Origin of the sequence: Shewanella sp. Isolate13 (assembly GCF_022398325.1) — a bacterium.
In the GTDB taxonomy this organism is placed as follows: domain Bacteria; phylum Pseudomonadota; class Gammaproteobacteria; order Enterobacterales; family Shewanellaceae; genus Shewanella.
Map to the genome: position 1 here is coordinate 1 of NZ_JAKEVD010000009.1, position 56,919 is coordinate 56,919.

General features: G+C 44.8%; 57 protein-coding genes and 1 pseudogene (1 of these 58 only partly in view). 32 read left to right on the plus strand and 26 right to left on the minus strand.

Features of this window, described 5'->3' with window-relative positions; translation table 11 throughout:
• Window positions 1-220 (plus strand): annotated as a pseudogene (locus L1D44_RS07910) (ISAs1 family transposase); the annotation flags it as partial.
• A gap of 231 nt (window positions 221-451) precedes the next feature.
• Here the strand turns inward: L1D44_RS07910 and L1D44_RS07915 are convergent.
• The 5 genes from L1D44_RS07915 to L1D44_RS07935 form a co-directional block, all read right to left on the minus strand.
• Window positions 452-910 (minus strand): hypothetical protein, encoded by a 459-nt coding sequence (locus tag L1D44_RS07915; protein ID WP_239889630.1) that lies wholly within the window; start codon window positions 908-910, stop codon window positions 452-454.
• On the minus strand, window positions 907-2,964 hold the full coding sequence (locus L1D44_RS07920; RefSeq protein ID WP_239889631.1) for a hypothetical protein: 2,058 nt from the start codon (window positions 2,962-2,964) through the stop codon (window positions 907-909). Before L1D44_RS07920 ends, L1D44_RS07915 begins: the two co-directional genes overlap by 4 nt.
• Window positions 2,961-5,183: a phage integrase N-terminal SAM-like domain-containing protein gene (locus L1D44_RS07925; RefSeq protein ID WP_239889632.1), complete on the minus strand. Its 2,223-nt coding sequence runs from the start codon at window positions 5,181-5,183 to the stop codon at window positions 2,961-2,963. The genes L1D44_RS07920 and L1D44_RS07925 overlap by 4 nt, the downstream gene beginning before the upstream one ends.
• Window positions 5,176-6,501 carry a tyrosine-type recombinase/integrase gene (locus L1D44_RS07930; protein ID WP_239889633.1) on the minus strand — a complete coding sequence of 442 codons (1,326 nt, stop codon included), beginning with the start codon at window positions 6,499-6,501 and terminating at the stop codon, window positions 5,176-5,178. The genes L1D44_RS07925 and L1D44_RS07930 overlap by 8 nt, the downstream gene beginning before the upstream one ends.
• 148 nt (window positions 6,502-6,649) lie before the next feature.
• Window positions 6,650-7,216 (minus strand): phosphatase PAP2 family protein, encoded by a 567-nt coding sequence (locus tag L1D44_RS07935; RefSeq protein WP_239889634.1) that lies wholly within the window; start codon window positions 7,214-7,216, stop codon window positions 6,650-6,652.
• Window positions 7,217-7,398: 182 nt separating this feature from the next.
• Here L1D44_RS07935 and L1D44_RS07940 point away from each other — a divergent pair, with 182 nt between their 5' ends.
• On the plus strand, window positions 7,399-7,770 hold the full coding sequence (locus tag L1D44_RS07940; RefSeq protein ID WP_220770633.1) for a YacL family protein: 372 nt from the start codon (window positions 7,399-7,401) through the stop codon (window positions 7,768-7,770).
• 97 nt (window positions 7,771-7,867) lie between these two features.
• On the opposite strand, the gene L1D44_RS07945 is transcribed toward L1D44_RS07940, so the two are convergent.
• On the minus strand, window positions 7,868-8,497 hold the full coding sequence (locus L1D44_RS07945; RefSeq protein ID WP_239889635.1) for a response regulator: 630 nt from the start codon (window positions 8,495-8,497) through the stop codon (window positions 7,868-7,870).
• A gap of 92 nt (window positions 8,498-8,589) precedes the next feature.
• On the minus strand, window positions 8,590-10,302 hold the full coding sequence (gene narQ, locus L1D44_RS07950; RefSeq protein ID WP_239889636.1) for a nitrate/nitrite two-component system sensor histidine kinase NarQ: 1,713 nt from the start codon (window positions 10,300-10,302) through the stop codon (window positions 8,590-8,592).
• Between the two features lie 239 nt (window positions 10,303-10,541).
• On the opposite strand from narQ, the gene nrfA reads away from it, so the two are divergent.
• The gene (gene nrfA / locus L1D44_RS07955; RefSeq protein ID WP_239889637.1) at window positions 10,542-11,945 is read left to right on the plus strand and encodes an ammonia-forming nitrite reductase cytochrome c552 subunit; all 1,404 of its coding nucleotides are present in this window, start codon (window positions 10,542-10,544) and stop codon (window positions 11,943-11,945) included.
• A 117-nt stretch (window positions 11,946-12,062) separates the two neighbouring features.
• Here nrfA and L1D44_RS07960 read toward each other — a convergent pair whose 3' ends face one another.
• Complete coding sequence (locus L1D44_RS07960) at window positions 12,063-12,605, minus strand: isochorismatase family protein (RefSeq protein ID WP_239889638.1); 543 nt, start codon at window positions 12,603-12,605, stop codon at window positions 12,063-12,065.
• Between the two features lie 259 nt (window positions 12,606-12,864).
• On the opposite strand from L1D44_RS07960, the gene L1D44_RS07965 reads away from it, so the two are divergent.
• From L1D44_RS07965 to aroG, 5 genes are all read left to right on the plus strand, one after another.
• A complete protein-coding gene (locus L1D44_RS07965) occupies window positions 12,865-13,203 on the plus strand; it encodes a P-II family nitrogen regulator (protein WP_202720612.1) in 339 nt (112 codons plus the stop codon).
• A gap of 12 nt (window positions 13,204-13,215) precedes the next feature.
• Window positions 13,216-14,466 (plus strand): ammonium transporter, encoded by a 1,251-nt coding sequence (locus L1D44_RS07970; RefSeq protein WP_239889639.1) that lies wholly within the window; start codon window positions 13,216-13,218, stop codon window positions 14,464-14,466.
• A gap of 167 nt (window positions 14,467-14,633) precedes the next feature.
• On the plus strand, window positions 14,634-14,957 hold the full coding sequence (locus L1D44_RS07975; protein WP_239889640.1) for a hypothetical protein: 324 nt from the start codon (window positions 14,634-14,636) through the stop codon (window positions 14,955-14,957).
• A 148-nt stretch (window positions 14,958-15,105) separates the two neighbouring features.
• Window positions 15,106-16,281, plus strand: a complete 1,176-nt coding sequence (locus tag L1D44_RS07980) for a hypothetical protein (protein WP_239889641.1) — start codon at window positions 15,106-15,108, stop codon at window positions 16,279-16,281.
• A gap of 293 nt (window positions 16,282-16,574) precedes the next feature.
• Window positions 16,575-17,630: a 3-deoxy-7-phosphoheptulonate synthase AroG gene (gene aroG, locus L1D44_RS07985; protein ID WP_239889642.1), complete on the plus strand. Its 1,056-nt coding sequence runs from the start codon at window positions 16,575-16,577 to the stop codon at window positions 17,628-17,630.
• A gap of 69 nt (window positions 17,631-17,699) precedes the next feature.
• Here aroG and L1D44_RS07990 read toward each other — a convergent pair whose 3' ends face one another.
• Window positions 17,700-17,879: a hypothetical protein gene (locus L1D44_RS07990; protein ID WP_220770642.1), complete on the minus strand. Its 180-nt coding sequence runs from the start codon at window positions 17,877-17,879 to the stop codon at window positions 17,700-17,702.
• Window positions 17,880-18,220: 341 nt separating this feature from the next.
• Here L1D44_RS07990 and L1D44_RS07995 point away from each other — a divergent pair, with 341 nt between their 5' ends.
• Window positions 18,221-19,993: an ABC transporter ATP-binding protein/permease gene (locus tag L1D44_RS07995; RefSeq protein WP_239889643.1), complete on the plus strand. Its 1,773-nt coding sequence runs from the start codon at window positions 18,221-18,223 to the stop codon at window positions 19,991-19,993.
• 132 nt (window positions 19,994-20,125) lie between these two features.
• Window positions 20,126-20,389 carry a hypothetical protein gene (locus tag L1D44_RS08000; RefSeq protein ID WP_220770644.1) on the plus strand — a complete coding sequence of 88 codons (264 nt, stop codon included), beginning with the start codon at window positions 20,126-20,128 and terminating at the stop codon, window positions 20,387-20,389.
• 12 nt (window positions 20,390-20,401) lie between these two features.
• On the opposite strand, the gene L1D44_RS08005 is transcribed toward L1D44_RS08000, so the two are convergent.
• Together L1D44_RS08005 and L1D44_RS08010 are read right to left on the minus strand one after the other, a co-directional pair.
• Entirely contained in the window at window positions 20,402-20,599 is a 198-nt protein-coding gene (locus L1D44_RS08005) for a hypothetical protein (protein ID WP_239889644.1), read from the minus strand.
• A 194-nt stretch (window positions 20,600-20,793) separates the two neighbouring features.
• Complete coding sequence (locus L1D44_RS08010; protein WP_239889645.1) at window positions 20,794-21,360, minus strand: histidine phosphatase family protein; 567 nt, start codon at window positions 21,358-21,360, stop codon at window positions 20,794-20,796.
• Between the two features lie 116 nt (window positions 21,361-21,476).
• Here L1D44_RS08010 and L1D44_RS08015 point away from each other — a divergent pair, with 116 nt between their 5' ends.
• The 5 genes from L1D44_RS08015 (at window position 21,477) to L1D44_RS08035 (ending at window position 27,559) form a co-directional block, all read left to right on the plus strand.
• Window positions 21,477-22,226 (plus strand): ferredoxin--NADP reductase, encoded by a 750-nt coding sequence (locus L1D44_RS08015; RefSeq protein ID WP_239889646.1) that lies wholly within the window; start codon window positions 21,477-21,479, stop codon window positions 22,224-22,226.
• A 218-nt stretch (window positions 22,227-22,444) separates the two neighbouring features.
• Entirely contained in the window at window positions 22,445-23,452 is a 1,008-nt protein-coding gene (locus L1D44_RS08020; RefSeq protein ID WP_239889647.1) for a Fe(3+) ABC transporter substrate-binding protein, read from the plus strand.
• A 169-nt stretch (window positions 23,453-23,621) separates the two neighbouring features.
• A complete protein-coding gene (locus L1D44_RS08025) occupies window positions 23,622-25,253 on the plus strand; it encodes an iron ABC transporter permease (protein ID WP_239889648.1) in 1,632 nt (543 codons plus the stop codon).
• Window position 25,254: 1 nt separating this feature from the next.
• Entirely contained in the window at window positions 25,255-26,286 is a 1,032-nt protein-coding gene (locus L1D44_RS08030) for an ABC transporter ATP-binding protein (RefSeq protein WP_239889649.1), read from the plus strand.
• A 340-nt stretch (window positions 26,287-26,626) separates the two neighbouring features.
• Window positions 26,627-27,559 (plus strand): Dyp-type peroxidase, encoded by a 933-nt coding sequence (locus L1D44_RS08035; protein WP_239889650.1) that lies wholly within the window; start codon window positions 26,627-26,629, stop codon window positions 27,557-27,559.
• 70 nt (window positions 27,560-27,629) lie between these two features.
• Here L1D44_RS08035 and L1D44_RS08040 read toward each other — a convergent pair whose 3' ends face one another.
• Both L1D44_RS08040 and argR read right to left on the minus strand, forming a co-directional pair.
• The gene (locus L1D44_RS08040) at window positions 27,630-28,100 is read right to left on the minus strand and encodes a cupin domain-containing protein (protein ID WP_220770652.1); all 471 of its coding nucleotides are present in this window, start codon (window positions 28,098-28,100) and stop codon (window positions 27,630-27,632) included.
• Between the two features lie 218 nt (window positions 28,101-28,318).
• The gene (argR, locus tag L1D44_RS08045; protein WP_220770653.1) at window positions 28,319-28,789 is read right to left on the minus strand and encodes a transcriptional regulator ArgR; all 471 of its coding nucleotides are present in this window, start codon (window positions 28,787-28,789) and stop codon (window positions 28,319-28,321) included.
• A gap of 352 nt (window positions 28,790-29,141) precedes the next feature.
• Between argR and mdh the strand changes: the two genes are divergently transcribed.
• Window positions 29,142-30,077, plus strand: coding sequence for a malate dehydrogenase (gene mdh / locus L1D44_RS08050; protein WP_220769070.1), 936 nt, complete (start codon window positions 29,142-29,144; stop codon window positions 30,075-30,077).
• 91 nt (window positions 30,078-30,168) lie between these two features.
• Here the strand turns inward: mdh and ispB are convergent, their stop codons facing one another.
• Window positions 30,169-31,140, minus strand: a complete 972-nt coding sequence (ispB, locus tag L1D44_RS08055; protein ID WP_239889651.1) for an octaprenyl diphosphate synthase — start codon at window positions 31,138-31,140, stop codon at window positions 30,169-30,171.
• Between the two features lie 283 nt (window positions 31,141-31,423).
• Between ispB and rplU the strand changes: the two genes are divergently transcribed.
• The 7 genes from rplU (at window position 31,424) to L1D44_RS08090 (ending at window position 35,618) form a co-directional block, all read left to right on the plus strand.
• Window positions 31,424-31,735, plus strand: a complete 312-nt coding sequence (gene rplU / locus L1D44_RS08060; protein ID WP_028765847.1) for a 50S ribosomal protein L21 — start codon at window positions 31,424-31,426, stop codon at window positions 31,733-31,735.
• A gap of 15 nt (window positions 31,736-31,750) precedes the next feature.
• Complete coding sequence (gene rpmA, locus L1D44_RS08065) at window positions 31,751-32,005, plus strand: 50S ribosomal protein L27 (protein WP_202720595.1); 255 nt, start codon at window positions 31,751-31,753, stop codon at window positions 32,003-32,005.
• Window positions 32,006-32,141: 136 nt separating this feature from the next.
• Complete coding sequence (cgtA, locus tag L1D44_RS08070; protein WP_220769071.1) at window positions 32,142-33,305, plus strand: Obg family GTPase CgtA; 1,164 nt, start codon at window positions 32,142-32,144, stop codon at window positions 33,303-33,305.
• Window positions 33,306-33,334: 29 nt separating this feature from the next.
• Window positions 33,335-34,093 carry a threonine/serine exporter family protein gene (locus tag L1D44_RS08075; RefSeq protein WP_239889652.1) on the plus strand — a complete coding sequence of 253 codons (759 nt, stop codon included), beginning with the start codon at window positions 33,335-33,337 and terminating at the stop codon, window positions 34,091-34,093.
• Entirely contained in the window at window positions 34,093-34,566 is a 474-nt protein-coding gene (locus L1D44_RS08080) for a threonine/serine exporter family protein (protein ID WP_220769073.1), read from the plus strand. Before L1D44_RS08075 ends, L1D44_RS08080 begins: the two co-directional genes overlap by 1 nt.
• A gap of 78 nt (window positions 34,567-34,644) precedes the next feature.
• Window positions 34,645-35,127, plus strand: a complete 483-nt coding sequence (gene folA, locus L1D44_RS08085; RefSeq protein WP_239889653.1) for a type 3 dihydrofolate reductase — start codon at window positions 34,645-34,647, stop codon at window positions 35,125-35,127.
• A 95-nt stretch (window positions 35,128-35,222) separates the two neighbouring features.
• Complete coding sequence (locus tag L1D44_RS08090) at window positions 35,223-35,618, plus strand: DUF3718 domain-containing protein (RefSeq protein ID WP_220769075.1); 396 nt, start codon at window positions 35,223-35,225, stop codon at window positions 35,616-35,618.
• Window positions 35,619-35,792: 174 nt separating this feature from the next.
• Here L1D44_RS08090 and L1D44_RS08095 read toward each other — a convergent pair whose 3' ends face one another.
• From L1D44_RS08095 to lptD, 7 genes are all read right to left on the minus strand, one after another.
• Window positions 35,793-37,814 carry a methyl-accepting chemotaxis protein gene (locus L1D44_RS08095; RefSeq protein ID WP_239889654.1) on the minus strand — a complete coding sequence of 674 codons (2,022 nt, stop codon included), beginning with the start codon at window positions 37,812-37,814 and terminating at the stop codon, window positions 35,793-35,795.
• 100 nt (window positions 37,815-37,914) lie between these two features.
• Window positions 37,915-38,748: a symmetrical bis(5'-nucleosyl)-tetraphosphatase gene (locus L1D44_RS08100; RefSeq protein WP_239889655.1), complete on the minus strand. Its 834-nt coding sequence runs from the start codon at window positions 38,746-38,748 to the stop codon at window positions 37,915-37,917.
• 25 nt (window positions 38,749-38,773) lie between these two features.
• Entirely contained in the window at window positions 38,774-39,154 is a 381-nt protein-coding gene (gene apaG, locus L1D44_RS08105; protein ID WP_239889656.1) for a Co2+/Mg2+ efflux protein ApaG, read from the minus strand.
• Between the two features lie 148 nt (window positions 39,155-39,302).
• Window positions 39,303-40,115: a 16S rRNA (adenine(1518)-N(6)/adenine(1519)-N(6))-dimethyltransferase RsmA gene (gene rsmA / locus L1D44_RS08110; protein WP_220769079.1), complete on the minus strand. Its 813-nt coding sequence runs from the start codon at window positions 40,113-40,115 to the stop codon at window positions 39,303-39,305.
• A 16-nt stretch (window positions 40,116-40,131) separates the two neighbouring features.
• On the minus strand, window positions 40,132-41,115 hold the full coding sequence (gene pdxA / locus L1D44_RS08115) for a 4-hydroxythreonine-4-phosphate dehydrogenase PdxA (protein ID WP_220769130.1): 984 nt from the start codon (window positions 41,113-41,115) through the stop codon (window positions 40,132-40,134).
• A 4-nt stretch (window positions 41,116-41,119) separates the two neighbouring features.
• Complete coding sequence (gene surA / locus L1D44_RS08120) at window positions 41,120-42,424, minus strand: peptidylprolyl isomerase SurA (RefSeq protein WP_239889657.1); 1,305 nt, start codon at window positions 42,422-42,424, stop codon at window positions 41,120-41,122.
• Between the two features lie 127 nt (window positions 42,425-42,551).
• Complete coding sequence (gene lptD, locus L1D44_RS08125) at window positions 42,552-44,876, minus strand: LPS assembly protein LptD (protein ID WP_239889658.1); 2,325 nt, start codon at window positions 44,874-44,876, stop codon at window positions 42,552-42,554.
• A 153-nt stretch (window positions 44,877-45,029) separates the two neighbouring features.
• On the opposite strand from lptD, the gene L1D44_RS08130 reads away from it, so the two are divergent.
• From L1D44_RS08130 to L1D44_RS08150, 5 genes are read left to right on the plus strand one after another with little or no spacing between them, the layout of a single operon-like run.
• The gene (locus L1D44_RS08130; RefSeq protein WP_239889659.1) at window positions 45,030-46,052 is read left to right on the plus strand and encodes a phosphotransferase; all 1,023 of its coding nucleotides are present in this window, start codon (window positions 45,030-45,032) and stop codon (window positions 46,050-46,052) included.
• On the plus strand, window positions 46,053-46,721 hold the full coding sequence (murU, locus tag L1D44_RS08135; protein ID WP_239889660.1) for an N-acetylmuramate alpha-1-phosphate uridylyltransferase MurU: 669 nt from the start codon (window positions 46,053-46,055) through the stop codon (window positions 46,719-46,721).
• Window positions 46,721-47,500: a co-chaperone DjlA gene (gene djlA / locus L1D44_RS08140; protein WP_239889661.1), complete on the plus strand. Its 780-nt coding sequence runs from the start codon at window positions 46,721-46,723 to the stop codon at window positions 47,498-47,500. Before murU ends, djlA begins: the two co-directional genes overlap by 1 nt.
• A 34-nt stretch (window positions 47,501-47,534) precedes the next feature.
• Window positions 47,535-48,146, plus strand: a complete 612-nt coding sequence (locus L1D44_RS08145; protein WP_239889662.1) for an outer membrane beta-barrel protein — start codon at window positions 47,535-47,537, stop codon at window positions 48,144-48,146.
• A gap of 11 nt (window positions 48,147-48,157) precedes the next feature.
• Window positions 48,158-49,111, plus strand: a complete 954-nt coding sequence (locus tag L1D44_RS08150; protein ID WP_239889663.1) for a D-2-hydroxyacid dehydrogenase — start codon at window positions 48,158-48,160, stop codon at window positions 49,109-49,111.
• Between the two features lie 100 nt (window positions 49,112-49,211).
• On the opposite strand, the gene purT is transcribed toward L1D44_RS08150, so the two are convergent.
• A complete protein-coding gene (gene purT, locus L1D44_RS08155) occupies window positions 49,212-50,387 on the minus strand; it encodes a formate-dependent phosphoribosylglycinamide formyltransferase (RefSeq protein WP_239889664.1) in 1,176 nt (391 codons plus the stop codon).
• A 315-nt stretch (window positions 50,388-50,702) separates the two neighbouring features.
• Between purT and L1D44_RS08160 the strand changes: the two genes are divergently transcribed.
• The 3 genes from L1D44_RS08160 to L1D44_RS08170 all read left to right on the plus strand — a co-directional run bounded on the left by L1D44_RS08160 (window position 50,703) and on the right by L1D44_RS08170 (window position 53,834).
• Window positions 50,703-51,089, plus strand: a complete 387-nt coding sequence (locus L1D44_RS08160) for a DUF3302 domain-containing protein (RefSeq protein ID WP_239889665.1) — start codon at window positions 50,703-50,705, stop codon at window positions 51,087-51,089.
• Window position 51,090: 1 nt separating this feature from the next.
• Window positions 51,091-52,227 (plus strand): HlyD family secretion protein, encoded by a 1,137-nt coding sequence (locus L1D44_RS08165; RefSeq protein WP_239889666.1) that lies wholly within the window; start codon window positions 51,091-51,093, stop codon window positions 52,225-52,227.
• Window positions 52,228-52,364: 137 nt separating this feature from the next.
• The gene (locus tag L1D44_RS08170) at window positions 52,365-53,834 is read left to right on the plus strand and encodes an AAA family ATPase (protein WP_239889667.1); all 1,470 of its coding nucleotides are present in this window, start codon (window positions 52,365-52,367) and stop codon (window positions 53,832-53,834) included.
• Between the two features lie 82 nt (window positions 53,835-53,916).
• Here the strand turns inward: L1D44_RS08170 and L1D44_RS08175 are convergent, their stop codons facing one another.
• Complete coding sequence (locus tag L1D44_RS08175; protein WP_239889668.1) at window positions 53,917-54,474, minus strand: DUF4136 domain-containing protein; 558 nt, start codon at window positions 54,472-54,474, stop codon at window positions 53,917-53,919.
• A 117-nt stretch (window positions 54,475-54,591) separates the two neighbouring features.
• Here L1D44_RS08175 and L1D44_RS08180 point away from each other — a divergent pair, with 117 nt between their 5' ends.
• The gene (locus L1D44_RS08180) at window positions 54,592-54,903 is read left to right on the plus strand and encodes a DUF1289 domain-containing protein (RefSeq protein ID WP_239889669.1); all 312 of its coding nucleotides are present in this window, start codon (window positions 54,592-54,594) and stop codon (window positions 54,901-54,903) included.
• On the opposite strand, the gene L1D44_RS08185 is transcribed toward L1D44_RS08180, so the two are convergent.
• The 3 genes in view from L1D44_RS08185 to L1D44_RS08195 are tightly spaced (at most 19 nt apart) and all read right to left on the minus strand, a layout consistent with a single transcriptional unit that may run on beyond the window.
• On the minus strand, window positions 54,890-56,158 hold the full coding sequence (locus tag L1D44_RS08185; protein WP_239889670.1) for an ATP-binding protein: 1,269 nt from the start codon (window positions 56,156-56,158) through the stop codon (window positions 54,890-54,892). The two genes, L1D44_RS08180 and L1D44_RS08185, sit on opposite strands and share 14 nt — an antisense overlap.
• Window positions 56,159-56,177: 19 nt before the next feature.
• Window positions 56,178-56,891, minus strand: a complete 714-nt coding sequence (locus L1D44_RS08190; protein ID WP_202720571.1) for a response regulator — start codon at window positions 56,889-56,891, stop codon at window positions 56,178-56,180.
• On the minus strand, window positions 56,891-56,919 hold the end of the coding sequence (locus L1D44_RS08195) for a DUF3019 domain-containing protein (RefSeq protein WP_345773630.1). The gene runs 388 nt beyond the window's last position; only the last 29 of its 417 coding nucleotides appear in the window; the start codon falls outside the window, past its right edge; the stop codon is at window positions 56,891-56,893. Before L1D44_RS08195 ends, L1D44_RS08190 begins: the two co-directional genes overlap by 1 nt.

The window sequence follows — 56,919 nt, forward strand, 5'->3', positions numbered from 1 at the left end:
GCATTGGCACATCGAGAACCAGCAACACTGGGTGCTTGACGTCACCTTTAGGGAAGACTGTTCAAGGATTGGTGACCATGAAAACGCGAAGAAGATGGCGCTATTTCGGCGTATCGTGCTGAACCTTTTAGAGCAGCATCCGCTAAAAGCCAGTAAACCAACCAAGATAAGAAAAGCAGCATGGAATGGCGATTTTAGAAGCGAGATTTTCTTTGGTTAAATGATTTAACAAAGTTTAATCCCGCCCTGGCATAAAAACATCGATGCCAGAGGGTACGTCAACCATCGATATATTAAATGGGAATAGTGTTGGAACAACTCCACTTCCGGTGGAGATTAAATAGTTATCTAGGGCTCCTATTTTGATTTTCTACGTGTCAGCCCAGTGCTGACACGTAAAAGAAAAAAGTTCCTTTACCCCTTTAATTAGAAACTAAGGGCTAGTTGAACATTATCGAATCGGTATAACTTTACTTCTTTTTAGCTTTACGAGTTTGTCTCGTAGATCTGCATTCTCATACTCCAAATCATCAATACGAGCCAATGCTTGAACTAACTTATCATTGAGATGATGCTGTGCAGCTGCAAAGTTGGCTAGTTGCTCTCTTACCGCTTCATACTTCTCTTTATAGTTTTGCTTTATACGCTTCTGTTCATTGAGTTTAAGGCGTATTGATTGAATTTCAGGTTGAACGTATTCGCCTTTTGCTTCAGCAATATCGACTTTAACCTGTTTAACCTTTGCCACAAAATCAGGGTAGTAATAACCGCTACCATTACCTAGATTCGCTTCTTCTTCAACAGCTCTCACACTTAACTTTCGTGTAGCCTGAATGCGCTTGGGGTTACCCAGTGAAATACGCTCGAGCGCGGCTTCTAGGGCGATTAACGTATTTTTACTTCTGCTCATAATTCCGTTACCTTAATGTCGTGCTCAAAGGCTACAAAGGGCATCAGAAAGTCACTCATCACATTTTCTGCGGCTCGGATTTGGGTGACGTAATGGCTTCGGTCAGTATGAGAAATGTCTTCGCCTAATGCCATATATCGAACTAAATTTTGGTGCTTCTTTTGCCACCATTTTGCTTGGTTTTCATCGATGATGCTGCTATCTGATTCGCAATTAACGCAAAACTGAGGTGTCACTACGCCATCCATATCGCATTTGTAGCCATTCTTACAGTAACTATGCGCTGTTCCGTGGAGGGTTAAAGTTCCTTTTTTAACTGCTCGGTAAATCAGATCCCAAGAGCTATAGATATGAGGAATATCCTCCCTCATTTTTATAATCGCCTTACCATGTTTTCCAGATAAAGGTTCATTAGAGTGCCATTGCTTAAATATTGTATTAGTGGTGTTTTCTATGTTTATTTCATCAAGGGTGGCTTGAAGCTTATTATCTACCGCTAGTGCCTTTAAACTAGCCAAGCGACCTCCATCGCTATACCACTCTGTCATTGATAGATACAGGTGTTTAAATTGCTGTTTAATAGCTAGATTTGTGCCAAGTCGATGTTTGATAGTATAGAAAGCTAATGAGCGTCTAAATTGATGTGGAGATAAAGGCCAAGGTTTTCCGACAATGACATTTTCTTTTACAGCATCAAGCGATTTAGGGTTGGAATCCAAGCATTCTTGATAATCCTCTTGTGTCACAACAAACCCAAACTGTTTACAAAACAACTTTAAGCGGTCAGGCCAATGTGTTATTAAAACTGGCAGTTTCGAGCGATGTCCTTGATTACACCAAACGGTATCATTATAAGTGGGGTCTTCTTTTAATTTCTTTCGCCATTCTTTAGTGAGTGTTGAAATAAGTTCGATTGCCTTTTTAGCAATAGGTGCAGCAACCCAAACCTCTCTTTTTTCACCAAGTTTAAACGTTCGAGATTGAAGCATGTGGTAATCACGTCCCTCAAAGCGATCCTTATAATAGCTCTTTGGTGTTAACTCACCTAACTCGGAGTCCCTCATTCCAGAAAAAGCACCACAGCAGATATAGCAAGCTGTAATTACCTGCCCTAGATAAGACTTCCAATCAAGTGAATTATCAAGCTTAATACCTTTTAGTGTCTTTGTTTTCTGTAATGCTTCCTTAATAATATCTTTCAGGTTTTTAGGCTGGTTGTCATTAATAAAGAGGGCATACTTATGATTGTCAATGATATTTCCAAAATTATCGGTACATGTATACCTGCCACCATTTTTGATTTTTTTATCCGAAACACTCTTTCCCGCTAAGTAATTTTGTTGGAGTAATTCTACAATTTTTGCAATTTCACCTCTTGATGGATATGCTTGATTGACTAACTCAATAGCCTTGCCGTAAATGTCATCACTTAATCGCTCTGGTATCACTAAGGTTTGCTGCTGTTCCTTGTTACTAAGCTCTGCTGCAAGTTTTCTTGATTCAAATTTCATCTTGAAACCAAAGTTTTTTTTTAGCCAAGGCTGCAATATCAAAATGGCATTTAATGCGCAAAATATGCTTATTAAACTCCCTTGACTGAAGTCTTTAGCTATAAGCATACCTTTAAAATCACTCCATTTTTTCTCACTAGACAGTGCATATAATGATGTAGAGTTGATACTTTTAAGATATTCGTATATGTGCTTACTTTTACTAAATCGACTTATTATGGTTGATGTTTTTTGCACTTTTTTGCCTGAACGGTCTTTATGAAATAACCAGCCGTAGGCAATCAGCTTTAACTCCAATTGAAGCTCTGGAGAGCCATCAAGAAAGCGAAAGTCAAGATGGTTTTTATATTTATCTCTTGTAATCGGCTTGATGCACCAATCGTTTTGACCAAATCTAGCAACTACTTTTCCGTCTCTATCTCGACAAATAACTACATTATAAAGCGCATCCCAATTTTCATTTTCATAAAGAGTAACAACATCTTGAATTTTAACTTTTCGCTCTTTGGGAAAGCCATTAGGATACTGAACAGCATTGCTCATAGTTGGTTATCCTTATCTGATTGCATTAGCTTGTTAGGCATCATAGTAATTACAGAATCCGCATCTTCCCAAAAGGGGTGAGGGCCTTTGTCACTGAGCTTTTCTTCTGCTTGCTTCAAGATGTTTTTATTGATTTTAGGTAAGATATTCTTATCAAGAAAATCACTTATTTTATGAAAATTCTGGCGATGATGGCGTGCATCAAGGTGTAGATATAATGACTCCTCAATACATGCTTTAAATGACAGTAGACACCAAATATCACTAACGGACTGCACAATTACTTGTTCAGGACAACCAAAGCAGCCTAATAAATCAGCGCAGGCAAGTTTTTCTCCTTCTTTAAGTAAATTATGTTTTTGTGCTCTAAGGGTGTATTTTTCGGACTTATCACCAAAAGGAGTTGCACAACTCGTACCATTCGGGGTTCGACTCAGGTTTGGTAGCGAAATCTTATAAGCTTCCTCTATCGTTAAGACATCGATATTCAGCGATTCTTGTGCTGCCTTTGCTCCTTTCTTGCTCTCAGATTGCTCCTGTCGTATTGAGGAAACATCCTGCATCATTCCGTTGTTTTGATGGCGATTCCCTGTGGAGTAGTGCTTCCTACGTACATTGGATTCATTATCAAGCAATTCACTACTTGCCGCTTCACCTTGGTGGTAAGCAGTCAGTTGAGCTCCTGTCTCTCGAAATCTTGATATAACAGGCCTTAATCGATTTCCTTTTTGGTCTATAAGTTGAAAATGTTTATCTAGCCACAATGTGTTGAAAGCTGAAAGTGATCTTGATTTAACTCGCTGAACTACATTTTTTACATAGAGTTGTAGAAGTAGCGCACCCTCAGAGCCATCAATCAACTTAGACACTTCGAGTAACTTGTCAAAAAAAGCCATAGAGTATTTTGGAATATTGAGCGTATGCTCACCCATTTCAACTTGAACCGTCTTAAAGGCTCTGCGCTTAAAGGCAGGCATGGTGTACCACGTTTCACCGAGTGAAAGCCCTGCGTTTTGTGGTCTTGCTAACCCTAGAATCACACCTGTGTTGGAGTAGGTGTAATAACTCAATAGATAAGTCGCTGAACACATCATTTTAGAGATCGCACCATAAAGCGGATAGCTCTTTCCCTTCCATTCAAATGTCATAATTGAAACGTTTCTATTGGCAGCAATGTGCATTTCAGGGTTATCTAGAAATTGTTTTGCGGTCTGGTTAAACAATTGACGCAGCAATGGAAGTAACTGCTTTAGGTCACTATAGGTGTAAGCCTCAAACGGTTCTGTATCATCTACCCCCATTACAGGGAGTGGGAAGAGCCAGTTTGCTGGTAAATCTAAATAATCACGAAAAGCAACTTTAAATTTTGATAGCTCACCTGTATAACTGTTTTTTTTTATGAGATTAAGTCTCACTCTATCGGCTTGGTCTTCAAAGTAAGCTTCAACTGAAGGTTGGGTGAATGCTTCAATATTTTTGTTATCGCACCAACTGAGGTATCTTCTGGTTGCATTAAAAGAACCATATAAAGTTTCACTACTTTTTCCTTCGTCAATTTGTTCATCAAAGCTGGACTTTAGTTTTAATATAGCTCCATCACGATGTGCTGAATTAATTGGGGAGCCTTGTTGCAAGCTTTCGGTGCTAGGGATACCGTTATATAGCAAGCGATTAAAGTCGCACTTTCGGTGGTCATCCATTGTGATACATAAAGATGCATCCCAACTATGGTGGGAAGTCACATCATTTAACATCCCTTTTTTATTATTAAAGATTTCCGACGCTGTAGGTATCAAGAACCATTTTAGTGGCAGATGCAAATAGCTACGAATAACAGAGGATATAGCCGATAGCTTTACTCCGTAAGTTTTTGCTGTTATTTCCTTTATCCTGACTCTGTCAGTTAGGTGCTTGAAGTAACCTTCAAGTGATTGTTGGGTAAATGCTTCTGTACTTTTACGATCGCACCAGTTGAGGTATTGAAAGGTGGCATAAAAATAAACAAATAAAGTCCTATGACTTGTCCCTTCGTTAATTCTCTCATCAAAGCTAGATTTGAGCTGTAATATAATTCCATCACGATGTGCAGACTCAATTAGTAAGCTTTTGGTTCTAGGGGGGCCTTTACATAGCAAGCGGTTAAAGTCACATTTACGGCCGTTGTTTAGTGTTATACATAGGGATGCATTCCAACCGTGCTGATAAGTTAGATCACTCATTATCAGCTCCTAGAACGTTATGCATAATCGAATCTAGTAGTGCAAACTTCTCTTTAAATACCTCTTTTCGCTTTAAGTATCGAAGATATTTCCATGTGGTTCTCTCATTTTTATGCCCCATCCAGCCCATAAGTAGTTCTAAACACTCAACTTCCGCTAACCCTGATTGCAACAGGTCGTGAAGCCGAAATGTTCCATAAGTGGCTCTTAAATCGTGAAATCGATGTTTGAATTTTGGGTCTGTTTTCTGAATAAGCGATCTAAAATCAGACCATCTGGAGCTCGTGCTTCGTGAAGTAACAGGGTTGCCTTGCTCACTAATAAACAAAGGCTCATGACGTTCACACAATTCAAGCGCTTCAATCACTTCTTGCTTTGTCTGCAGCTCCTCATTGTTCATGCTCTCTATTTTTGCCTGAAGCTTATTTGCACGGTGTAATCTGCGTTCAGATATTCTGTAATCATCAAGGGCGTTAAGTAACCCTGCTGAGATTTCTATGTGTCTATCTTTCCCATATTTAGTTTTCACACCTGTCTTGGAAGGACTCAGTAGAATTTCATAGCGATGTTCGCTTTCTACTAATGGGGTTGCTGAATCCAATGCATCTAACGAGAGCGAGCTAGCTTCCTCTATGCGTAACCCTGCTTGAGTTGCGAGTAATATGAGTAACTTTAATTCTTGAGAGGCATGGTGAAGGTGGGAGGCCACTAGCGCTACGGACTCACGGCTTAATGGAGAAAGCGATCGAACGTTTTTGCTTTGGCTATCCTTGGGTACTTTTATTCGCAAATCACTCGAATTGACCGAAATTATTGGCCTGATGTGAGCCAGCGTACCTTGGTTTTGTACTTGAATAATCTCAATCTTAAATGGGGCTTCTTGCTCTCGATTAATCGTCAGATATTCTTCGTGCATCGCCCACAAGTAAAAATTCTTAACGTGATTCATGTAAGCATTAGCAGTGCTATATGCCAGTTGATCTTGTTTGACTAATTTAAGCAGGTACGATCGAAACAAATAGGTCGGTTTTAGTCTTTTGATCGGAGGGGTATGATCCCATTCTAGCCGTTCATCTTCCAGGAACTGATAGTATTTGAGGAGAGCACGACTGGATGGGCTAAGGTCTTTGGCTCGTTTTATGGCTTTTAGATAAAAAAAGTAGCTGTTTGGTTCACAAAGGAATATTCCATCCTGGCTAAATAAAGTTGGAAGTGAACCGATGTTATGTTCAGATGGAAGGCAATGATATGAACCATTATTATGGATTTGTAAATTTGTTTTTTTAAATACAGAACTTGAATGTATTAACTTAACCATGTGAGGCAAATCTCCAAAAAGAGTTAAAATACTGCTCTTTAAAAAGAACAGGATGTCACCTCGTTTTAGAAAGCTGTCGCATAGCTTTATATGCAACAGCCTATAAGATTTTCCAAAATAGTCAAGTAGTTGGGGTAGCCTTTCTACACTAACCCTTCATGGTAATATGATCTTCCCCAAAACTGGGGACCATCACGAGAGCTGAATTGTTGTAGGGATCGGTAAAATACAAACTGCTAAATACTGCAATGGAGCCGCCTGCCAAGACGTCATCAACATAATGACGGTTAGCCCAGACTCGGCTTGCGCCCACAAAAGTGGCAGCCGCGTATGCGGGTATCCCCCAGGCGTTACCATATCTATGATGTATATAGGCCGCGCCAGAAAACGCCGCTGAGGTATGACCCGATGGGAAGGAATTGCTCTCGCTACCATCAGGGCGAAGCCGTTCATAACCAAATTTCATGGTGTGAGTAATAATGCCTGTTGCGGCAGCGCCTTTGGCTAATTGCCAAGCACCTTCGGTATCGTCTATCCAGAGACTGCCGATGAGAGCACCTGCTGGCAGGGCTATTTGTATAACATCACCTAAGTCTGAAATGGTGCCAGACTGTCCCTCAAAAATTTCACTTTGTGCCAAAGCGGGTGAGCAGCCTATTGTGATGCTAAGCACTGTAGCGGCAGAGTATCCTATTGACGAAGTACCTAGTGTCATCGTTATCATCCTTGTTGCTATTTTTGTTTATTGTAATGTTTTGTATCGATATGTATCTCTTTAGGTGTATTGTTTGTGATTAAGTTTCAATTAGATCAGATTTTTAGTTTCACTGTAGGCGCAAGCTCACACTTATTGCGTTAAAATGATCCTTGAGAGTGATGTTTATTTTGAGCCAAATTATGGAATACGAATTTTTACGCAATACCATTACCGATACTGTATTTGCCCGTTTTAGTATGGATCATGAGGCGCTGGGTTTTTGGTTGTCGGAGGAGCTTGCCGATAATGCTGAATTATATGTTGAGATCTGTCAGCAAATTGAGCGTTTACAAAGCGGTCATGGTAATGAGTGGCGTTTGGTGGGTAAGGCGCTGTCCCTTGAGCTGGACCGTGAGCAGGCGAGAGTCTTTGCCAACGACATCGAAGATAATGATGATCAAGAGTTAGATGAATCGATGTCATTTTATGATGGCGAGTCGGAAGCTTTTTGTGGCTTAGAGGACTTTTATGAGGTGCTTGTGAGCTGGCGACGCTTCTTAGACGAAAATTGATTGCCGATCCTCAGATTTTTTTATCATCAGAAATGTACTAAAAAGGCAGCGTTTAGCTGCCTTTTTGATCCAAATGCTTTACTTCTACCGAATATCATTACTGATTTAGGTAACGTACCGCCATCTCAGTGCGTGACTTAGCGTTGGCTTTACGCAGTAAGTTTTTCACGTGTACCTTAACTGTGCCTTCACTAATGTGTAGTTGCTCTGCCACTATACGGTTGCTCTGGCCTTCGGCAAGGTGCTGGAGGATCTCTAACTCTCTAGGGGTAAGGTTGTCGATCCACTCTTGCTCATTAACCGAGCTGTTGAGTTCTGACAGATACTCTTGCACGTTATCACTGATCACCCTATGGCCCAGCATGGCACTCTTGAGCATGTCGAGCAGTATGTCTGGCTCGGTGTCTTTTAGTAAGTAACCATCGGCACCGGCTCTCACTAAGCGGATCACGTCTTGCTTGGCATCGGATACCGTTAAAATAACGATACGCGAGGTGACGCCCTCTTGCCTTAATGCATTCAGCGTGTCTAAGCCAGTCATTCCCTTCATGTTGAGATCGAGCAATATAATATCAGGCTCGTCATCGCTCACCGCCGACAGCGCATCTAAACCGCTACCCGCCTCACCAAATAGGGTGAAATCAGAGTCAGAGGTGACGAGCTGACAGATCCCACGCCGTAGCAGTGGATGATCATCAATTACTAGAACCGAATAGGGCTTTCCCATTTTAAGGCCTCCTGCTGAGGTATATACGTCAAATTAACAAGGTGAAAATCCATTAATCACCTATAAAATCAACAGTGTATTAAGTGTTTTATCTATTCACTTTCTTCCTGTTGAGGTGGGAAGGTAAGGGTCACTGTTGCCCCACCTTTTTTATTCTGGCTAAATTCTACCACACCAGAAAGGCGACTTGCGCGTTCATGCATAATTCCGAGACCAAAATGTTGATCTCTTTCTTTCAGTTCCTCGATGCCGACACCATCATCACTGATACTAATAACCACTTTATCACTCGATACCTTCTGGCAGCTAATATGAATTTGCTTGGCGTTGGCGTGTTTAATCGCATTTAAGGTCGCTTCGCGAGTTAATTGTAGAATATGAATATGTTGGTTTGCGCCTAATAATTGTGTTGGTAGCTTATAGTCTAGGGTGATCTCTGCATCAGACTGGCCACGTAGTTGCTCCACCATGGCTTCGATCGCATGGCCTAGGTTGGGATCCTTGATGGTGAGCCTGAAGGTTGATAGCAACTCCCTTAATTGTACATAAGCGGTATTGACCCCTTCGTTAATCTCTTGCAGTTGCAGTGCTGCAATTTCGCTTTTGCAGGTTTTATCCAGTTCTTTGGATAACAAGTTAACCTGAATTTTTAAGAAGGAGAGTAGCTGTCCAAGGGAGTCATGCAATTCTCTGGCAATGACGCCACGTTCTTCCATTAGAGCGAGTTGCTGTCGTTGCTCACCGGCGTTGTAGATCACCATAGAGCGAGCCAACATGATGGCAAAGTTATTAAGTAACTGAAAAGAGAAGGGTTTAGAGGATAGGACTTCTAAGTAACCTAAGTTGTTATCCTCAAACTCTAGGGGGAACTGCCGGGTATTGTCGCTATGGTGCGGCCATTCATGGTCGTTGTCAGTTGTAATAATATCGCTGACTTCACCATCTTGTACCATGACTAAGCGCAAGCGCGCCTCACTCTCGTGAGCCTGGAGTTGGTTGAGTGCTTGGGTTAGGCTGTTGGCGTCGAGCTTACTAGAGTGCAGCATGACTAGGCTATCATAAAGTAGCGTAAGCTCATTGTTAGCACGGGTTAATGCTACGGTCTTTTCTTGGACCTGCTCTTCTAAACCTTGATAAACACCGGCTAGCTTTTTTACCGTCGAATCCAAAGCGGTGCTTAAAGCACTTAATTCTAGGTACTCTGTTTTAGGCATTTCTACATTAAAGTTACCTTGTGAAATTGTATCAGCCGCCTGCATCAATTGTTGTAGAGGTTTAACAACTTTGCGCTTTGCGAGTCTTACGGTAAAGAACGCAATTAATAACATTAGGGCTAAACCTGTTATCTGACTCACGGCTAAAAATCGTAATTTTAAGGCCGCATATTGCTCGGTTTCCAGTACAAAGAGATCGATCGTATCGACAAAATCTTTTAACGCTGCAGCATATAAACGAGAATTTTCAGACTCTATGTAGTAACGCATAATCTGCCATTTATCGATAACGGTTAAGTACTTTTCTTTTAAATTATCTGGGGTATACCAACTAAGTGAACGTCTAAGTGCTTGAGAATTAAGGGTGTTCTCAAACTCCTTTATCTTGTCTTTAGCCTCTTCACTACCTGAATTTGCATAAAACATCAGTCGGTAACTCTGCATGCGTAGCGAGCCTGATGCGTTAATCGCTCTGGCATCCCCAAGGCTATAGGACAAGTTGATGATGGCAAAAATGGCTAAGCCACTCGACAATAAAATGAGAGTGAGCATAAAGCCCCAGATGGCCGAAGTGAGCCTGCCTTTTTTCATAAAAATCTCAGTAATAGAAGTTAACAGCTATTAATTTATAGCGGTTTAACATTAGTGGACACTTGATTACATTAACAAATGCGCAAAAATGTGAGCAACAACACGTTCACAAGTTGATCTACCGCAAGGTTTGTAGTGGATACCCCCTTGTGGGTATGTCTTTGTTGCATAGAAGTGATTAAATTCAACCTTGAAATAGGTGGGACTATACAAAAATATAAAAGTAACATGGAGATGAGATGGTGAAAACATTAACTAAAAAGTCTTTTGCACTGAGTGCAATCGTAGCTGCAAGTTTAATGGCTGGTAGCGCAATCGCAAGTGATGAAACTGAGCCACGTAACGAAGTCTACAAAGATAAGTTCTCTAAGCAGTATAATAGCTGGCATGACACGTCAGAAAGCGTTGAAATCATCGATGCACTTGAGCAAGATCCAAACCTAGTTATTCTTTGGGCAGGTTACGGCTTTGCTAAAGATTATAACAAGGCTCGTGGTCATATGTATGCGGTAACTGATTTACGTAACACCCTACGTACTGGTGCACCAAAGAGCGCTGAAGATGGCCCAATGCCTATGGCATGTTGGTCTTGTAAGAGCCCTGACGTACCACGCTTGATTGAAGAGCAAGGTGAAGATGGCTACTTCAAAGGTAAGTGGGCTAAAGGCGGTGCAGAAGTTGTAAACACAATTGGTTGTTCTGACTGTCACGAAAAGGGTAAGTCTAAGCTACGTCTATCTCGTCCATTCGCTGAGCGCGGTATGGAAGCAATTGGCACTCCATTCGATAAAGCTTCTCGCAAAGACAAGCAGTCTATGGTTTGTGGTCAGTGTCACGTTGAATACTACTTCGAGAAGACTGCCGATAAGAAAGGTTTTGTTAAGTTCCCATGGGACAAGGGCACAACTGTTGAAGATATGGAAGCATACTATGATGCTATCGACTTCGCAGATTGGACTCACGCCGTTTCTAAGACGCCAATGCTAAAAGCACAGCACCCAGGTTATGAAACTTGGCAGCTAGGTATGCACGGTAAGAACAACGTAAGCTGTACTGACTGTCACATGCCTAAGGTTAAGAATGCTGAAGGCCGTAAGTTTACCGATCACAAAGTGGGTAACCCATTCGATCGTTTCGAAGAAACTTGTGGTACTTGTCACGAGCAAAGCAAAGAGTTCATGGTTAACCTAGACAAAGAGCGTAAAGCCAAGGTTAAGCAGATCCAAATGCAAGCTGAAGATCAGCTAGTTAAAGCTCACTTCGAAGCAGGCGCTGCTTGGGAAGCGGGGGCGACTGAAGCTGAAATGAAGCCAATCCTAACAGATATCCGTCACGCTCAATGGCGTTGGGACTATGCAATCGCTTCTCACGGTGTTGCATCTCACGCTCCAGATGAAGCGCTACGTGTTCTAGGTACTGCAGTAAACAAAGCAGCTGATGCTCGCGTTAAGCTAGCTCAACTACTTGCTAAGAAAGGCGTTAAGCAGCCAATCGCTCTTCCAGACATCTCTACTAAAGCTAAGGCGCAAGCGGCTCTAGGTATGGACATGAAGAAGATGAACGCTGACAAGGCTGAATTCAAGAAGACTGTTCTACCTAAGTGGGATGCTGAAGCTGAAAAGCGTGAAGCAACTTACAAGTAAGATATACACTGGATAGTGTTTAATATTAAAAGCCCTCGTAAGAGGGCTTTTTTGTTGTCTGCTTTAACACTATTTTTTGCTACGGGATCTTAATTCGGAAAAAGTAACGACGAGCTCCTATTTGATGAGTCTTAGTAAAGCTTTAAAGCGATCGCCTGTGGCTTGCTGCTGCAGCTCAAACAGCAGAGATTCTACGTTAGTTTGCTTAGCGCCGCATGCCAGCATCATTTGAATACCACATAGCCTATTTGCCTCTTCTCTAGAGGAGGTTGCATCTATCACTAGGTGCGTTTCATAGCCATTTTCCAGAAGGTCCATGCAGGTTTGATAGACACAGATATGAGTCTCTATTCCGACTAGGATGACCTGTTTTTGAGGCATGTCGCTGAGCTTGGCTCGAAAGTCATTCGCTTGCCAAGCGCTAAAGTGCTGTTTATTGATGGGGTTGCAACTCCTCGTAAGCACTTGGGCTAACTCTTCACTGGTTGAGCCGAGCTTATCCGGAAGTTGTTCTAGCCACAAAATAGGTATATCAAACAACTGCAGCCCTTTTACAAGCGCATCGAGCTTTTGGTGGAGGCGTTCACTTTGCTGAACGACTCGTGCCAGTCGCCCTTGAACATCGACCACAACTAATACGCATTCTTCAGGATTTAGCATCTTAACCTTCTTTGACTTTTAAAAGTGGACTCTGCCAGTAAAGCGGAGCGTTTTGCTGATGCCAATTGGAAATTGGTCTAATGCATCACAATCTGTGCTTTATCTTTGTGCAGGTTATGAATAATTGCACTTCTCTGGTGCATTTACATTCATTTTATTTTATTGCTTCTCTCCTATCTAATTGAATTTTAATGTTTAGTTAATTTGGCCTGATGCTTGAATTGTGTTTAAACAAATCGAAATGGAATTGGAGAGTGTGATGAAACTGGTGAGTGCGATCATTAAGCCATTTAAATTAGACGATGTGCGAGAGGCTGTTGCTGGCGTTGGCATTGAAGGCATGACAGTGACTGAGGTGAAAGGCTTCGGTCGTCAAAAAGGTCACACCGAGCTTTACCGAGGCGCAGAATATCAAGTGGATTTTCTGCCTAAGGTAAAGCTTGAGATAGCAATTAAGGCGGAGAGGTTGGAGTTGTTGCTCGAAGCCATTAGCGGTGCGGCGCGCACCGGAAAGATAGGCGACGGCAAGATCTTCGTGATGGATCTTGAGCAGACAATCCGTATTCGAACTGGCGAACTCGACGGCGAAGCACTTTAAGGGGATAGGCTAATGGAAGATTTAACAAAACTGGGATTGACGGTAACAGAGTTGCGCTTTGCCCTTGATACATTTTACTTTTTAATTTCAGGCGCATTGGTGATGTGGATGGCAGCGGGCTTTGCCATGTTAGAAGCGGGTTTAGTACGTTCGAAGAATACTACGGAGATCTTGACCAAGAATGTCTGTTTATATTCGATAGCCTGCGTCATGTATTTGATTGTTGGTTATAACATCATGTATGTAGATAACGGCGAGGGCGGATGGCTACCATCGTTTGGAGCGCTTATCGGATCTCAATCTGAGGGGGCCGATCACGCGCTTGAGTCCGACTTCTTTTTCCAAGTGGTGTTTGTCGCCACGGCGATGTCTATTGTATCGGGCGCCGTTGCGGAGCGCATGAAGCTGTGGGCCTTCTTAACCTTTTCGGTATTTATGACGGCGGTGATTTATCCGGTTGAAGGTTACTGGACCTGGGGCGGCGGCTTCTTATCGGAAGCGGGCTTTGTCGATTTTGCTGGTAGCGGTATTGTGCATATGGCTGGCGCGGCTGCGGCGATTTCTGGAGTCTTATTGCTAGGGGCGCGTAAGGGAAAGTATGGTGCTAATGGTCAAGTGAATCCCATTCCAGGTTCAAACTTGCCTATGGCGACACTGGGTATGTTTATCTTGTGGATGGGCTGGTTTGGCTTTAACGGCGGTTCACAGTTACTGGTGTCGGATGCAGAGAATGCCAGTGCGGTGGCTAAGATCTTCGTTAACACTAATTCGGCGGCCGCTTTTGGTGCTATTTCGGCGTTAATCGTGTGTCGACTCATCTGGGGCAAAGCGGATTTGACCATGATCTTAAATGGGGCGCTAGCCGGTCTAGTGGCGATAACAGCCGATCCTCTGTCTCCTTCACTTGTTATGGCGGGTGTGATTGGTGTTGTTGCTGGTGGCTTGGTGGTGTTCTCGATTGTCGCCTTCGATAGGGTAAAAATCGATGATCCTGTGGGTGCTATTTCGGTACATGGAGTGGCAGGGTTACTGGGATTGGTCTTGGTACCGGTATCGAATAATGATGCATCTTTTGTGACGCAGCTATATGGTGCTGCGGTGATTTTTGCGTGGGTGTTCTTGGCATCGGCTGCCGTATGGATGGCGCTTAAGGTGACCATAGGGATCCGCGTCTCAGAGGAAGAGGAATACAATGGCATGGATGCATCTGATTGTGGTATCGATGCCTATCCCGAGTTTGTTTCGGTTAAGAGTGCCAATTAGGGCATAGAGTATAGCCATATTGCTAGCGGTTTTAGCTAGAGAGCTAACTTCAAGAAGCAGGGGCCATCCCTGCTTTTTTGTGCTCATGAGTATGATGCCGTTAGCTGTTTTACATCGGTCCATTATGGGCTAGAGTAAGTTAACCGAAATTTAGTGATTGGCCAGTTATGAAAAAGCTCAGTTTTCTCTTAGGTATGCTGCTTGCCACTCTCACCGTAAATGCGAGTGCTGGGCAAGTCGTGGTGCGAAAATCCAGTGAGCCCTTCGATGCATTTGCGGTTAGGGATGAAGTGCAGAGGCAACATGAGTGGCGTGAAGCACTACGCTTTCAACAGCAACTTCAGATCTTACAGGCTTTGCCTATAGGGTGCGTACCACTTGTGACTCCTTACCGTCACTTCTCCTGCCAAGGCTTATTTTATCGGCCATACCCTTACCAGAACAGAGAGTTGTTTATTCAAATCGATCCCCCAACGGACGAGTCGCCCTAGCAAGGCTATATCAAGGTCAGATCAATGGAGTGATAGGGGACATAGCCTAGGCATAAAAGGCGACTATTTACGTTTTGTAACGCATTTACACTCGGAGTGGATATTCATGAGATATGCTTAATGCAGAGGTTTTTGCTTAGGGAGTGTGATGAAACGGTCAATTGTTTTACTTATCGTCCTACTAATTCTATGTATGCTGCTTATCAGTGGCTGCGCAACAAAGCCCGTGGCAACGTCTGATGACTTAAGCGCTTATTTTCATGATCGGCACTTTACTGCCTCTCTAGATCTGCCCGATACCGATGACCTATTTGAGTTACCCGAGTCGGCTGTGCATTTGCTTCGCAGGGAGGTGATACGTTCCAAGAATTATCAGCAACAATCGAGTGTGATGATGCACGAGTGGCTGGCGAATTACATCAATGCCAGCGATGGCGGCTTTCACTATGCCGATAATCTCACCCGTAGTGCCAGCGATACCTTCGAAACGAGAGAGGGAAATTGTTTATCTTTAGTGGTGTTGACGGCGGCTTTGGCAAAGGAGCTTGGTGTTAAGGTTGAGTTTCAGGAGGTTGATATCCCCCCGGTATGGGATAGGCAAGGGGGCTTTTATCTCGTCAATGGCCATATTAATCTTAAGCTGTTGCCTCAGAATAAGGGCAATGTCTTCAATATCTCCACCCAGTCGATACAGGTAGACTTTCTACCCGAGCGCGCCATGCAAGGCTATCAAAAACGTCGAGTTAGCCGCTCAACTGTCGTGTCGATGTTCTACAACAATATCGCTGCCGAAGCCTTGGTTGAGGGTGACTACGACCGAGCCTATGGCTTGTTAAAGCTCGCCCTAGAGCAACATGAATTGTTTCTGCCGGCACTAAATACTCTGGCGGTTTTGTATCGCTATAAAGGTTTAGACTCACAGGCTGAGGCTTTATATCAATATATCTTGCGTGTAGAGCCTGAGGATATGAATGCCCTCAATAACTACGCCATCATGTTATCGGCGCAAGATAGGCTGGAGGAATGGGCTGATGTGCACAAGGTGATGGAGCTCGCGCGGATTAGAAACCCCTATTATTACTATGGTATGGCGCAGCAGGCGTATTTCGATAGAGAGTACCAAGACGCGTTAATCTGGTATAAGAGGGCGATCGCCAAGGCGGATTATCGACATGAGTTTTACTTTGGTCTGTCACGTACCTACTGGGTAACAGGAGATGAAAGGCGGGCGGAACAAAGTCTTAAAAAGGCTCTTAAACTCACGACCGATGAACACAATAAACGCCGCTATCAATCAAAGTTACAAGCGATGAGAAGCCATTAGAGTACTCGCTACTTTCGCGCTGCAGATATTGAACTTTCTGTTACACGGCTACTTTTACCTTAAAAGTACGTTCTGCCGATAAAAATTTTAAGTTTTACTCAGGTTTGACTGCGCTTTCTCGAATGTAATTATATCATTTTGTATTTATTAATCTCTTTTTAAACAACACATTAAAAATAATCATATGAAATAATAATAACTTGATTGCAATCCGGCTTTAGACTGGATAAATTGAATGCAGTATCGCAATTGAGAGATCTGTATTCATAGGCTAGACGGAGCTAAGTATTACCATGTATTACCAAAATGATGATGTTCGAATTAATAAGATAAAAGAGTTGTTACCTCCAATTGCAATTTTGGAACGATTTCCTGCAACTGAGAACGCATCCGCTACCGTGTTTAACGCCCGTGAAAGCATCCATAATATTCTGGCTAAGAAGGATGATCGCTTATTAGTGGTTATAGGCCCCTGCTCTATTCATGATCCGGTAGCGGCACTCGAATACGGTAAGCGCTTAGTCGAGCTGCGTGAGCGTTATAAAGATCAGCTCGAAATCGTTATGCGGGTCTACTTTGAGAAGCCACGTACCACAGTGGGCTGGAAAGGCTTGATCAACGATCCCTACATGGACAACAGCTTTAAGCTAAACGATGGTTTACGTGCAGCAAGAAAGCTGCTGTTAGAGCTTAACGATATGGGGATGCCAACTGCGGGTGAGTTCTTAGATATGATCACTCCTCAGTATGTGGCTGACTTGATGTGTTGGGGCGCTATTGGTGCGCGTACGACTGAATCTCAAGTACATCGAGAGCTGGCTTCGGGACTATCGAGCCCCGTAGGTTTTAAGAATGGCACCGATGGCACCATCAAGGTGGCTATCGATGCGATTGGCGCCGCGAGTGCACCGCATCACTTCCTCTCTGTGACTAAGTTTGGTCATTCGGCGATCGTCGAGACTAAGGGGAACGCCGACTGTCATATCATTTTACGCGGCGGTAAAGAGCCCAACTACAGCGCTCAGCACGTGGCCGATATTAAGCAGCAGCTTGAGAAAGCGGGACTGGCACAAAATATCATGATCGATTTTAGTCATGCCAATAGCAGCAAGCAGTTCCAACGGCAGATGTTGGTCGGTGAAGATGTCGCCGCTCAGATGGCAAGTGGTGAGCAATCAATCTTCGGCGTCATGGTGGAAAGTAATTTGATTGAAGGACGCCAAGATCATATTGAAGGGCAGAGTCTGTGTTATGGCCAGAGCGTAACGGACGCCTGCATCGGTTGGCAAGACTCTGAGAAGCTCTTGGGCATGCTCAATGAGAGCATTGTTCAGCGTAGAAATCGCTAACATCAGCGATAAATACAGAAAAGGAGGCGCTAGCCTCCTTTTCTGAACAAGTCGTTCACTAGATTAGAGTTACTTCTTTTTATCTTGCTCAATTAAGTATTCATTGGCTTTCGCTAAGCTGCCAAAAGAAGCAATTAGATTGCTCTGTCCCTTTTCTTGGATTTCAGGGTTTCCTGATTGGGTCATCATCCATATCCATGTTTGGATGAGTGGTAGAGGGGGATATTTTGGCTTGGATGTGTCCAGCATTTTTGCATCCTTTTTTCGTTAACTTTAAAAGAGCCTTATTCAGCCCTTCCTGCCTGTTTACTTTTTATATTTTGCCGCAGAGTATCAAATTCTTTTCTTTGGGTTAACAGAATTTGCACTACTTAATACAAAATTACTGAAAAATGTGCAAACTACTCCTTATGGAGCGTTCAAAGCACACTCTATCAGACTAAAGTCGTACGATAACACAGCTTATGGCCGATGGTCGTTAACTTTTTGTAAACATCAGTCAGATGTTATTAGTCGTGAATAAAGCTAACTTATTGTCATCTCATTTAAAATGACCTGAGTTTGAATTTAAAAATTTTTTTGGAATCAAAATGCGCCCCTCACTTTATTTCGATGGACCGATAGGTAAATTAAATTGGCATGTGTTACGCATGTTGTGGCCCTATTTAATTGAATTTAAACGTAGAGTGGCTCTGGCATTGCTGTGTTTGGTTATCGCGAAACTTGCCAGTGTTGGCTTGCCGTTTGTGCTTAAGGCGCTGGTGGATGGGCTCTCGGGGGCCTCTAGTGAAGCCTTGCTTTCGGTGCCTATCTCTTTAGTCATTGCCTATGGTTGTATTCGCCTACTCAATACCATTATTTCCGAGGTGAGGGACACGCTATTTGGGCGGGTGACCGAGCGTGCCATACGGCGTTTAGGCATGGCGGTTTTTGAGCATCTTCATCGACTCGATATGGCATTTCATTTAGAGCGCAGAACCGGCGGCTTGTCTCGAGACATAGAACGTGGCACCAGTGGCATGAGTTTCTTGATGCGCTTTATGGTGTTCAATATCGTACCAACGATTCTTGAGATTGTGCTGGTCGTGGGGATCTTATTCTATAACTACGGCTATGCTTTTGCCGGTGTGACACTGCTCTCTGTTATCGCCTATGGCGCATATTCGATTGTTGCGACTGAGTGGCGTACGGGCTATGTGCGAGACGCCGCTAAAGCCGACTCAGTATCCAGTACTCGGGCAATTGATAGTTTACTTAACTATGAAACCGTTAAGTATTTTAATAATGAGCAGTATGAAGCCAAGCAATATGATGAGGCTTTGGCGCAGTGGGAAGTGGCTAAGCGTAAGAACAGGCTCTCGCTGTTTGCACTCAATGCGGGCCAAGCTTGTATCATCTCGATTGCGATGACCTTGATGCTAGGCATGGCAGCATATGATGTTGTTCAGGGCGAGATGACCATAGGTGACTTCGTGCTGATCAATGCCTTTATGATGCAACTTTTTATCCCTCTTAATTTTTTAGGCTTTGTTTATCGAGAGATCCGTGGTGCCTTTGCCAATATAGAGCGGATGTTCGATCTTTTAGATAAGGTCCCTTCGATTCAAGACGCAGCCAATGCTAGCAACCGAGTCCTGAGCCAAGGTCGAGTCTCATTTGAGCACGTAGGTTTTAGTTATGATTCGCGGATAATCTTAGATGATGTCAGCTTTACCATAGAGCCGGGTCAGAAAGTGGCTATCGTTGGCGATAGCGGGGCGGGTAAGTCGACCTTGGTGAAGTTGTTATTTCGTTTTTATGATGTCATCGATGGGCGAGTCTGCATCGATGGTCATGATATTCGTACGTTAACTCAAAGTGCATTGCGCCAAGCCATCGCCATCGTACCCCAAGATACGGTGCTGTTTAATGATAGCCTGATCGAAAATATCCGTTATGGTCGCCCCGATGCAACGGCCGAAGAGATAGATGTCGCGATTAAGATGGCGCACTTGAGCCAGTTTATCGAGAGCCTACCGGAAGGTGGAGAGACCAAGGTCGGTGAGCGTGGTTTAAAGCTCTCCGGCGGGGAGAAGCAGCGAGTTGCGATTGCGAGAGCCATCCTTAAGAAGTCACCCATCTTAGTCTTCGATGAGGCCACCTCATCTTTAGACAGCCATTCTGAGCAGGCCATTTTAACGGCCTTGAAGGAAGTGGCGAAAGGCCATACAAGTCTTGTCATAGCCCATAGACTCTCCACTGTTGTCGATGCTGACCGTATTATCGTCTTGAGTAAGGGCAGAGTGGTTGAAACCGGTAGTCATTATGAGCTGCTTGCCGCGAAGGGCTTCTATGCTAATTTGTGGCGAGTGCAGAAGGAGTAGCTCTATCATTTTTGCGCAGCTAATCGACTCATATTGATTAAGAAAAGCCTACTTAGGATTCAGCATAGGTTCAGTTTCGTGTGTCTATAATTGGCGTCAAATTAACGGGACGCTAATGCAGAGAAGGTCACAATGAAAAATATACCTATACTGGTGCATATTGAAGGACAGGATAGTAAAGTTAATACCGATTGGCTGGCGATTATGGCTACGCTGAAGAAGCGCGGCTTAGAGAGAGACGAACTTGAAGTGGTATATTTTGAGTTATGTGCCGGAATGAGAGTGACGACGCGAGGGCTAGGTTTAGCAAAAGCAACACCAGTCGAACCGTCACAAGGTTTATTACATGAGCCTAAATTTTCGGCTAGGGATTATGCGGGCATGCTAAGTGCTTAACCGCTTATTCATTCAGCCTATAGGCTTACCCATTTTCCAGCCATCACAGATCAGCTTAGTTTGAGGAGAAGGTTCTTTCGTTGGGATCAGTCCGATGATCTTGCCTTCTCTAAAGCAGATGAACTCACCCTCAATATTTGTCATTCGCTGACAACTGCTGCAGCTTGCTGATAATGCTTTGTTTTTTAACGGTGTATTGGAATTACTCACCGTGTCCCCCTCACTGCTACCTTGATAGTTTATGTCAAATAAATCTTGCGTAGAAGTTCGGTTATCCCCATTCCCGAAGCCGTATTTAATCATTATAAGACTAATATACCAAGCTTTTATCGCCTGTTAAGCTAACTAATCGGTCATTTGGTTTGCATTTTAATTCGTGTTTGGTCCGGATTTTATTGTAAAAATCACTTTCCAAAATGGGTTTGTATCAGGCTTATTTTTCCTTCTTTAGGGATAGATAACAGATAAAGGGTGCCGTATTGGCTTTCCTCTATGGGGGGAGTTTTCGGACCGCCGAGCGCCTTTATGATGAGGGGGACTGTGTTGGAGTGTCCCGCAATTAAGCTGTTACCTGAGGTTTGATTGACTAAAGTTACGATGGAAGCGATATGGGCATCTAGGCCAAACTGGGTGTCGGCAATCATAAGCGGTAGCGCTCTTTGGCTAGCTATGGGATCTAAGGTTAATTGGGTTCTTTGATAGTTAGATGCTATCAACTGAGATAACTCAACCTGTTGCAGTGCCTCAATCAGTGCCTTTGCTCTTTGTTGTCCAGCTTCACTTAGCGCAGGGTTTCGAGAGCCGTCATCGCGTTTTTCTGCATGCCTGACTAACACTACTATTTTTGTTAGAGCGTCACTCTTTGCAGCTATTTCTAACGATTTGTTTGGCTGAGCTATACAGGACAAGCTGATTGCGAATAGCAGCATAGCAAGCATACTGGCTTTGATTGCTTTAATTTTCGTCTTCATGAATTTACTCCATTAATGTCAACCTTCCTCGCTGGCTAGACTAATCTTTCTGAATATGAAATAAAAGCTTAGGTAAGTTCACTATTTCTCGAAGGCTGGAGATTTTTGGAGGTGCTATGTGGGTTGAAGGGCTGGTCATAGAGAGGCGAGACTGGAACGATAAGTTGTTTTCACTAAAGATTAAAGTCGATATAGGAGACTTTAAGGCTGGCCAGTTCATTAAGCTGAGTCAGGTCGTGAATGAGAAACGAGTTAGCCGAGCCTACTCGCTCGTCAATCCACCGGGCTGTGACTATATAGAGGTATTGGCGGTGGCGGTAGAGGAAGGGTTATTGTCACCTAACTTACACGTACTGAAGGTTGGTGATGTTATCGATGTCGCCACTAAAGCCTCAGGCTTTATGACTTTAGATGAGCTCCCGACTGATGATGCCAAAGGAAGGCATTTGTGGTTTTTAGCCACAGGAACTGCAGTAGGGCCTTTTATCTCAATGATGGAGACTTACGAGCCTTGGGATGCATACGAGCGGTTAGTATTGGTCTATGGGGTGCGTAAGGTTGAAGATCTAGCTTACCTTGAGCAACTTAAGGGATATGAAGCGAGATATCCTGAGCAGTTTAAGCTGGTACTTTCTGTGACTCGCGAGCCGTTAAATGATGCTTTAACCAGCCGGATCCCCGATGCCATCAGTTCTGGGGAGCTTGAGGGTAAAGTCGGGTTAAGGCTTAGCCCTGAGGATTCGCAGGTGATGATCTGCGGGAACCCTGAGATGATCACCGCATCACAACAGGTACTTAACGATAGGGGTTTAATAAAGAATCTGCGCCGTGCACCCGGACATGTAACCGTTGAGAGATACTGGTAACTCTTAATGCAAGCACTCCCGCTGTTAATTGGTGGAGAGTCTAGCTAAGCTTATGTAAGTTAAGTGTTTGCTTATGTTGATCCAGTTGTCATTTTTGAGTTAAAAATATGACAAATGCTTGCTGTTTGTATGAGTTTTTATTACTCTCGTTGCAATTGAGAATTATTATCAGTCGTTTTACGCTGATGAGTTCGATACTTGCCTAAGGGAGAAGAGTAATGAAAATGGTAAAGAGTCTAGCTGTAATAGGACTGACTTGTTTTGCATCTATCGCTAATGCCGCTGATAGGCTAACGGTATATTCTTATCGACAAGCCTTTTTGATAGAACCTATCTTAGAAAACTTTACTAAAGAGACCGGTGTTAAGGTCGATGTTGTCTTCTCTAAAAAGGGCATCGCCGAGCGTATGAAGCGTGAAGGGCGCCTTTCGAAGGCGGATATCGTTCTGACCTCAGACTTTTACCGCTTGATGGAGTTGGTTGAAAAAGATTTAGTTGTTCCTGCCAGCAGTGACATTCTTAAACAAAATATCCCGCAAAAATACCGTTCACCAGACGATGAGTGGTATGCACTAACGATGCGCGTGCGTAATATTTATTCTTCAAAGGATAGACTGGGTAAATTGGATATTAATTACGAAGACCTCGCTGATCCTAAGTATAAGGGCAAGATCTGTACCCGTAGCGGTAAGCATCCATATAACGTTTCATTAGTGGCCTCTATGATTGCTCATCACGGCGAGCAGGAGACCAAAACGTGGCTAGAGGGCTGGAAAGCCAATTTGGCCAGAAAACCACAGGGTAATGACAGAGCACAGGTTAAAGCGGTAAGCGAAGGCTTATGCGACATAGCGATTGGTAATAGTTACTACTTAGGTAAGATGCTACAAGATCCTAAGCAAAAATTATGGGCCGATGCGATTGAGATCAATTTCCCTAACCAAGATAATCGTGGCTCACATATCAATGTATCAGGCATGGCATTGGCTAAGCACTCAAAGAATCAGGCCGCAGCGCTTGAGTTGATGGAGTACTTATCAGGTGATAAGGCGCAGCAAGCTTACGCTGAAGTGAACTACGAGTACCCTGTAAAGGCAGACGTAGCGCCTTCAACATTAGTGGCTTCTTGGGGAGCTTTTAAAGCCGATGACCTACCTATTTACAAATTGGCTGAATATCATGGCGCAGCAATCAAACTACTCGATGAAGTGAAGTTTGATCTGTAGTGGCTGACTCTTAAGGTTGGGCTAACCAATTCAAGCTAGACTAGAAGAAGCGGTTTGAAGTTAATGGTTTAGTTCAGCCTGGCAATATTCCAGTTAACCTATCGTTTTAGATAGGTTTTCTTGTTTTTATCCAAGTACACGGATGTTTTATTTTTAGGTAGTTAACATTATGGTTTTAGGCTTAGCCAAGGGCTGGTCTGTTGTGGGTTATACTTTGGCGTTGTTGATTATAATGCCTTTGATTGCGTTGATTGCTCAATCACTGTTACCCGATGAGGCTGTATTTGGCCACCTGTTTAATACCGTATTACCCACTTATATTAGTAACAGCCTGTGGTTAATGTTTTGGGTGGTTATAGGCTCTCTTATCATTGCCATCCCAGCCGCTTGGCTAGTGGCTAAATGTCACTTTCCTGGTCGGCGTATCTTTCAGTGGGCATTGCTATTGCCTTTGGCCATGCCCGCTTATGTTGTAGCCTACGTCTATACCGACTTACTCGATTACTCCGGACCTGTGCAACGCAGTTTACGTATCGCTTTTGGTTGGCAAACTCCCCAAGATTATTATTTTCCGGAGGTGAGGACCTTAGGCGGTGCTGCAATCATGTTGGCATTGGTACTGTTTCCCTATATCTACTTATTGGCAAGAACCGCTTTTATGGAACAATCTGCCAGCCTAAGCCAAGCAACGCGGGTGATGGGCTGTGGGCCTTGGAAGAGTTTCTGGCGCCTAAGCCTTCCTATGGCTAGGCCTGCATTAGCGGTTGGCGCTGCGTTAGTGGCTATGGAGACAGCGGCGGACTTTGCGACGGTTAGTTACTTTGCCGTGCCGACATTGACCACAGCTGTTTATGATACTTGGTTCGAACACGGCAGCTTGACCGCAGCGGCTAAGCTCTCAACCATCATGTTGTTAGTCATTTTCGCTATGGTAGGCTTTGAGCGTTTTGCTCGGCGCAAACAAAAGCTATTTCAAAAGTTGTCGACCCCGGGTGAACTCGATGTTTACTCCCTGTCTGGCGCCAAGGCTTTCGCTGCAACGGCATACTGTACAGGGCTGTTATTTTTAGCATTTTTATTGCCTTTCTTTATTTTGCTGCAATATGCCTATGGTTACTTTGCCGAAAGCTGGAATGACGAGTTTTTTAAGTACAGTTTTAATAGCTTGTGGATCTCTTTGTTGGCCAGTGCTATTTGTGTCGTTATCGGCATTGTGTTGATGTTTATTCGGCGCATTAGCCCGCGTCAGGCCGACATCTTGCCTTCACGCCTAGCTTCAACGGGTTATGCATTGCCAGGGACAGTATTAGCGATTGGGATCTTGGTGCCGTTTACTCAACTCGACTTTGCTATTAACGATCTTGCCATATACCTTGGTTTTGAAGAACCGGGGCTTATCTTAACTGGTAGCAGTTTCATTATTGTGTGCGCGTTTACGATTCGTTTTGCTGCCATTGCGATAGGCAGTATCGAGAACAGTTATAAGCGGATCTCTCCCTCACTGGATATGGCTGGTATCACCATGGGACTTAAGCCATTAGGTCTGTTAAAGCAGGTGCATATACCTCTGCTTAGAAAAGGCATTTTTGCAGGCTTATTGCTGGTATTTATTGAGTGCATGAAGGAGTTACCGGCGGCTCTCTTGTTAAGGCCTATCGGTTTTGAGAACCTCGCCACCTATGTCTATCAGTTTGTCTCTGATGAGCAGCTCGAGCAGGGAGCCTTAGCGGCAATCGTCATAGTGCTCGTGGGGCTCATTCCACTTATCTACCTTAACCGTTCCTTGGAGCACGATAATTAGTATGGCTACATTACAAGTACAACAGGTGTTTAGCGATTATCAAGGGCAGGTCGTATTAAAGGGCTTAGATCTTACGGTCGAGAAAGGAGAGATCGTGGCGCTACTTGGGCCAAGTGGTTGTGGTAAGACAACCTTGCTTCGAGCCATTGCGGGGCTACAGGCGATAAGTAGCGGTAAGATAATCATAAACGACAGAGTCGTTGCCGACGATGACCATTTCGTTGCCAGTGAGCAGCGTGGGGTGGGGATGATCTTTCAGGACTACGCCCTGTTCCCTCATCTAACCGTGGCTGAAAATATCCTATTCGGAGTTGAGACTCGGGATAAATCATTAAGAGCAGCTCGTTTGGCGCAGATGCTGGCACTGGTGAAGCTTGAGGGGCTAGCGAAACGTTATCCCCATGAGCTTTCTGGTGGGCAGCAGCAACGGGTCTCTATTGCTAGGGCGCTCGCCTATGAGCCTGAAGTCCTGTTGTTGGATGAACCTTTTTCTAACATCGATGCTAAGGTACGCCGAGAGATGATGCTAGAGATCAGGGATATTTTGAAACAGCATAATGTGAGTGCAGTATTTGTAACCCACAGTAAAGATGAAGCCTTTGTCTTTGCCGACAAGCTTGCCTTATTTAATCAGGGGCAAATTGTGCAATCTGGTGACGCTGAGAAGTTATATTCACAGCCGTCAGATAGATATGTAGCAGACTTTCTGGGTATGGCTAACTATTTAAAAGCAAAGGTTATTGATAGTAATAAGATCGAGACTTCAATTGGACTGATAGCCAGTAATAATCAGCTGAATTTAAGTGTTGGCTCAGAAGCTGAGGTTTTATTAAGGCCGCAACATATAGAGTTAACCAGCGCCTCAGATGGAGCGGGAGAGATCTCTGGGCGCCGTTTTCTAGGTAATATTTGCCAATATCAAGTTAAGGTTGCACAAAGCGTGTTAGAGGTTCATAGCACTAATCTTGATTTTGTTGCGGGGCAACGGGTAGCGATAACATATCAAAATCACAATTTAGTCTTGTTTGCATAAGGCTTTGCAAAATAACTGTTTCGCTTAAGCTTAGGTTTAGTTAGACAGTATAAGGTGACAGGTAAGCGGCAGGCTTTAGTGTAAGGCGTAGTCAGCGAGAATGAGTGTGCGTGAGTATCGCTTCCATATAGTGGAGAAAATTGAGCCTAGGAAGATATTTCTAGGCTAAATAGAGCATTATATTTTGAGATCTCGATCCAGTATGCTTTCGACTAAAACTGCGTGACAACCAACATTTATGTTTTAATTCTAGTTATTGTGCGTCAGTTAATGATATTAATAACTAAAGTTGTACATAATGTTGCCGAAATTAAATTCAGCAGAAGGGTTACTTATAATAATGGATAGTCAGGTTATGCCTCGTGAACAGCTTGGAGTATGTGCAGAAGGAAATTTGCACAGCGTCTATTTAATGTTTAATGCTAATGAAAGTGTTGAGTCTGATATGCGTCCATGTGTGGCGACTGTCGCTCAATATATTCATGAGTTAACGGATCAATATTCTGATAGCGCATTTAATGGCTTTGTTGCCATAGGAGCTAATTATTGGGACACCTTATATCCTAATGCTAGACCGCAGCAGCTAAAACCTTTCCCAGCAATGAATCGTGATAACCGAGATGCCCCCGCTATCGAGTATGACTTGTTCGTGCAGATCCGTTGTGACCGCTTTGATATTTTACATTTAGTTGCCAATGAAGTTTGCCAAATGTTTGAAGGCTTAGTCGAGCTTGTAGACGAGGAGCGCGGCTTTAGATTCCTTGACTCGCGCGACCTAACCGGTTTTGTCGATGGCACTGAAAACCCTAAGGGGCGTAGCAGACAAGAAGTGGCTTTAGTTGGTGACGAAGACGCCCAATTTAAAGGTGGCAGCTATATCCATGTGCAGAAGTTTGCTCATAACCTAAGTAAGTGGAATCGCCTTCCAGTTAAGAAGCAAGAAGACGTTATCGGGCGAACTAAGACCGACAACATTGAGTATGCATCTGCAGATAAGCCGCTAACGAGCCACATTAAGCGTGTGAACCTGAAAGATAGTGAAGGCAAGTCGATGGAGATCTTAAGGCAGAGCATGCCTTATGGTTCAGTTAAAGAGCAAGGTTTGATGTTTATCTCTACCTGTCGCAACTCGGTGCATTTCGAAAAGATGTTAGAGAGCATGATACATGGTGATGCCGAGGGCAATCATGATCACTTGATGCATTTTACTCAAGCACTAACAGGATCATCATTCTTCGCGCCTTCATTGGATTTTATGAATCGCGTTAGCTGATGCCATAAAGTTCTGACAATAAAAAAACGCACATTAAGGTGCGTTTTTTTATTGGAGGTTACCGAGAGAGTTATTCACTATCAATTTCGTCTTTATCCCAATAGTTAGTAGGGCGTCTGGCATAAATTTCATTTACTGATTTAACGAGTACCTTGTTGTTTTCGGGATACACGACTACATCATGTATGTCTCGGTTACCGACCACAAGAAAGACGAAATCTTGGTCGCTATGGTTGACGAGTTTATGTGAGATACCCGTATCGGCGTTAAAGCAGATATATTCCCCCTGACTGAAGGAGTGAGGCTCACCGTCAATATATAGCGTCGCTTCGCCGTGCATAGCGTAGATATGCTCCTCCTCTTTTGTATGGTAATGGGCCACCGCAGAGGACTTTCCAGGTGCTAAGCGTTCCATAGTGACGCCGATTTTTTCCCCGCCAGCGGAGTCACCTATATGTTTTTGTTCACTGGCATACTCATCTTCATGTTGCCAAGGTTCCCAGCATATATCGTTGATATTTATAATTTTACTTTTATTCACTCTTTATCCTCGACTCAAATTACTGTCGTTTAGGATTATAACGATAATTGTTAAAGAGAGAAGAATCTATTCAATATATTGTATAAAACAATGTGTTCTATATTTGAGGGGCTATCGTGATGGTGGCTATCTTATTATGGAGTTTGTGCTGAAGGTGTAATAGACGGGGAGAGGATGCTGTAACCTAGAGGCTACAGCATATCGCCTGCAACACTCGTTTAGTCGGCATAATTAAACAGCGACTTAACGGTTTCCAATGTGTCTTCAATATTGTGGATACTAGATGGGCAGATGAAGATGGTGTCATCGCCAGCAATGGTACCTAAGATCCCTTCAGGTTTACCTATGGAGTCAAGTAGGCGGGCGATAAGTTGCGCCGCTCCTGGGCTGGTTCTAACGACAATCATAGATTGATTGTGGTCAACATCGAGTACGAGGTTCTTAAGCGGGCTACCCGCAGTCGGCACACCGAGTTCAGCCGGAAGACAGTAGACCATCTCTTGTTTAGCATTACGGGTTCTGACCGCGCCAAACTTACTTAGCATACGAGAGACTTTTGACTGGTTGATATTGCCAAAGCCTTCGGCTTGCAGGGCAATAACAATTTCACTCTGAGAGCCAAATCGCTCTTCTTTCAAAATCGACTTGAAGGTCTTAACTAAATCATCTTGGCTTTTATTAGCTTGCATATATTCTTATTCTTTATTCAAAAAAATCCGCTCCATCATGATTATTTTCCCCATTTTTGTCAATCTTTATTCGTTTTTGTGAATAAAAATTCATTGCTAATGGGGCCTAGTCCCATGGGGTGGCGATTAATTAGATTGTTTATTCTAATTTCGACTCTGCTAATGTATCCTTGCATTCCTTCTGCAGGCCTGACTCTTACTCGATTTCCGAATGCTGTTACCTATATTAGTGTTCTAGATTATATGGAACACGACTAAGGGATAATTGTATTTTTCTTGTGAATCCAGTACTGTTGCGGGAAAATAAAAATGGATCTAAATCACAAAAATCCGAGGATTAACGGAGATCATTATGAAAGTTGCTGTACTTGGTGCTGCTGGTGGTATTGGCCAGGCTCTCGCCCTACTATTAAAAACTCAATTACCTGCGGGTTCTAAATTGTCGCTGTATGATATCGCTCCAGTTACCCCTGGCGTTGCGGTTGACTTAAGCCATATCCCAACTGCTGTAGAAGTAAAAGGTTTTGCTGGTGAAGATCCAACTCCTGCTTTAGAAGGTGCTGACGTAGTACTTATCTCGGCAGGTGTTGCTCGTAAGCCAGGGATGGATCGTTCAGATCTATTTAATATCAATGCTGGCATCGTACGTAACTTAGTTGAAAAGTGCGCTACCTCTTGCCCAAAAGCCTTAATCGGTATTATCACTAACCCGGTCAACACTACTGTAGCGATTGCTGCTGAAGTGCTTAAAAAAGCGGGTGTGTATGATAAGAACCGCCTATTTGGTGTGACGACACTCGATGTCATTCGTTCAGAAACCTTCGTTGCAGAAGCAAAAGGCCTGAACGTAGCAGACGTTAAGGTTCCGGTTATTGGTGGTCACAGCGGTGTGACTATCCTACCGCTTCTTTCACAGGTTGAAGGTGTGAGCTTTAGCGATGAAGAAATTGCTGCGCTGACGACACGTATTCAGAATGCGGGTACTGAAGTGGTTGAAGCTAAAGCTGGTGGCGGCAGTGCGACACTATCAATGGGACAGGCGGCATGTCGCTTTGGTCTATCACTCGTGCGTGGCTTACAGGGCGAAGCTAACGTTGTTGAGTGCGCTTACGTCGATGGCGGCAGTGAGCACGCTGAATTCTTCGCACAACCTGTTGTACTAGGTAAAAACGGTGTTGAAGAAGTATTGGCTTATGGCGAAGTGAGTGCATTTGAAGCGAATGCACGTGACGCTATGCTAGATACACTAAAAGCTGACATTCAGCTGGGTATCGACTTCGTTAAGTAGTCTATGTGAGCAGCCTCTCGGAGACTGCAATTGAAAAGGGAGCCTAAGGCTCCCTTTTTTGTTTAATCGCTTATATTGCGGTCTTATGTGATTAGTGACTGCGCTGTGTGGCGATTTTAGCCAGTGAGATCAATGCAGTTTTATAATCAGAGTCAGGAATGATATCAAGTGCTGCAATCGCCTTGTCTGACTCTTCTATGGCCCGCTTTTCAGTGTACTCTAAAGCACCACAGCTCTTAAGTGCGCTTAGAATAACCTCGATGTGCTCAGTACCGTCACCTTTCTCAATAGCCTCACGGATCAAGGCCTTTTCTGTATCGCTACCATTTGCCATAGCAAAGATAAGCGGCAGAGTGGGCTTGCCTTCGGCTAAGTCATCACCGATATTTTTGCCTAACTCTTCAGTTTCAGCCGTGTAGTCGAGTAGATCGTCGGTTAACTGGAATGCGGTGCCTAGATACTTACCGTAGTCGGCTAGCGCATCTTGCACTTCAATTGGGCTATCAGCCAGTAAACCTGCGAGACGAGTGGCGGCTTCGAATAGTTTTGCTGTTTTGCAGTAGATGACGCGCATATAGCTGTCTTCGGTGGTGTCTGGATCATTACAGTTCATTAACTGTAGCACTTCACCTTCGGCGAGTACGTTGGTCGCATCGGCAAGGATCTCAAGTACGTCTAAACACTTCAGCTCAGTCATCATCTGGAAAGAGCGGGTGTAGAGGAAGTCACCTACTAGCACACTAGCACTATTACCAAATAGTGCATTGGCCGTCTTTCTACCACGGCGAAGGGTCGATTCATCGACAACATCATCATGTAAAAGTGATGCAGTATGGATAAATTCAATGATTGCGGCCAATTTAAGGTGAGAATCACCTTTATAGTCGATGGCACGAGCTGCTAGAATAGAGAGCAGAGGTCGTAAGCGTTTACCACCGCCGTTAATAATGTAGAACCCAAGTTGATTAATGAGGGCAACGTCTGACTCTAGTTGTTTATAGATCAGTTGATTGACAGCTTGCATGTCGCTATCAGCCAATTGACGAATGGCGTTTAAATCCATAAGTAGGCTCTGGTTTTGTTGGCTGCTGATTAAGATAAGCAGCTCAATTAAGGCTTAAATGTTATAATAATTGGATTCTACCTAAATTTGCGGCACAAGACAGTAGTTGTAGAAGATTGTGAGAGTTATTTGGGTCTTTTTTTATTCTTAGTTAATTAAGACTTGTCAGCGGCTACTTCTTAGCGTAAACTCCGCGACCATTGTCATTAAAGCTTTTATAGCACCCCTGCATCAAACAAATATGTTTTGAGCGGCGTGTTAGAAATATCGGAGTAAAATAGCTATGTACGCTGTTTTTCAAAGTGGCGGCAAGCAACATCGCGTTGAAGCCGGCCATACAGTTCGTTTAGAGAAATTAGAAGTCGCTACAGGCGAAACTATCGAATTCGACCAAGTTCTTTTGGTTGCTGATGGTGAAACTGTACACGTTGGTGCACCTTTAGTTGAAGGTGGTAAGGTTGTTGCTGAAGTTATCAGCCACGGCCGTGCGGAGAAGGTAACTATTGTTAAGTTCCGTCGTCGTAAGCACCACGATAAGAAGATGGGCCACCGTCAGTGGTTCACCGAAGTTAAAATTACAGCTATCAACGCTTAATTAGGAGTCTAACTCATGGCACATAAAAAAGCTGGCGGTTCTACTCGTAACGGCCGCGATTCAGAAAGTAAACGTCTTGGTGTAAAGCGCTTTGGCGGTGAATCAGTTCTTGCTGGTAACATCATCGTTCGTCAACGTGGTACTAAATTCCACGCTGGTGTAAACGTAGGTGTTGGCCGTGACCACACTTTATTCGCTCTTACCGATGGTAAAGTGAAGTTTGAAGTTAAAGGTCCTAAGAACCGTAAGTTCATTAGCATCGAAGATTAATCTTTCGCTTCGCAAAGATTGATACTAAGCCCCGCCATTGGTGGGGCTTTGTTTTTTTTAAATTAAGTAAATTGTGTTTTGGCGACTAGAATCGTTAAGAGTATAATTCTTTCATTCTATGGTGCCAGGAGTTGGTATGAAGTTTGTCGATGAAGCTATTATCCGTGTAGAAGCCGGTAATGGTGGCAGTGGTTGCGTTAGCTTTAGACGCGAAAAATATGTTCCAGATGGTGGTCCAGACGGTGGTGATGGTGGTGACGGTGGTAGTGTATATCTACAAGCCGATGAAAACCTCAATACCTTGATCACCTATCAGTTTGAACGTTTTCATATCGCCGAGCGCGGTAAGAATGGTCGTGGTCGTGACTGTACTGGTCACGGTGGCGCAGACTTGATCCTTAAAGTACCAGTTGGTACGCGCGCTATCGACAACGATACCGAAGAGGCACTAGGTGATTTAACCACTCACGGGCAGAAATTGCTTGTGGCTAAAGGTGGTTTCCATGGTTTAGGTAATACTCGCTTCAAGAGCAGTACTAACCGTGCGCCAAGACAAAAAACCTTAGGTACAGACGGTGAAGTTCGTAGCCTTAAGCTTGAGCTACTTCTACTTGCCGATGTGGGCTTGCTAGGCATGCCAAATGCGGGTAAATCGACCTTTATTCGCTCGGTTTCCAAGGCTAAGCCAAAGGTGGCTGATTATCCATTTACAACTCTGGTTCCTAACTTAGGTGTCGTTAACCCAAGACCGGGTCAGAGCTTCGTTATTGCGGATATTCCAGGACTGATCGAAGGCGCTGCCGATGGTGCAGGCCTAGGTGTTCAGTTTCTTAAGCACTTAGAGCGTTGTCGTGTATTGCTACACATCTTAGATGTAGAGCCTATCGATGGTAGCGATCCAGTCGAGTCTGCTCGTGCAATCGTAGGTGAGCTAGAGAAGCACTCACCTAAGCTTGCGTCTAAGCCACGCTGGTTGGTGATTAACAAAGCGGACTTGATGCTTGAGGAAGAGCTTCAGGAGCGTATCGATCATATCGTTAAAGAGCTAGAGTGGGATGGCGATGTCTATACCATTTCAGCTTATAACCGTGAAGGTACCGCCGAGCTAGCCCTTAAATTACTCGACTTTATCGACTCTCTACCTCCTGAAGAGGAAGCGGATGCCGATGCAGAAGTTGAATTTAAGTGGGATAATTATCATCAGAAAGCAAATGAATCGATTAATGAAGATTATGACGATGATTTTGACGATGACTTCGATGATGATGATTACGATGTTGAAATTATCTATCAAAGATAATTGATACGATAAGAGGAAGTTGAGACAAGGTGTACGCTACAACGCAAAATGACATTACTCGTCAAGTCGTTAGAGTTGCTCAACTTCTGCTTGCTTATGGCGCTGAATCAGAACTCGTTGAAGAGATCACTCAGCGTCTAGGCCACGCCTTAGGTTTAGAAAGTGTGGAGATCTCCATCTCCTCCAACTCCCTAGTTTTAACCAGTCTTTCTGTCGGTCGATGCATCACAACGACTCGACGAATTCGTGAACATGGTATCAATATGACCGTGGTTTGCGAATTGCAGCGGATCTGCTTGCTTACCGAAAAAGGGATCTATGGATTGACCGAAGTGCGCAAGCGCGTCGGCCGTATTGAGCCCAAGACTTATCCAGCCAAGTTTGTTGTGCCTATGATAGGTTTATCATGTGCCAGCTTTTGCCACCTGTTTGGTGGTGACTTAGCAGCTTGTTTTATTACTTTTCTCGCCTCGGCCATCGGCATGTTCGTGCGTTTGTCTATTGCCAAGCGTCACTTTAATCTTCTACTTAATTTTAGCGTCACCGCCTTTGTGACGACCCTTATTGCACAAACGGGTTACCAGTTTGATTTGACTGACACCCCTAAGCTGCCAATGGCAGCGAGCGTGTTGATGTTGGTGCCAGGCTTTCCGATGATTAACTCTATTTCAGATATGGTCAAAGGGCACTTAAATGTGGGGATCTCCCGCTGGGGGCATGCGACCTTGCTAACAGTCGCATCGGTGATAGGTATCACCATTGCCATGCAAATAGGCGGCTTGTTCTGATGATGTCGCTGATCTTAACTATGCTCAACGATGCGATTTTCTCTGCTATTCCTGCAATAGGTTTTGCAATGGTGTTTAATGTGCCGCGCCGATTCCTGCCCTACTGTGCAATCGCCGCAGCTATGGGTCATGGTAGCCGTACCATGTGGCTAAGCTTTGGTTTACCAATTGAGTGGGCCACTTTTTTAGCGGCAGCCTTGGTGGGCATAGTCACGATAGCATTTGCGAAGAAGCATTTAGCGCCGCCATTAATGTATGCTGTTGCTGCAATAATTCCGATGATCCCGGGCACCTACGCATTTAATACCGTCATCGGCCTAGTGCAGCTGACCGCGCAAGCAGATATGAGTCCAGAGCTTATCTATCAAGTGGTGAGTAACGGTCTTAAGACTGTATTTATTTTAGGTGCACTTTCGGTCGGGTTAGCAATGCCAAGCTTACTCTATTTCCGCTCTCGCCCTGTCATTAAATAACTAAATTTTATTAAGCCTACAGGATGTTAGTGGGCTGCTAGATTGCACGCTAACACCACAGAAATAAAGGGAAGTATCATGAAAATAGCTATGATTGCCGCGATGGCAAATAACCGTGTTATTGGTAAAGACAACCAAATGCCATGGCATCTTCCTGAAGATCTACGCCACTTTAAAGCCATGACTTTAGGCAAGCCTGTGGTGATGGGACGAAAGACCTATGAGTCGATAGGGCGACCGCTACCTGGGCGCCATAATATCGTGATAAGCCGTCAAGAAGATTTAGTGATTGAGGGGGTCACTCGTGTCAGCAGTTTTGATGAAGCGAAAATAGCTGCCGGAGATTGCGAAGAGCTAGTCGTGATGGGAGGCGGGCAACTGTATGAAATGTTGTTGCCTCAGGCTGATATTCTCTATCTCACCGAGATAGCCCTAACAGTCGATGGGGACACCTATTTTCCGCAGTGGGATGATGGAAGCTGGCAAGAAGTTTCTCGGGATGTTGCGAAAAATGATAAAGGTGTTGAATATAGCTTTATCAAATTGGTAAAAAAGTGTTAAATTCAGGGGGTTGTTTAGTACCCTAGATAAAGAGAAAGCAAGCTACTAAATAGCGCTACTTTTCTAAATAAAAACTAAAAAATAAGGAGTGTCTGATGCGTCTGTTACCCTTGAGCATCGCTACACTGATAGTGGCATCTTCAATTTCTGTTCCATCAACTGCGCTAGCTAATCAAGACCAGTTGGCTGCAAACATCTGTAACTATGTGCAGGCCGATGACAAAAACCGTCTTCGTAAGAAGTTAAAAGAGAGCAGAGTAAAGTTACGCAACATCTATAGTGGTGTTTCCTGTGGTGGCGATAGTTTATTGAGAACGGCTTTAAAGAGTGGTTCTAATAAGGTTGGCACCTTTGTCGCTAAGCGTCTTCCAGCTTCAGATTTAAACCAAGCGGAAGCCGATGGGCAGAGCATCGTTGCCTGGGCTGAAAGCAACGGCCATGGTAGCAGTGAAATCACAGCAGCCATTAAAGAGCGTATTGCAGGCAGTTAGGCTCTTACAAAGCGAATCTAAAATTACTGGGCGAGTCCCAGTATTTTTTTAGCCGATTTACGGCTTTTGATGATAAACAGGCATTTAATAGCTAAAGAAAAGAGGCGCTAACTATAGCGCCTCTTTTTTAAATCAAACCTCTGCTTAACGGGTTAAGTGTCTCAATCTGGTAGGTTAAACTCTAAACTCTTTAACTGAGGCCTGTAGCTCTTCGGCTAATTGCGCGACCTGATGACTCGACTGCGCCGTTTGGTCGGCTCCAGTAGAGGTTTCCTCTGAAATAGCGGCGATATGCTCAAGCTTTTCTGAGACCTGCTGGCTGACCAGATTCTGCTCTTGTGCAGCATGAGCAATATGGGTTCCTGAGTCATGAGCGCGGTGTACAGCTTCGCTAATACTTTCTAGGGCATTGTTAGCCTGCTCTGTTTTTTCAACGCAAGAACTCGCCTGAGAGCTTCCTAGGTCCATTACTGCAACCGCTTCTTGTGTGCCCTTCTGTAGCACCTCGATCATCTGCTGGATCTCTTGGGTTGAGTCTTGGGTTCTCGATGCGAGACTGCGAACCTCATCGGCTACCACAGCAAAGCCTCGGCCTTGCTCGCCAGCGCGCGCTGCTTCGATTGCGGCGTTAAGAGCCAGTAGGTTTGTCTGCTCTGCAATACCGCGGATCACATCGAGAATTGAGCCGATAGAGGCGCTATCTGCGTGGACTTTATTAATCACCACACTGGCTTTAGCTACTTCATCGGCGAGCGCTAGAATGGTGCGCTTGTTTTCATCAGCCATCAGTCGCATATGTTGGCTTTCATCATCGGCGGCTTTTATCTGACTTAGTGCTTCGTCGGCGCTAACGGTGACTTGCTGGGCACTTGAACTTAGCTGAGTGGTTGCAGTTGCGACTTGATCGACCTGGCTCTTCTGTTCTTGAATACCGACAGTCGTTTGAGCCGTAATTGCCGAAGTCTCTTCGGCTGCGGCCGCGAGTTGATCGGAGCGCTCTAAAATGCCTTGGATAAGGCTACGTAGGCTATCGACTAGCTTATTGCAGTTGGCTGATAGTTTAGCAAACTCATCGTGGCCCGAATCGTCTAACTTATGGGTCAGGTCCCCTGAGGCCAACACGTTTAGCGCGTGGTTGATTTTATCGAGAGAGCGGGTTAGTGGGCGCACAACTGCGATACTGACGACAATGGCGACAAGAATTGCAACCGTCATTAATAGAATCGTACGCATACTTGCGTTGTCGATATTCTCGATGGCGCTGCTGCTAATTTCACGAGAGATGGACTCGATGTTCGTTGTTAGCGCCTTCATCTGTTGGTTAACATTGCCCGCTGCAAGTTCTACATCGTGAAGCAAAGCTTTTGCGCGAGTATTATGTTCTATCTCTTTGCGTTTTAGTGCAATTAACGAATTCTTACCTTGAACCATGGTAAATACGTTAGTCGCTTCACTGTTGAGCTCTTCGATAAGCTCGCTCTCGACAACACCATCCCAATGGTTAGTAACGTAATCTACCTTGCTCTTAGTGTCACTAACGATATAGTCCAGCTCTTTTGAGATGATATCGAACTTGGCCTTGTCTGTACTGCGAACAAGGTCGAAACTGGTGCTCGCGATGTTACTAAAACTCAGCTCTAGCGTACTTGCAGTCGCTGCAATCTCCTGTTCAACCAGATCTTCACTCATCTCTAGATCGATTAAATCTAGTAATAAAGACGCACTGTCATCGACGGCAATTTCCACATCGTCATATTGACTGCTAATCTGCTTGGCTGTGGTTAGCGCAGCTTCATGGATAGCTATCATCTCTTTACTGGTGCTATTGAATTGAGAGTATTGCCCCTCAAGAGTCCGAATGACGGAGTTTAATTCGGAGTTATTACTGACTAAGCTGGCCAGTTTGGTAATCTCTGACTCAAAGGTCTGACTCGCGGCAGAGTATTGAGCGTTGATTTGAGGGATCTCACCTGCATTAGCGCTGTGATAGGCTGTTAAGATCAGCTTTTCCTGCTCGGAGATAGTTTGTGACAGTAAACTGCTCGACTCAAGCGCTGGTAAGCTGAGCTCTTGTAGAACTTGTGTGCTGCTCTTTAGCTGGTTGTTAGTTAACCAAGATGCTGCGCCTAGGACGATCAGTAGTAATGTGACTACCGTAAATCCTGCGATCACCCTGGTGGCTACATTTAACTTCATAGGAGCTCCATTTTTATTATTTTTATCCAAGTCACAGCATCCGCCTGACATGCCAATCGAATATTTTATCGGCCAAATTCAGCGATAGTTTAACTCTTTTTTAACTTCTTTTAACGTCTTTTAATTTTTCTTGAGTGATTCTTTGGTTCGATTCAAAATGCCATAGGGTCATATATTCCCCCCAGCAACAGCCTGTATCTAAACCTAATCGATTCACATGGTTTGTCTGTCCCATAATCGCGGCCCAGTGGCCAAAGACTAATGTATAGTCAGCAGGAATATTAGATTTAACATTAAACCAAGGCGTCAAGTTGGCGTGATTACAGTTTTGAATTGGCGACTTACAGTCAAAATCTAAGCGACCATCATCTTTAAGATAGCGCATGCGAGTTAAGGCATTAATGCAATAGATCTGCTTCTCAAGCGGAGTTAAATCCGAGTGATAGTCATCAACATCGTTGGTGTACATTTCACTGATTAACTCCTCTAGATAATCTTTTGACTTTAGCGTCTGAGATACCCTATTCGCTTCGCTGCGCAGGGCTGTCAAATCCCATTGTGGAGGTACGCCTGCATGGCTCATTAGCAGTCGCTGCTCGGGCCACTCCTGATAGAGGGGTTGAAGTCTTAGCCAATCGATAATGCTATTGATGTCGTCGGCGGCGAGTAACGCGCTTAAGTTATCTTTAGGGTTAGCGCGCTTTAACTTGCCATGAATTGCCAGTAAGTGTAGGTCGTGGTTACCAAGGACTACCTTTGCCGAACCCGATAGTGATTTAAAAAAGCGCAGGGTCTCCAGAGAGCCTGTGCCCCGTGCGACGAGATCACCCACTGCCCATAAGCAGTCTTTTGAGGGGTTAAAGTCGACGCTATTGAGGAGCAGGGTTAACTCCTCGAAACAGCCCTGTATATCGCCTACAAAATAGTTAGCCATTTTTACCTAAATATGATTTTTTGCTTTAGTGAAGTAAACCGGGGGTGGATAAACGAAAGGCTGATATTGGCGCTTCAAACTCATTGCCGCGGCTATCGACCATAGTGTAACTGCCCTCCATGACGCCCAGTGGCGTCTCGAGTACGGTGCCACTGGTATATTCGTAGCTACTATTGGGTTTTATCGTCGGAGTCTCTCCTACAACACCTGCGCCATGCACTTGGCTTTTTCGGCCATTAGCATCCGTAATACACCAATGGCGACTCTTGAGAGTAATCTCTTCATTGCTTAAATTGGAGATGGTTACGGTGTAACTAAACAGGTACTTATCTTCGTCCGGTGCGGACTGGGTTTCAATATATGATGTTTTGACATCGACACATACAGATGATGCTATTTGATTCATATCGTCCCCTAAAAGATGCAGTTAATTTGATTGTGTGTAGTTCATACTTTCATCTTAAATGGACTGTTGCTGAATTAACAGGTAATAATCTATAAAAAAGGTATAAAAAAAGGGCAGTTAACTGCCCTTTAGAGAGAAATCTATTTGATTAACTCGATGCTTTCTTATCGAAAACATGGTTAGCCATCGCCACATATTGGTCAACGCGGATCTGCTCAGGTCTGAGTGTCGCATCGATGCCGAGTTCGGCAAAGTCTTCATCTGATAATAACTGTTTAAGGTTATTTCTCAGTGTTTTACGACGCATGTTAAATGCAGTCGTCGTTAAGTTTCTAAGCAGCTCGACATCTTTACATGGCCAAGGCTTATCTTTATACGGCACCAGGCGCACAACTGCTGAGTCTACTTTTGGTGGCGGCGTGAAACAACCAGGTGGCACTTCAAGCACTGGCATTACTTGGCAGTGATATTGTGCCATCACGGTTAGGCGACCATAGGCTTTGGTGCCTGGCGCTGCAGATAGGCGTAGAACAACCTCTTTTTGCAGCATAAAGTGCATGTTTTCAATATGCTGAGCAAATTCAAATAGGTGGAACATCAGCGGCGTTGAGATGTTGTATGGTAGGTTACCAAACACCTTCATCTGCTTGTCTTCACGCACTAATTGCTTGAAGTCAAACTTGAGCGCGTCACCTTGGTGGATCTCAAGCTTATCTTTAAGCACTGGATGCTCTTGTAAACGCTCAACAAGATCTTTATCCAACTCGACAACGATAAGTTTATCAATGCTGGTAGCCACTGGCTCTGTTAATGCAGCCAGACCTGGACCAATTTCTACCATGACATGGTCGTTATCAGGTGAGATAGCACCAACGATGCGATTAATCACATTCTCGTCGGTTAAGAAGTTCTGTCCAAAACGTTTTCTGGCCGTATGGCCTAAATGTACTTTATTGCTCATGAGGTAATTTTTATCACTAATTCTTTGCGGCCAAATCAATGGCTTTATTTAATGCGCAGACGAAACTGCCGATATCGGCGGTGCCTGTGCCTGCAAGCTCTAAGGCCGTACCATGGTCGACCGAGGTTCTTATATAGGGTAATCCTAGAGTGATGTTGACGGAACTGCCAAACCCTCTAGATTTTAGTACTGGAAGTCCTTGATCGTGGTACATGGCGAGTACGACGTCAGCATCTTCTAGGTATTTAGGTTGGAACAGAGTATCGGCTGGTAGTGGGCCGATGATATCCATATCGAGTTCTCTCAGCTCATTAAGTGCTGGGATGATGGTATCGATCTCCTCTGTGCCTAAATGGCCATCTTCCCCTGCGTGAGGGTTTAGACCGCACACATAGATCCGTGGTGACTCGATAGCAAACTTTTCGACTAAATCCTTGTGTAAGATTTTGACGATTTGATGCAGGCGATCACGGGTAATGGCTTTTGATACGTAAGCCAATGGGATATGTGTCGTAACAAGCGCCACCTGTAAACCAGGGGCTGCAAGCATCATCACTACATCTTGGCAATTAGCCTGATTGGCGAAAAACTCGGTGTGACCGCTAAAAGGAATACCAGCTTGGTTGATAATGCCTTTATGAACTGGGCCTGTTACCACAGCATCAAATTCACCAATCATGTTTTTCTCGCCGGCAAATCTTAATGTGTCAACGACATAGGCACTGTTGGTTTCATTTAACTGTCCACAAACCGCTTCAGCTTCAAGGGTAAACGGTACAATCGTGAGTGTGCCCGCTTCTTGAGCCTTAGGTGGCTGGTTTGGTTGATATGGACGCAGCTGAATAGTGAGCCCCAGCTTTTTGGCACGAGACAGTAACAGTTCTGGATCAGCACAAACGACTAGCTCAGCAGGCCAAGCCTGCTGAGCTAGTTGTATCACTAAATCTGGGCCGACACCCGCCGGTTCTCCCGGCGTGATGGCAATGCGTTTAGTCACAATAGTATTAACCTCGGTTCGTTTCTGGCTCGAAAATATCGATAAATGCTTCTGCGCGCATCTCATCTAACCAGTTTTGTAACTCTTCATTAAACTTACGACGATAGATCAGCTGATGAGCTCGATTGGTATTAAACTTATCGGTCGCGTCTGTTGTGCGTTTCTCTTCTAATTGAACAATATGCCAACCGTGAGTTGAGCGGAAAGGCTCACTATACTCACCGACTTTAAGGCTATTGAGCTCTTGCGCAAAAGCAGGAACATAGATATTAGGGTCTGCCCAGCCAAGCTCGCCGCCTTTAGCCGCTGAACCTGGATCTTCAGAGTATTGACGGGCTAAGTCTTCAAACTTAGCTTCTCCAGATTTAACTTGAGCAAGGAATCTGTCCATCATGCTCTTAGCACGCTCTTCAGAAAGAATTGGCGATGGCTTAAGCAGAATGTGACGGGATTTAACCTCTTCCACTTCTTTCGTCTGTAGTCCACGAGCATCCATAATTTTGATGATATGGAAGCCTGATGCGCTCTTAATTGGGCCTATGATATCACCAGTTTTAGCATCGCCGACCACTTCTGCGAATAAAGTGGGCATTTCGTTGATGTTCATATAGTCCCAAATACCACCTTCAAGTGCTTTGGGGCCAGAAGATGCTGCAATTGCGATGCTTCTGAAGTCATCACCATCTTTTAGTCGTTTCATTACCGCCGAAGCTCTTTTGCTTGCTGCATCAAGCTGTTGGCTGTTGGCATCGCTTGGTACGTCAATTAGGATGTGACCAATCTGGAACTCAACATCCTTAAGCCCCTGTTCATTAATAAGCTTTACGAGGTTATTGATCTCTTGTGTCGACACTTGAATACGACGCTGAACCTGAATTCGTTGGATTTCACCTAGGGTGATCTCTTCGCGAAGCTGTTCACGGTACTGAGCAAAGGTGGTGCCATCTTTCTCGATTTCCGCCTTCATCTGCTCGACAGTCATCTTCTGCTCTTTAGCGATGTTTTCGATAGTTTGGTCCAGTTGTAAGTCACCAATATGTAGACCGATTCTATCTGCCATCTGTAGCTGTAGGCGGGTTAAGATCAAACGCTCAATAACCTGAGTGCGCAGCGCCGTATCTGAGGGCAACTTTTGACCCGCATTGGCTGCGTTAGCCTTGATGGTCTTAACCATTCCCGCGACTTCGCTTTCTAAAATGATCCCTTCGTTTATCTGCACGGTTACGCGATCGAGTGGTACTGGCGCAGCTTGAATTGTCTGGCTCATTGCCAATGTAAAAAGAGCAAAAATCAATTGGTTACAGCGTTTCATCCACTAAAGTCCTTGGCATTTATTGAGTGTCATCTGCGGCATTTGCATACCGCATTAATGATTCTATAGTCCTGCTTTGACTGCATGTCGTCAGCTAGGTTCAGCATTTCTTTACGTTATTTGTTTGCTAATTCTTCAAATAAAGCGGCTTACGGTAGTTAAATAGGCCGTCATCGAGCATATCTGACACCCCTAATGGGCCTGAACCACCGAGTCCTTTGATGATAAAGTTTAGGTAGATCCCGCTTTCAAATAGCTCTCGAGTATCCTGTACTGGATTATCTTCGTCAATATAATTGGTCTTAATGCGGTAATGATAACTCAAACGCACCGCCCAGCAACACGATTCATATTGAAAACCTGTGTAGGTCTCTACCGCTCGGCTTTCATTGAGGTCGTAATACCAGTTACCCACTAAATATAAGTTGTCATTAATTGGCCAAGCACCACGAAAACCTAACTGCTTAATGTCCACCGACTCATTGGTGTTAGTGTTGAGCAGATCGGGTACATAGCGATAGCTCGCCTGTAGCAGCTTATTGGTACCTGGACGATAGTCGACAGTTACCTCACTCTTCTTATTTTCGCTCTCTTTAGCGTCATATTGAATCGAGCCGCTTAAGAACCAGTCTGAATACAGCTGAGTCGTTAATTCCGCTGCGATGGCAGAGTTGGAGGTGTTCTCCTGCACAAAGGTGTCGTTGGTGCCATTAACATCATGGATACCGACACGGCTATCTTCTATATAGATAATTTGACCAAGACTGAACTTAAATACTTCACGGTTTTGTTCGTTAAAGAGTCTGGTGGTCAAACCTAAGGTAAACTGATTGGCATCGGCGATACGATCTAGACCCGAGAAGCGACGATCTCTAAATAGACCATTGTAATCCTCTTGCAATAGAGCGGTATCGTAGATACCGATATCAGATTGATCCTCATAACCTACATACAGGTATTGGAATTGAGGCTCAAGTGTTTGACGATAGTTGGTATCGAAATAGTCGGTGAAGCGCTCGAAGTTAATCTGACCATGGAGTCGTACCTGAGGCAGGGTACGATTGACTCGTTCGGCAAGATCCGTGTTCGCTAGGTTAGAGTTGTCATCTTGCCAATAGTTAGTTTGGAGAAGCTTGACTTCACTCGTGAAAGAGCCCGCTGGGCCATGTATTGGATAAGAGATACTCGGCTCAAGATGCACACGAGTCGCCGTAGAGTATTCACTATCTTGATGCTCGAAGTTTGTCGCTTCACTGTATAGATTGAAGTCTAAACCGTGCCAATAACTTGGAGCGCGGTAGTTAAAGGTAAACTGCGGCATGACCTGATAAGGTTTTTCTTCCTCACCAAGCACCTTAATATCTTGCGCACGAGCACTGAAATCCCAGTTTTCTTCAAAATAGGCGATCTCACCAATACGAGTTAATTGGTTGTCGGTCGCTCTCTGCACATCGGAGTTCAAGTCGTTAAAGTAGTTGTTATCCGATACATCGGTATAGTTCGCCAGTACGCGCCAGTTTTTATTGATGGCACCACTGTGCTCCCAGTGATACAGGTAGCGGTCTGGACTATTGACCAGCTTGTCATCGTTGGCAAGGTACTCAAAGTTCAGCTGTCCTTGCTGTCTCTCACCGGCCAAGTATCTGAATTCGGTTTTAGTGTATAGACCACGGGCCGACATATAATTGGGCGTAAAGGTTAAGTCATATTCTGGTGCGATATTCCAATAATAAGGGGTAGCAACCTCCACACCATTGGTGGTACTGGTACTAAATGTTGGAAAGAGGAAGCCAGATTTACGCTTATCCGAAACTGGGATGGTCATGTAGGGCACATACATCACAGGCACGCCGGCTATTTTAATCTTAGCGTCCCAAATCTCTCCCCACTCTTCGGTACTATCAATCTTGATGCGGTTAGCTTCGAGCAACCAATCTGGATCTTTACCAGGACAGGTGGTGAAGTTAGTGCCCGATAGCAGCAGGTTATTCTCTTTGGTGATTTCGAGTCTGTCAGCATCACCATGGATCTGTTGTCCTGTGAGCCAGTATTGCGCGCCACTTAAGACAGCGCTGTTGCTGCGCATCTTAGCGACCAAGGAGTCGGCGGTAACCGTGAATATCTCGTCTTGAAAGACTAAGTTACCATTGGCTTGAAGCTCTTCCGCTTCCTGGTTGAGAATAGCCTCATCGGCGGCGATATTACGTCCACCTTGACTGAAGTTAACATCGCCACTGAAGGTGGCTTGTTTGCCCATCTGTGCCGAAGAACGATCGGAGCTAATATAGATCCGTGCTAAATCCTCAGCACTATTACCTTCGTATAGTGGAACATAGGGCTTTACTGGAGGCTCAACAACACACTGTGAGCTTGTTTCGGCAACAGTTTCGGTTTCGTCTGCTAAGACTAATTGGGGAAGCAGGCACAAGGCCAAAAAATAACGGATCTGCATCTTAGGTCAATTAATTATGATTTCTTAGTCTGGACGGTGAAGAGGAGGAAGTTGACCCTTTCCTGGGCAACTCAGCCAAATAATTTTTTTCAAGTGCTTAGCTGTTTCCATTTTGTCGTTATAATAAAGCAATTTCTTCTTAAGAGCCATGAGGTGCCCTTGTCAGATCCTAGATTTCTTCAGTTAAATGCATGGCTAAACCAGTATTTTAATGGAAATGTATCGCCACAGCTAATATCTGGCGATGCAAGTTTCAGACGCTACTTTAGAGTTATGGTGAATAATCTGTCTTATATTGTAGTCGACTCTCCGCCTAACCTTATCGATATTAGCCCCTTTATTCAATTAGCTGATAGTTATTCGAAGCAGGGGATAGCCGTTCCGCAAGTGATCGCCAGTGATAAAGACCAAGGCCTTATGCTACTGAGCGACCTCGGTGACGTACAGCTGCTATCTGTACTCAATAAAGCGACTTTGCAGCGGTATTATTCTCAAGCATTGCTGTTACTCAAAGACATTGCAAAAGTGACTCACACTCAAGCAGGCGAATTACCTCAGTATGACGCTGAGTTTGTGATACGGGAACTCAGCATTTTTACCGAATGGTTAGCGGTGCATCATCTTGAGTTAGCGCCAGAGTTAGTGCTAACCCATACCGAAGCTCCGTTTAAAGTGTTAGTCGATAATGCCTTAGCGCAGCCGCAGGTGGGGATGCATCGTGATTACCATAGCCGCAATATCATGTTACAAGATGAGCAGCTTAAGGTGATCGATTTTCAAGATGCGGTGATAGGGCCTGTGACCTATGATGCGGTTTCACTTTTGCGAGACTGCTACATTCGTTGGCCTGATAGTGAGGTCGAGACCTTAATGCATCAGCACTATCGCCAGTGCATAGAGGCTAAACAGATAGACTCAAGTGTGAGCTTTGAGCAATATCAGCGCTGGTTCGACTTGATGGGTATTCAGAGACATATAAAAGCGGCGGGTATATTTGCTCGGCTTAATTATCGTGATGGTAAACCAGCCTATATGGCAGATATTCCGCTGACGCTCGAGTATATCCGTGATATTGCTGGCCGTTATAGCGAGCTTCAGCCTTTGAGTCAGTGGATAGCAGAGGTGATTATTCCGGCGGTGAAGGCTAAAGGTGAGCTTAACAGTGAAGGGCTATAAATGAAGGTTATGATTCTAGCGGCGGGGCGGGGTGAACGCCTGCGACCATTAACTGATTCTCTGCCAAAGCCTTTGGTTGAGGTGGCAGGAAAGCCTTTGATTGTTTATCACATAGAAAAGCTCGCCGCAGCGGGCTTCAATGAGATAGTGATTAATCACGCTTGGTTAGGCCACAAGTTGGTAGAGACATTAGGCGATGGCAGCCAGTGGCAGGTCAGTATCCAATACAGTGAAGAAACATCGGCCTTAGAAACCGGGGGCGGCATAAAGCAGGCGTTAAGCCTGTTAGGAGATGAGCCATTTTTGGTGATTAATGGTGATATCTTTATCGATGAACTGCCAGCTATTGCGGCATTGGAATCGCATAAACTGGCCCATCTTTGGCTAGTGGATAATCCGCAGCAGCATCCAAACGGAGACTTTTCGTTGCATGGCAGCCAAGTGTCCGATGTTGGCAGTGATAAGCTGACGTTTTCGGGCATGGGGGTTTATCACCCTCAATTATTTAAAGAAACGCCCGCAGGGGCATTTGCCTTGGCGCCTCTACTTCGTGAGGCCATGGCCAACGGTTTGGTGTCGGGTAGTCATTATAATCACTATTGGTGCGATGTCGGCACGATTGAGCGGCTGACACAAATTGAAGCTCGTGAAACAGGTAAGGTTAGATAATGCGTATTTGGGGTAAGGTTTTCGGCTTCATCATTGGATTTATGTTCGGCCGTTTAGCCGGGGCAATATTAGGGCTTTGGCTGGGTCACATGTATGACCGTAAACAGAGTAAGAAGGCCGGCTTTAGTGGAATAGGTAAGCGTCAGGCGCTGTTCTTTAATACCACCTTTGCAGTGATGGGGCATGTAGCAAAAGCATCGGGTCAAGTGACCCAAAACGATATCCGTATGGCGACCTCGCTGATGGATCAGCTTAAGTTAAGCGGACAGGCAAGAGCCGATGCGCAGGCGGCGTTTAGAGAGGGGAAAGAGGCTGACTTTGATATCTATGCCTGTCTAAAAACCTTTAGGCTGATCTCCATGGGCCGTAAAGAGCTGCTACAGATGTTTTTGGAGATCCAAATTCAAACGGCGCTTGTCGATGCTGAGTTAGATCAAAAAGAACTTTCAATTCTGGCTATCATCGCCAAAGAGCTTGGCTTTAGCCAAAAGCAGTTAGATGACTTACTTGCACGTTGGCAGGCTGAGTTTAATTTTCACCGCAATGGCGGCAAGGATCAGCAGACCTCGGTTGAAGACGCCTATAAGCTGCTGGGGGCGTCTGAGTCGATGTCTGATCAGGATATCAAGCGAGCTTATCGAAAGTTGATGAATGAACATCACCCCGATAAGTTAGTTGCTAAGGGCTTACCTGCTGAAATGATGGAAATCGCCAAGTCAAAAGCGCAAGATATTCAAGCCGCTTATGATAGGGTAAAGAGTGATAGAGGCATGCGTTAATAACATATCAACGATAAGGTTATAGGGACATACTATGAAAAAGTGCTTAGCAGTATTACTGGGTTCATTTTGTGCTTTACCAGCGATGGCGGAAGTTTATGTTGCGCCGTTCGGGGGGTACAGCTTCGGTGCGAGCGAGTTTGATATCTCGAGTACGGAGACCGAAGAGAAGGGACAGGTCAAAGTCGCCGAATCGCAAAATTATGGCGTAATGCTTGGATTTACCACAAAAGATCCCGGTAATGTTTATCTACTTTATAGCCATCAGGGGACGGATTTAAAAACTGGCGATAATTTCAGCCCTAAAATCATCACCTCGATGGATGTGGATTACTTTCACGTGGGGGGCAGTCTCTACTTCCCAATGCAAGGTGTGAAGCCTTATGTTACCACTAGCCTAGGTTTAACCAATATGCGTCCAGGCGGAGCATACTCTAATGAGACGCGCTTCTCTGTGGCAATCGGTGGCGGTATTGAATATCAGGCCACCGAGACATTTTCACTGTTTGCCGAAGTGAAGGGCTATGCCACCTTTATCAATGCCGATAATGCCTTGTTCTGCGGTAATGATGGCTGCCTGTGGAATATTCAGTCGGACATTATGTGGCAGGGGCAAGCCAATATTGGAGCTAGCTTGAAGTTTTAAAAGGCCGTTTTATGAAAATTGTGGTACTCGATGGATATACGCTAAATCCAGGCGATCTTGATTGGCAAGCGTTAGAGGCGTTTGGAGAGTTAAGCGTTTATGATCGCAGCGCTCCCGAAGAGGTACTAGGTCGCAGTCAGGATGCAGAGATTATTTTTACCAATAAGACTTTGCTCGATGCAGGGATATTAAAGCAACTGCCTGAGCTTAAATATATCGGTATCCTCGCGACAGGAACCAACGTCGTGGATCTTAAGGCCGCGAAAGAGTTAGATATAGTGGTAACCAATGTACCGGGTTATGGTCCCGATGCGGTTGCACAAATGGTCTTTGCCCATATCCTTCATGCCACCCAGCAGGTAGCCTTACATTCTGAGGCGGTGAAGCGCGGAGTCTGGAGCCAGTCGCAGGATTTCTGTTTTACCCTTGCGCCATTGCAATCATTAAAAGGTAAGTGCCTAGGCTTAATTGGTTTTGGCGATATTGGTAAAGTGGTCGCACAAATTGGTCAGGCTTTTGGAATGAAAGTACTGGTAAATACCCGTAAGCCTAAAATAGATCTACCTCAAGGCTGCTGTTGGGTAGAGCGAGAGTCGTTATTTGCTCAAGCAGATATTATTTCGCTGCACTGCCCATTAACCCCAGATACCGATAAATTGATCAATGGGGTTGTGCTTGAGAAGATGAAACCCTCGGCAATCTTGATAAACACCGCCCGTGGAGGGCTGATAGATGAGCAAGCCTTAGCAAAGGCGCTTGAAAGTGGGCAGTTGGCTTTTGCCGGTGTTGATGTGTTATCGACAGAGCCGCCAGCAACAGATAACCCTTTGCTTAAGGTAAGCAATATCAGTATTTCCCCCCATAATGCTTGGGCGACAATTGAAGCGAGACAGAACCTACTCAATATCGCAGTCGATAACCTATTGCGCTTTATCCAAGGAAAGGTGAGTAATCGAGTTAATTAGCTTAAATAGCGCATTAGATTGGCACGGTTTAAACAAAGAAGCCTCAAACAAGGCTAATTCTATTTAGCAAAAGTTTGAGGCTTTTTATTGGCAAGTTGATTTATAAGATGACGTTAACCTTGCTGGCGGCGTTTAAGGCTTTCGCTACCGCTTTGTCGATATTTGCATCTCTTGCTAGTGCCACTCCTAGACGCCTCTTGCCATCGATTTCAGGCTTGGCAAATAGCCGCAGTTGAGTATTTGCTTCAACTAATGCTTCGGCAACTCCTGAGAACTGAATGTTGTTCGAGCAACCTTCGGCTAAGATCACCGCCGATGCACTCGGCCCGTGCTGAGCGATATTACTAATAGGCAGCCCTAAGATCGCACGCACATGCAGAGCAAACTCGGAAAGATCTTGGCTAATGAGGGTCACCATGCCGGTATCATGGGGGCGAGGTGAAACCTCAGAGAAGTAGACTTCATCACCTTTAATGAACAGCTCTACGCCAAATAGGCCGTAACCACCAAGTGCTTCAACGACTTTCTTACCTATAGCTTGTGATTTCGCTAATACGATATCTGACATCGCCTGTGGCTGCCAAGATTCACGGTAATCACCATCTTCCTGACGATGGCCGATGGCGTCACAGAAGTGTACGCCGTTTACCGCACTGATGGTCAGTAGGGTGATCTCGTAGTCGAAGGCAATGAAGCCTTCAACGATGACGCGCCCTTTACCCGCACGACCACCTTCTTGGGCATACAGCCAAGCAGATTCAATTTGTTCTTGATTGCGAATAACACTCTGGCCTTTGCCCGAAGAGCTCATCACAGGCTTAACGACGCAAGGTAGCCCTATAGTCGCGACGGCATCGTGGAACTCCTGCTGGGTATCGCAGAAAAAGTAGGGCGATGTAGGAATGGCTAAGGTTTCGGCTGCTAAGCGGCGTATGCCTTCACGATCCATGGTTAATTGAGTGGCTTTAGCAGTTGGCACTATATTAACGCCCTGGGCCTCCATCTCAACGAGAGTTTGCGTGGCAATGGCTTCGAGTTCAGGGATAACTAAGTCAGGCTGTTCGAGTTCAATGAGTGACTTAAGTGCATCGGCATCAAGCATGTTAATAACGTGAGAGCGGTGGGCAACTTGCATCGCGGGGGCATTCGGATAACGGTCGACTCCGATGACTTCGATACCATAGCGTTGCAGCTCGATTGCCACCTCTTTACCCAGTTCTCCACAGCCAAGCAACATGGCGCGCTTAGCATTTGCAGATAGAGCAGTACCTATCATTATGTTTACCTTTTTAGATTGTAGGGAATTGTTATCAGTTGCAGGGCTGATAAGGCTTTCAAGCTTGCAACATGTTGAAAGCGACTTTTAGGCTTTCAATTTTTATTTGGGCTAAGTGTAACGTGCCGCCTATTTGTCTAGGTTAGATTTAATGGCAAGTGTGCACAAGATCACTTAGCTTAGCGAAATTAATGATCGCTAATATGCGGTTTTTAATCAAAAAAAATGGAACTATCGAATTAATGTTGCCAAGATGCTGCTAGAATGTTTCTCAAGGCTCGATTGCCGTAATGACGGTTTGATAAGGAGTGCACCGTGTTTTTAGATTATTTTGCGTTAGGAATTATTTTTTTCGTTGCGATTTTTATCTTCTATGGAGTGATCGCAATCCATGACATCCCCTATGAGATCGCCAAGAAACGAAACCATCCCCAGCAGGACGCCCTGCATATTGCCGGTTGGGTGAGCCTGTTTACTCTGCATGCAATTTGGCCATTTTTGTGGATCTGGGCAACCCTTTACCGCGAGGACCGTGGCTGGGGCTTCCAAGAGGTGGTTGAGAAAGAGCAAGTGCTGGAAAGCGAGGTAAAAGGATTGACTGAAAGCGTTAGAAAGTTGGAGCAAAGGTTGGCGGATATGGAAGCTTCTCAAACCGGGCATTCTCAACCTGCCCCTTCTCAAACCCGCAGCGAGGAGGTGTAACATGGACTTACTACTCATACTAACCTATACCGCCGTTTGTATCGCAATCTTTAAAATCTTTAAGATCCCACTGACCAAGTGGACTGTGCCGACCGCAATACTTGGCGGGATATTTATCGTCGGTGCGCTTATCTTATTGATGAACTATAACCACCCTTATACGCCGTTTGCGAAAGAGTATTTCGTGACTACGCCGATTAACCCCGCGGTTAGAGGTGTGGTGGTATCGGTGGAGGTTGAGCCTAACACCCCTATTAAGAAAGGCGATGTACTGTTTAGAATCGACCCGACCCCCTTCCAGGCGATTGTGAAACAAAAACGTGCGGCGCTCGTTGCCGCAGAGCTTGAAGTGCCTCAGTTGGAGGCTGCGTGGGAAACGGCAAAAGCCGCAGTGACACGCGCCACTGCCGATAGGGATAGAACCAAGTCGGCATTTGAGCGTTATGAGAAGGGACGTAAACGCGGCGGTGTTAACTCACCCTTTACGGAACTTGAGCTTGATAATAAACGTCAACTCTACTTTGCCTCAGAAGCACAGCTGACAGCGGCCAATGCTGAAGAGTTAAGAGTGCGCTTAGCCTATGAGTCCAATGTTGACGGGGTAAATACTAAGGTTGCAGGCATTCAAGGTGAGCTTGAAAAGGCATTGTTCGATTTAGAGCAAACAGTGGTTAAGGCGCCTGCCGATGGTATGGTGACGCAGATGGCACTTAGACCCGGTATCGTCGCCGTGCCTATGCCACTCAGACCGTTACTGAGCTTTATTCCCGATGAAGAGCGGGCTTTTGTCGGTGCCTTTTGGCAAAACTCTCTACTCAGATTAGAAGAGGGTGATGAAGCCGAGGTGATTTTAGATGGCGCGCCAGGTCAAGTGTTTAAAGGTAAAGTCGCAAAGGTTTTACCTGCAATGGCCGAAGGTGAGATCCAATCATCCGGTTCTTTGGTTTCTTCTAGCCGTTTAATGGTTCGAGGCAGAGCCTTGGTATTGATAAAACTTGAGGATGATGAGGTGAGAACCCGCTTCCCAGCAGGTGTTTCTGGCCACGCGGCGATCTATACCGAGCACTTTGCCCATGTATCGATTATGCGTAAAGTACTCTTGAGGATGCAAGGCTGGCTCAACTACCTATTTCATTAATCTGTTGCAATAATAGGCTTAATTGTGGCCTATGCTGGTACAAATTGAACCAGACTTGATATAAAGGGACCTAAGTGTCCCTTTTCTTTTTGGGAAATGTGCCCTCAGTGCTAATCGAGCTTTGCTCAAGGACTTACATGCAAGATATTCAAGATCTCACCGCCGTGTTGCGCTCAAATACTCCGATTGTCGTCATAGAGACCTATGAGGAATACCGAGTGATTGAGCTGCTAAGAAAAGTCTCTAATATACTCTACCAACCTCTGTTTAGCTGGAGCATTACTCAGGGCTTGATGCGGGTCGATGGCGGCATGGGGCGGCAGAAGTTCAATTGCGAGCCTGGAGATATCCTCGGGCAAATCAAGTCGACAAAGCAGCAGGGGATCTATGTATTGTGCGACTTTCACCCCTTCGTAGAGGGGGCACCGAAAAATGTGCGCCTACTGAAAGAGATCGCCCTTGAATATGAAGCCCTGCAACATACAGTCGTGCTTGTGAGTCATGAGTTTGTAATCCCGCCAGAGATTAAACGTTACTGTGCTCACTTTAGGCTGTCTCTACCCGATACTGCTCAGCTGATGAATCTTGTCTATGAACAGATCGAAAAGGTGCGCAGCCAAGGCGTAATGCTTAATGTCGACGACACAGCAGTGGCAAAGCTTGCTGACAATCTACGAGGGGTCACTTTCGACGATGCTAGGCGTCTTGCCCATAAGGCGATAGTCGATGATGGCGCGGTCACTCATTCGGATGTAGACAGTATTAACCGTGGTAAGTTTGACCTACTGGATATGCAAGGTGTGTTGCACTTTGAGTATGACACCAGTGACTTCTCTCAAGTGGCGGGGCTACATAATCTTAAGCAGTGGCTGAGTCATAGAACGCCTTCATCACAGACACAGATGCTTGTAGACAAACCTAAGGGGATCTTGCTGTTAGGCGTACAGGGCAGTGGTAAGAGTTTAGCTGCCAAGGCTGTTGCTGGGATGTGGCAGAGGCCACTACTTAAGATGGATATGTCTGCGCTCTATAATAAGTACATAGGCGAAACGGAGAAGAATCTGCGTAAGGCGCTTGAGCTTGCCGATCTTATGTCGCCTTGTGTGCTCTGGATAGATGAAATTGAAAAAGGCTTAAGTAGCGGTAGCAGCGATGATGGCACCTCTAAGCGCATTTTAGGTACCATTTTAACTTGGATGGCGGAGCGTAAGTCCGATGTCTTTCTCGTGGCTACGGCCAATGATATCAGTGCACTGCCACCCGAGTTGATGCGTAAGGGGCGCATGGATGAAATCTTCTTTGTTGACCTACCCGATGCCGAGATTCGACAGGCTATCTTCCTTATTCATCTGCAGCGTCGCCAGCTCGACCCTATGCAGTTTGATTTAGCCCAGCTTGCTAAGGTGAGTCTGGGCTTTTCTGGTGCCGAGATTGAGCAGGCTGTGATCTCCGCCATCTATACGGCGAAGGCATCGGAGCGAGAGGTGGAGCAGAGTGCTTTAGTTGACGAGCTGATGAAGACGCGTCCCCTTTCTGTGGTGATGCGGGAGAAGTTGCAAGCCTTAAGGCACTGGGCTGAAGGCCGTACGGTTAATGCTCATCGATAGCAGGCAGGCTCGAGTAACACTATTCTCAATTAGGATATGGTGATGAACCGAACATATGGTGTTCGGTTCATTATGGCGAATATTACTTCTGTGTTTTAGGTGGGAACTGTGCGAGGATTTTAGCCACTGTAGCCTTAGTTTCTTCCGCCTTGGCTTCACCGCCGTCATCGAAGTTGAATTTATCTGTTCCGCGCCAGACAAGTTGGTTGGTTTTAGGATCGATAATATCAATCTGTATGGTTTGTATTTTTGCGGTATCACTACCAACAGGAACATCCACGCTGGTACCTATACTTGCCCCACCTGAACTCCCCCAGGTCCCAGTGCCGATCCCAATAGAAAAGCCTGAATCTTTGGGCTTATTTTCAACCTTAAAACCATAGGCCACATAAAAGTCTGGGGCTTCCGCTTGGGCGACAAAGCCTTGGCTGACAAGTGAAGTGGCTATCGCTTGCTGAATTCTATTGGCGCTGAGCGGGTCGCTATTCTTGTTGGGCGCTAGCTGTGAAAAGCTCTTTAAACGAGAAAAGTCATAATTTAGGTCATAATCATTTTTGGGGGTAGAGCTACATGCTGCGAGCATGAATAAGGGAATAATTAATAGTGAGAATAGATAACTTGCTCTTTGTCGTTGCATCATTGAGTGACCTCTTATGATTTGGGAAGCGGCTAATCGATCTTGTAATCGCGAAAGCTAGGTTTTAAATGACCGTATTTATTTTAACCATTCATTGTCAAGATAGTATATGTTTAAGGAATGGAGCAGTTAGAATTTTTTGAGATCCCTAGCCCCTGTATCGGCGTGTGCCAAAGTGATGCAAGAGGCTACTGTAAAGGGTGTTTTCGCAACCGAAACGAGCGCTTTAATTGGCTAGAGTTTTCAGATGCACAAAAATACGATGTGATTCGCTTATGCAAGCAACGTAAGCGGAGGCGTCAGCTTGCCTTATTAAAAGCAAAAAAGGCCCAGTTATTAGACGAAAGAGCCAAAGTGAATAGCAGCCTAGATTTTGGTAAGCAGCCAGCGGCAGAACCAAGCGATAATATCGATGATTTTAAGCTTGATTAGTTGCAGGCCAGAATAGGGTAAATTGGGTCAAGCCTGGACGGCTTGTCAGTTTCACCTCTGCATGATGTCTGTCCATTATCCGCTTGATTATTGCTAAACCTAGACCATGCCCCTTATTGCCATTTTTGCTGCTTGCGCTGCGATAGAAAGGCTCAAAGATCTTACTCTGATCTTCCTCTAAAATCCCCTCGCCATCATCGGTAACTGAGAGATGCACGCCATCACTGTCTTGGGCGATCTTAACGATAATATCACCAGTAGAAAACCGTTGTGCGTTGGTGATGAGGTTTTGCAGTGCACGCTCAACTAATGAGGGTTCGGCAACTAAGTAGATAGTGTGCGCAGGCGCATCGAGAATAATCGGCGTTGGATGATGGCTCTGTAAGCGTCTAATGGTCTGTGCCACTAAGCTGTTTAAATCACAGCGTTCAAAGTTGAGCGATTCTCGCTGAGTCTCAAGGCTGGCGTAGGTGAGCAGCTCTTGGATAAGATCTTCCATCTCTTTAATATCAAGTTGCATCTCATCGAGAAAGCGCTGACGCTTAGCTATATCAGACTCTGGTTTGCAGTACTGGGGCAGCAGGGCTAAGGCAAACTTTAGTCGCGCCAGCGGAGTGCGGATCTCATGAGAAACGGCATTAGAGAGGTGCTTCTGGTTTTCGATAAGTGCACTAATATGAGCGGCCATATCGTTGAAGGTGTTTGCTAGTGGCAATACTTGGGAGCGCTTGGTTAGCTGGATCCGAGTGTTCCACTTGGCCTGGCCAAACTCTTTGGTCGCCTTGCGTAAGATCTTGAGATCTTTCGATAGCGGCCACACCCAAATAAGCGCAATAAAGGCCAATAACAGATAGAAGAAAATATTGTAGATACTTCTCAAGCTGGCAGCCGGGTCGATTGCGATAGGTCCTGCCATTAACACTTGCTCACCCACAGCCACAAATTGCAGCTCGTGATTGATATCATAGGGGGTGGCAATCACTTTATCTGGGCCCAAAAGCTGTTCGTTAGAAAATGCCACTTGGTCAGAGTCGAGTAGAGTCAGGGGGAAATCGGGGTCGGCTTTGATAGTGTCGAGCATCTCTTGGCGCTCTGCTGCTGGCAGAGTCGATAATACTTGCGCCAAAGCGACTAAAGGTGCATCGAGTGCACCTTTTTCGTCAACGTTGTTTTGCCATAAGTTATCGAGTGTCCAGCCAATGCCTAAAAAGCCAATGCTGAGCAGAAGATAGAGGCTAAGAAAAAGACGTTTCATCTTTTATTGATGCATAGGCCTAATTATTCCACGCTTCAGGTGCGAATAGGTAACCTTGACCCCACACGGTTTTGATCCTGAAGGGGGTTTCAATATTATCGCCTAACTTCTTTCTCAAGCGCGAAATCCGTACATCAATCTTTCTATCCTTACCGTCAAAGTCGATATTTAGCAGGTACTGATAAATGTACTGACGGCTCATCACTTGGCCAGCCTGTGATGCGAGCAGCCAAAGCAGCTCAAATTCGTGGCTGGTTAGATCGACTTCCGTATCGCCTAAACGAATAGCCTGAGTATGTGGGTCTATGCTGAGCTTACCAAAGCTAAGACAGTGAGACTCAACCTGGGCAGGTTTTGCCTGGCGACGTAGTAAGTTATTGATGCGGGCGACTAATAGTGCTGGATCGACGGGCTTAACCACATAGTCATCTGCACCCAGCTCTAAGCCTTTGATCTGATCTTCATTTGAACCTAGAGCGCTCATTAATAAGATTGGACCTGCAAAGTAGTCTGGTAGCTTTTCGCACAGGGTTAAACCGTCCATGCCTGGAAGCATAATATCTAGCAAAATAATATCAGGCTTATAGTTTATTAGGCGAGTCAGTACCGTATCGCCTCTACGCTCTACCTCGACGTGCATGCCATGCGATTTTAAGAAATCGACAATCAAATTGGCCAAACGAATATCATCTTCGACTAACAAAACTCTATGCGTAGATTGAGAGTTGGTCATTAGAATAAGCTCCATGGGTTGCGATATC

Excerpts from the sequence above, each read along its gene's own strand:
- L1D44_RS07995 (WP_239889643.1), top strand. The coding sequence starts at position 18,221 with ATGCGCCCCTCACTTTATTTCGATGGACCGATAGGTAAATTAAATTGG.
- L1D44_RS08190 (WP_202720571.1), bottom strand. The coding sequence starts at position 56,891 with ATGACCAACTCTCAATCTACGCATAGAGTTTTGTTAGTCGAAGATGAT.
- apaG (WP_239889656.1), bottom strand. The coding sequence starts at position 39,154 with ATGAATCAAATAGCATCATCTGTATGTGTCGATGTCAAAACATCATAT.
- rpmA (WP_202720595.1), top strand. The coding sequence starts at position 31,751 with ATGGCACATAAAAAAGCTGGCGGTTCTACTCGTAACGGCCGCGATTCA.
- purT (WP_239889664.1), bottom strand. The coding sequence starts at position 50,387 with ATGATAGGTACTGCTCTATCTGCAAATGCTAAGCGCGCCATGTTGCTT.
- rsmA (WP_220769079.1), bottom strand. The coding sequence starts at position 40,115 with ATGAGCAATAAAGTACATTTAGGCCATACGGCCAGAAAACGTTTTGGA.
- L1D44_RS08185 (WP_239889670.1), bottom strand. The coding sequence starts at position 56,158 with ATGAAACGTCTTTTTCTTAGCCTCTATCTTCTGCTCAGCATTGGCTTT.
- L1D44_RS07940 (WP_220770633.1), top strand. The coding sequence starts at position 7,399 with ATGGAATACGAATTTTTACGCAATACCATTACCGATACTGTATTTGCC.
- L1D44_RS07930 (WP_239889633.1), bottom strand. The coding sequence starts at position 6,501 with ATGGTTAAGTTAATACATTCAAGTTCTGTATTTAAAAAAACAAATTTA.
- L1D44_RS07975 (WP_239889640.1), top strand. The coding sequence starts at position 14,634 with ATGAAAAAGCTCAGTTTTCTCTTAGGTATGCTGCTTGCCACTCTCACC.
- L1D44_RS08145 (WP_239889662.1), top strand. The coding sequence starts at position 47,535 with ATGAAAAAGTGCTTAGCAGTATTACTGGGTTCATTTTGTGCTTTACCA.
- cgtA (WP_220769071.1), top strand. The coding sequence starts at position 32,142 with ATGAAGTTTGTCGATGAAGCTATTATCCGTGTAGAAGCCGGTAATGGT.
- L1D44_RS07970 (WP_239889639.1), top strand. The coding sequence starts at position 13,216 with ATGGAAGATTTAACAAAACTGGGATTGACGGTAACAGAGTTGCGCTTT.
- L1D44_RS08175 (WP_239889668.1), bottom strand. The coding sequence starts at position 54,474 with ATGATGCAACGACAAAGAGCAAGTTATCTATTCTCACTATTAATTATT.
- L1D44_RS08030 (WP_239889649.1), top strand. The coding sequence starts at position 25,255 with ATGGCTACATTACAAGTACAACAGGTGTTTAGCGATTATCAAGGGCAG.
- L1D44_RS07980 (WP_239889641.1), top strand. The coding sequence starts at position 15,106 with ATGAAACGGTCAATTGTTTTACTTATCGTCCTACTAATTCTATGTATG.
- L1D44_RS07920 (WP_239889631.1), bottom strand. The coding sequence starts at position 2,964 with ATGAGCAATGCTGTTCAGTATCCTAATGGCTTTCCCAAAGAGCGAAAA.
- folA (WP_239889653.1), top strand. The coding sequence starts at position 34,645 with ATGAAAATAGCTATGATTGCCGCGATGGCAAATAACCGTGTTATTGGT.
- murU (WP_239889660.1), top strand. The coding sequence starts at position 46,053 with ATGAAGGTTATGATTCTAGCGGCGGGGCGGGGTGAACGCCTGCGACCA.
- L1D44_RS08035 (WP_239889650.1), top strand. The coding sequence starts at position 26,627 with ATGGATAGTCAGGTTATGCCTCGTGAACAGCTTGGAGTATGTGCAGAA.
- L1D44_RS08080 (WP_220769073.1), top strand. The coding sequence starts at position 34,093 with ATGATGTCGCTGATCTTAACTATGCTCAACGATGCGATTTTCTCTGCT.
- L1D44_RS08000 (WP_220770644.1), top strand. The coding sequence starts at position 20,126 with ATGAAAAATATACCTATACTGGTGCATATTGAAGGACAGGATAGTAAA.
- L1D44_RS08010 (WP_239889645.1), bottom strand. The coding sequence starts at position 21,360 with ATGAAGACGAAAATTAAAGCAATCAAAGCCAGTATGCTTGCTATGCTG.
- L1D44_RS08100 (WP_239889655.1), bottom strand. The coding sequence starts at position 38,748 with ATGGCTAACTATTTTGTAGGCGATATACAGGGCTGTTTCGAGGAGTTA.
- L1D44_RS07960 (WP_239889638.1), bottom strand. The coding sequence starts at position 12,605 with ATGCTAAATCCTGAAGAATGCGTATTAGTTGTGGTCGATGTTCAAGGG.
- L1D44_RS08150 (WP_239889663.1), top strand. The coding sequence starts at position 48,158 with ATGAAAATTGTGGTACTCGATGGATATACGCTAAATCCAGGCGATCTT.
- L1D44_RS08090 (WP_220769075.1), top strand. The coding sequence starts at position 35,223 with ATGCGTCTGTTACCCTTGAGCATCGCTACACTGATAGTGGCATCTTCA.
- ispB (WP_239889651.1), bottom strand. The coding sequence starts at position 31,140 with ATGGATTTAAACGCCATTCGTCAATTGGCTGATAGCGACATGCAAGCT.
- L1D44_RS08180 (WP_239889669.1), top strand. The coding sequence starts at position 54,592 with ATGGAGCAGTTAGAATTTTTTGAGATCCCTAGCCCCTGTATCGGCGTG.
- L1D44_RS07945 (WP_239889635.1), bottom strand. The coding sequence starts at position 8,497 with ATGGGAAAGCCCTATTCGGTTCTAGTAATTGATGATCATCCACTGCTA.
- aroG (WP_239889642.1), top strand. The coding sequence starts at position 16,575 with ATGTATTACCAAAATGATGATGTTCGAATTAATAAGATAAAAGAGTTG.
- surA (WP_239889657.1), bottom strand. The coding sequence starts at position 42,424 with ATGAAACGCTGTAACCAATTGATTTTTGCTCTTTTTACATTGGCAATG.
- djlA (WP_239889661.1), top strand. The coding sequence starts at position 46,721 with ATGCGTATTTGGGGTAAGGTTTTCGGCTTCATCATTGGATTTATGTTC.
- L1D44_RS08015 (WP_239889646.1), top strand. The coding sequence starts at position 21,477 with ATGTGGGTTGAAGGGCTGGTCATAGAGAGGCGAGACTGGAACGATAAG.
- L1D44_RS08095 (WP_239889654.1), bottom strand. The coding sequence starts at position 37,814 with ATGAAGTTAAATGTAGCCACCAGGGTGATCGCAGGATTTACGGTAGTC.
- L1D44_RS08170 (WP_239889667.1), top strand. The coding sequence starts at position 52,365 with ATGCAAGATATTCAAGATCTCACCGCCGTGTTGCGCTCAAATACTCCG.
- argR (WP_220770653.1), bottom strand. The coding sequence starts at position 28,789 with ATGCAAGCTAATAAAAGCCAAGATGATTTAGTTAAGACCTTCAAGTCG.
- rplU (WP_028765847.1), top strand. The coding sequence starts at position 31,424 with ATGTACGCTGTTTTTCAAAGTGGCGGCAAGCAACATCGCGTTGAAGCC.
- L1D44_RS07990 (WP_220770642.1), bottom strand. The coding sequence starts at position 17,879 with ATGCTGGACACATCCAAGCCAAAATATCCCCCTCTACCACTCATCCAA.
- L1D44_RS07935 (WP_239889634.1), bottom strand. The coding sequence starts at position 7,216 with ATGACACTAGGTACTTCGTCAATAGGATACTCTGCCGCTACAGTGCTT.
- L1D44_RS07965 (WP_202720612.1), top strand. The coding sequence starts at position 12,865 with ATGAAACTGGTGAGTGCGATCATTAAGCCATTTAAATTAGACGATGTG.
- L1D44_RS08025 (WP_239889648.1), top strand. The coding sequence starts at position 23,622 with ATGGTTTTAGGCTTAGCCAAGGGCTGGTCTGTTGTGGGTTATACTTTG.
- mdh (WP_220769070.1), top strand. The coding sequence starts at position 29,142 with ATGAAAGTTGCTGTACTTGGTGCTGCTGGTGGTATTGGCCAGGCTCTC.
- L1D44_RS08020 (WP_239889647.1), top strand. The coding sequence starts at position 22,445 with ATGAAAATGGTAAAGAGTCTAGCTGTAATAGGACTGACTTGTTTTGCA.
- L1D44_RS08165 (WP_239889666.1), top strand. The coding sequence starts at position 51,091 with ATGGACTTACTACTCATACTAACCTATACCGCCGTTTGTATCGCAATC.
- L1D44_RS07925 (WP_239889632.1), bottom strand. The coding sequence starts at position 5,183 with ATGAGTGATCTAACTTATCAGCACGGTTGGAATGCATCCCTATGTATA.
- narQ (WP_239889636.1), bottom strand. The coding sequence starts at position 10,302 with ATGAAAAAAGGCAGGCTCACTTCGGCCATCTGGGGCTTTATGCTCACT.
- lptD (WP_239889658.1), bottom strand. The coding sequence starts at position 44,876 with ATGCAGATCCGTTATTTTTTGGCCTTGTGCCTGCTTCCCCAATTAGTC.
- L1D44_RS07915 (WP_239889630.1), bottom strand. The coding sequence starts at position 910 with ATGAGCAGAAGTAAAAATACGTTAATCGCCCTAGAAGCCGCGCTCGAG.
- nrfA (WP_239889637.1), top strand. The coding sequence starts at position 10,542 with ATGGTGAAAACATTAACTAAAAAGTCTTTTGCACTGAGTGCAATCGTA.